The following is a 57,394-nucleotide window of genomic DNA, read 5'->3' on the forward strand; positions in this document are numbered from 1 at the left end:
CATGGCTCCGATGACCCGCGCGCGCGGCACCCGTGACCACGTTCCGACACCGATGATGGCCGATTACTACCGGCAGCGCGCAAGCGCCGGCCTCATCATCTCCGAAGCGGTCGGAATCACGCAGCAGGGTCTGGGCTGGCCCTATGCCACGGGTCTGTGGACCCGAGAGCAGATTGCCGGGTGGAGGCAGGTGACGGATGCCGTTCACGACGCGGGCGGCCGCATCATCGTGCAGCTCTGGCACATGGGCCGGACAGTCCATTCGAGCTTTCTCGAGGGCGAGCGCCCCGTCTCCGCATCGGCGACAACAGCGCCCAGCCACGCCCACACCTATGACGGCCGCCAGCCCTATGACGAAGCGCGCCACCTCCACGCAGACGAGATCCCTGCGATTGTGAGCGACTTCCACCAGGGTGCGCTCAATGCGCTTGGAGCAGGGTTCGACGGCGCCCAGATCCACGCCGCCAATGGCTATCTGATCGATCAATTCCTTCGCGACAGCGCGAACTTCAGAGATGACCACTATGGCGGTTCGATCGCGAACCGCATCCGCCTCCTGCGCGAGGTGACGGAAGCGGTGGCGGAGGCGATTGGCGCCGATCGCACCGGGGTGCGCCTGTCGCCGAACGGCGAGACCCAAGGCGTCAGGGACAGCGATCCGCTGCCGCTGTTCGCGGCCGCACTCGAGACCTTGTCGGAGATCGGCATCGCGCACCTGGAACTGCGCGAACCTCCTGTCGACGGAACGTTCGGGGTCGGGGACATGGCGCCTCTCGCGCCGCAGCTTCGCCCCTTCTTCAAGGGGCCGCTGATCCTCAACTCGGACTTCGATGCCGCGAGAGCGGACGCGGATCTGAAGGCGGGCGTCGGCGACGCCGTCGCATTCGGGCGGCCATTCATCTCGAACCCGGACTTGCCACGCCGGATCGCCGAAGGGTTTCCCCTTGCGTCCGACGACATGGCGACTTGGTTCACGCAAGGGCCCGAGGGCTATCTCGACTATCCTGCGGCGCTCTGAGGCTTCGAGGAGCGCGGGGTAAGGGGCTTCGTGAACCTCCGGGCTCGCGTTCGGCGCTCTGACGCGATCCGTGCTGACAAGGCTCATCGGGTGATTCCGAAGAACCATGAGTCCGACTTGCTTGTGCTCGTGACCGTCTTCCAGGAATCGCTGCGGCCCGGTTCGGCCTCGAAGGCGTTCGCGAACCCGTCCGATATCGTGAGCACGTTGCTGTCGGGGGCGCTTTTCAGGATCGCCGCCCACGGCAGAATTCCCGACCTTCGGGCTGCCTGAGGGACGAGGCTGGCGGAGCCAGGCAGACCGACGAAAACAGTGCAATTCGCTTCAGGGGAAGCCTGGAGTGGCGATGATGTGGCCACCGGCCCTTTCGCGGGGCTGCATGAGGAGACTGAACATGGATGGTACGCTTGAGTCAGATTTGGAGCACCTGCTGCACGAGAGCATCAATCGGGTCTGGAACGAGCGGGACGCTGGACTGAGACGGCAAGCCTTGGCCGAACTTTATGCGGCGGATGCGACGCTCTACGAGCCTGACGGCGTGGCGATCGGGCCGGAGGCGATTGCGAACAGGGTGCAGGAGCTTCACGCCATCCTTGGCCCGGTGGCGCGGCTCGAATATGCCGGGCCGATTCTTCATCACCATGGCGTCGCCATCGGTCGATGGCGTGTGGGACCTGCGGGCGCGCCGCTCGCCACCGGCACGGACGTCGTCCACCTTCATGATAACGTTGTCAGCCGCATGTACGTGTTCATCGATGTGCCACCTGGTGATGCGGCGGCCTAGTTTCCGGTATCCGTTGTTCGAAGCGGGCTCGCGACGCGGGCCCGCTTTCTTGTCGGGCAGCCGGCCGCCTTATCCTCACGTATGACGTGCCGCTCCCTTCGGACTAACCGGCAGCCGACAAGGATGATTCAAACCAGAAGCGTCCTCGGCGATGAAGGCGGTGATCGGAACAGCGCCGGAGACGCACAATGCCTCATTCTGCCTTCCCAATGGATCTGCAACAGGGGGCCGCAGGGGCTGTCACTCCCCACAGCAGGGACCTGGATCCGCTGGAACTTGCCGCGGCTTCGATCGGAGCTTCCGATGGCGCCGAGGCGCTGGCTTCGCGAAACGGCCTTCTGGGAACGCTCCGGCGGCTGTTCGCCATCGGGCTGCCGGCACCATTGTCCAATCCGCAGCTCGAGGCAATCCGCAGGCTCGCGATTGTCGCCCGCGCGGGCAAAGCGGCCGCCGTGCGCATCGAGGTCAATGGCGCGATCGCAGCCGGCCTGACTCGGACGAAGGTACGTGAGGTTCTTCGGCTCCATGCACCGGCAAGACATGGAAATGGCGCCGCATGAAGCCGATGCCGGACGGCGCGCGAGTTGATCGGGCCCTTGCGGGCGTCCCGCTGGATGCGACCCGGCACGACGCGGCCACGGGAGCGAACACGCCGAGGTTTCGCCGCCGCGTGGGCTGCCGAGAACGGATCGGCGTCATCTTGACGCCCAAGCCGGAAACAGGTGCCAGCTAGCCGAGCATGAGGTCGAGGCTCAGAAGAATTTCGGAATTTCGCCGACTTGCGGAGTCGTGTCGGAGCCGAGATCGAGAAAGAGCTCGTCCACATAGCACCAGCCCCAGCCTTCGGGCGGGTCGTATCCCTCGACCACGGGATGGCGGGTCGCGTGGAAGTGAGCCGTGGCATGCCGGTTCGGCGACTGGTCGCAGCACCCGACATGGCCGCAAGCGCGACAGATCCGCAGATGCACCCACCATGAGCCGGTCTTCAGGCACTCCTCGCATCCGCGCGCACTCGGCATTACCTTGTTGATGGTCTGCACATGAGGACACTCGTCCATCACGATCTCCCGGGTTGGAGCGTTTCGAGATACTGGTGGATGGCGGAGACAACCACCGAGCCTTCGCCGACGGCCGAGGCAACGCGCTTGACCGATGCCGACCGCACGTCGCCGATCGCGTAGACACCTTGCCGCGAGCTTTCGAAGGGGCTGGAGGTTGAGGCCCCCGAAGAAGTTCCGGTGAGGACGAAGCCGCGATCGTCGAGTGCGACGCAGTCGCCGAGCCAGCCGGTGTTGGGCTCGGCGCCGACCATCACGAACAGGTTCGATGCCTCGATCACGCCCACCGCGCCCGACTGCCTGTTACCCCAGGTGATGCTTCGCAGATAGGGTTCGCCGGTCAACGACGTGACGCTGCTCTGGGCATGCAGGGTGATGCGCGGCGACGATCTGATCCTCTGCACGAGGTAATCGGACATCGTTGCCGCCAGGCCTTCGCCGCGCACCAGCATGTGCACATGGGAGGCGATACGCGACAGGAACATCGCCGCCTGTCCGGCCGAGTTGCCGCCGCCGACGACGACAACCTCCTGGCCCGCGCACAGCACCGCCTCCATCGGAGTCGCGGCATAATGGATGCCCTTGCCCTCATAATGCAGGTCGTCGGGCGTTCCCAGGCGTCGATAGCGGGCACCGCTCGCCACGATGACGCTTCTCGCGCTCACGCGGCTCCCGTCGTCCAGCACCAGACGGAAAGGGGACTCTGCGCACTCGAGCGAGACCACGCGCCTCGAGATGGCGAGACGCGCGCCAAATTTCTGGGCCTGGACATGCGCCCTGCCGGCCAGCGCCTGACCCGAAATGCCGGTCGGGAAGCCGAGATAATTCTCGATGCGGCTGCTGGTGCCGGCCTGGCCGCCCGGCGCGAGTTCCTCGATCAAGATGGTCCCGAGGCCCTCGGAGGCCGCGTAGACGGCGGCCGCCAGGCCACCCGGCCCCCCGCCGACGATGGCGACGTCATGCACCTTCGCCGGATCCGCAGGTTCCCACAACCCGATCGCATCCGCAACGGCCCGCGTGGACGGCCTCTTCAGCACCTCGCCGCCCGGACGGATCAGCGCCGGCAGGTCGGCATCGCCCAGGCCGAGCTGCGCAGCAAGCGCCCGGCCGTGCTCGGTGTCGACCGCATCCTCGAGCCGGACCGGATAGCCATTGCGCGTCAGCAGGCGTTGTACGGCGAGCGTGTCGCCCGACCCTCGCATGCCGAGGAGGGTGGCACTTCCATGCGCGTGCCGGATGATCCCGATCCGTCGCAGGATAAAGGCTCGCATGATGATCTCCGCGACGTCCGGTTCCCCGCTCAGCAGGCGGCGAAAGGAAATGCGGTCAAGCCTCGCGACACGCGTTTGCTCGACCGCGACGGCGCTGACGAGGCTCGCACGATCATTCAGCAGATCGAGCTCGCCGGTGAACTGGTTGCGATCGTGGCGAACGACGAGGCTTTCTGCGCCGCCGGCCCCGGCCTCGTAGATTTCGATCGCGCCGTCGAGCACGATGAAGAAGTCGACCGACCGGTCGCCCGGACTGGCGAGGCGTGTTCCCTCGGCAACGGCTTCGAGGACGCCATAGGATGCTGCGCGCTCGACCATGTCCTCCGGCAGGTCGGGAAAGGTCTGTGCCCACCGCGCATAAGGATCTGCCGGATCGTCGCGGAAGGCCCCGGACCAGTCTGGGGTGGCGGCTGTCATGGCAATCCTTCCGGGCAAACGAAGCAATGACGGCTGCGTTAGGCCCGGCCGAACGCGACGCTAAGTTATACGCGCGTCTAGCCGGCTGCGCGGACGCCGGGCAGTGCAGCGGCGGCGCCCGCCTCTTCCTGCTCGACATCCCGGCACGGGCGAGCGCGCCCGACGATACCAGACGCGGGTTCAGGCCGGACATACGCGGGTATAGGCATTCATGGCGCGCTTGGTCGGGCAGTCTTCGGGCAATTCCACCCAAAGGGCTCACCGACCCATGATCGCGCTTCACTCTCGCCGGCGCCGCGCGCTGGTACCGTTTTTCGTCGCCCTGGCCGCCTCCGGCTGCTCGAAGCCCGTGCCGGAAGCGCCGACACGGCAGAAGGTCACCGTCGCGACCCCGCTCGAGCGGGAGGTGGTGGACTGGGACGAATATGTGGGCCGCTTCGAGGCGATCGAGGACGTGCAGCTGCGGCCGCGCGTGTCTGGCACGATCGATCGGGTCCTTTTCGCTGACGGCCAGGCGGTTCGCAAGGGTCAGCCGCTCTTCGTGATCGACCCGAGGCCGTATCGGGCGACGCTCGGCCAGGCGCGCGCCCAGGTCGCCAAGGCCGCCGCGACGCTGCACAATGCCCGCAGCGAATTCGCACGCGCGCAGCGCTTGCTGGCGACGCAGGCGATCTCCCGCGAGGAATATGAGCAGAAGCAAGCGGTCGTCGGCACGACCGCGGCCGACCTCCAGGCGGCGCAGGAGAATGTCCGCAACGCGCTGCTGAACCTCGAATTCACGACGATCCGGGCGCCGGTGTCGGGCCGCATCTCGGATCGACGCGTCAGTCCCGGCAATTATGCTTCCGCAGGCGAGACCGTCCTCAGCCGCATCGTTTCCACCGATCCGATCTGGTTCTCCTTCGACGGAGCCGAAAGCCTCTACCTGAAATATATGCGACAGGCGAGGGCAGGGGAGCGAGGCTCGTCGCGAACCGCCGCCAATCCGGTCGACATCCAGCTCGCCGACGAGCCGACCTATCGCTGGCGCGGCAAGATGAGCTTCGTCGACAATACGATCGACGGCAATTCGGGCACGATCCGTGCCCATGCCGTGGTCTCGAACCCGGACGGGTTCCTGACGCCGGGCCTGTTCGGACGCGCCCGGCTGCTCGGATCTGGCCGCTACAAGGCGCTGCTGATCCCCGACGAGGCCATCCTCACCGACCAGACGCGGCGGCTGGTCTATGTCGTCGGTGCCGGCGGCAAGGCGGAGAACAAGGTGGTCGAGACCGGGCCTCTGGTCGAGAGGCTGCGAGTCATCCGCCGCGGCATCTCCGCACGCGACAGGGTCGTGATCGAAGGCGCCACGCTCCTGCAGCCGGGAATGGAGGTGGATTCCCGGAAGGTACCGCTCAGACCCCGCGCGCAGGACACGTCGCCGAACGCCGTTCCCGAAACGGCGCCGCTCCCCTCCGAAGCGACGGCAGGCTGATCTCATGAAATTCCCGCATTTCTTCATCGAACGGCCGATCTTCGCCGCCGTGGTCTCGATCCTCATCGTGGTCGTCGGACTGGTCGCCTACCCAGGCCTGCCGGTCTCGCAATATCCCGAAATAGCCCCGCCGACGGTGGTCGTCAGCGCAACCTATCCGGGCGCCACCGCCGAGACCTTGTCGGAGACCGTGGCGGCGCCGCTCGAGGAAGCCATCAACGGCGTCGAGGGCATGATCTACATGGCATCGTCGGCGACCGGCGACGGCAGCCTCTCGATCACCGTGACGTTCAAGCAGGGCGTCAGCATCGATCAGGCGCAGGTCCTCGTGCAGAACCGGGTGTCGGTGGCCGAGCCCCGCTTGCCCGAGCAGGTCCGCCAGATCGGCGTCACCGTGCTCAAGAACTCGCCGGATATCCTGATGGCGATAGCGCTCACCTCGCCCCGCCACAGCCTCTCCCAGCAATATGTCTCCAATTATGCGACGACCCAGATCATCGACCGCCTGGTGCGTATTCCCGGCGTCGGGGGCGTTCGCGCGTTCGGCGCACGCGAGACCAACATGCGCGTCTGGATCGATCCCGATCGCGCGGCCTCGCGCAACCTTACCGTCGACGAGATCGTCTCGGCGGTCAGGCGCAAGAACACGCAGGCCGCGGTCGGGTCGGTCGGGCAGCCGCCCTTCAACCAGGGCGGAACCGCATTCCAGCTCGGCATCCAGGCCGACGGCAGGCTTGCTACGCCGGAGCAATTCGGCGCGATCATCGTCAAGCGCGATTCCGAAGGCCGGCTGACCCGGCTTCGGGATGTGGCCCGAGTCGAGCTCGGCGCCCGCGAATATGGCGTCAACGCGGCCCTGAGCGGCGAGCCGATGGTCGCGCTTGCGGTGACCCAGCTGCCCGGATCGAATGCGCTCACGACCGCCGATGCCGTTCGGCACGAGATGGAGGAGATCAGCAGGACCTTCCCCGCAGACCTGCGATACACGATCCCCTACAACCCCACCGACTATATCTCGGCATCGATCGAGGAAGTGTATCGGACCCTGTTCGAAGCGATCATCCTGGTCGGCCTCGTCGTCATCCTGTTCCTCCAGAGCTGGCGCGCGGCGCTCATCCCTCTGATCGCGGTTCCGATCTCGCTGATCGGCTCGCTGGCCTGTCTCGCCGCCTTCGGATTCAGCCTGAACAACCTTTCGTTGTTCGGGATGGTGCTTGCGGTCGGGATCGTCGTCGACGACGCAATCGTGGTCGTCGAGAATGTCGAGCGTCTGATGGAGGAAAAGGGGCTGACGCCGCGACAGGCGGCGCATGAGACGATGGACGAGGTCGGCGGGGCTCTGATCGCGATCGCGCTGGTTCTCAGCGGGGTCTTCATCCCGACCTCCTTCATCCCCGGCATCTCCGGTGCCTTCTACCAGCAGTTCGCGCTTACCATCGTGTCGGCTGCGGTGATTTCGGCACTCGTGTCGCTCACCCTGTCGCCCGCACTTGCCGCAATCGTCCTGAGGCCCAAATTGGATGCCGCCCCGCGGTCCGGTGTGCTCGGCCTACCGGTTCGCTTCGCGCGGGGGTTCAACCGGGGCTTCGACTCGTTGGCCAGGCGCTTCGGCCGGTTCACCGCCCGCGCCGTGCGCTCGCTGATCATCGTCGGGATCGCTTATGCCTGCCTGATCGGCATCGCCGCTTGGCGGTTCTCGGCGACCCCGACCGGTTTCATCCCGGCGCAGGATCAGAGCTATCTGATCGCCGCAATCCAGCTTCCCCCGGGCTCGTCGCTGCAGCGGACCAACGAGGTGATGAACGAGGTGAACCGGATTGCGCTGCGCAACCCGGCGACCGAGCATACGGTTGCATTTGCCGGCGTCGACGGCGCGACCCTGACGTCCGCGCCCAATGCGGCTGCCATGTTCATCACCTTGAAGAAGATCGGAACCCGGCCGGATGCGAATACGGTGGCGGCGGAAATACGCGCGCGGCTGGGCACGATCACCGGCGGAAACGTCCTGCTGATCCCGCCGCCGCCCGTGCGCGGCATCGGCACCGGCGGCGGCTGGAAGATGATGATCGAGGACCGGGCCGGGCTCGGCTACAAGGCGCTCGAGAGCGCCGCCACCGCGATGACGGCGAGGGCCAACAAGACCGAGGGGCTGTCCAGCACCTTCACGACGTTCAGCGTGCGCACTCCGCGCCTGCATGCCGACATCGACCGCGATCGCGCCGAGCAACTGGGCGTGCCGGTGGAGAACGTCTTCTCGACGATGGGCACCTATCTCGGCTCTACCTATGTCAACGACTTCAATCTGCTCGGGCGAACCTTCCGGGTCACCGCGGAAGCGGATGCGCCCTATCGCGACCAGGCGTCCGATGTCGGCCGCCTCAAGACGCGCTCCGACTCCGGCGCCATGGTGCCGCTCGACGCGGTGCTGACGCTGAAGAACGATGCAGGTCCCTACCGGGTTGTGCGCTACAATCTCTACCCTTCGGCAGAGCTGCAGGGGGACACCGCACGAGGCTATTCGAGCGGCCAGTCGCTGCAGGCGCTGGCCGCCATCGCGAAGGAGACCTTGCCGACCGGGATGTCGTTCGAGTGGACCGATCTCGCCTACCAGCAGCAGCAGGCAGGGAATACGGGGTCGCTCGTCTTCGGCCTTGCCGTGCTCTTCGTCTTCCTTCTCCTCGCCGCCAATTATGAGAGCGTCGTCCTCCCATTCGCCGTGATCCTGATCGTGCCGATGTGCCTGCTTGCGGCGATCGTCGGCGTGAACCTGATGGGAATGGACAACAATATCCTGACCCAGGTCGGGCTGATCGTGCTCATCGGCCTGGCCGCCAAGAACGCCATCCTGATCGTCGAATTCGCCAAGCAGAATGAGGATGCCGGGATGGAGATGCACGAGGCCGCCAAGCACGCGGCCGAGCAGCGGCTTCGGCCGATCATCATGACCTCGATCGCGTTCATCCTCGGGGTGCTGCCGCTGGTGGTCGGCACCGGCCCGGGCTCCGAAATGCGTCAGGCGCTCGGGGTCGCGGTGTTCTTCGGAATGATTGGCGTGACCGCCTTCGGTCTCCTGTTCACCCCCAGCTTCTACGTCATCAGCCGCAAGGGCGGCGACTGGTTGTCGCGTAAGATCGGCTCGATGCGAACGAAGCGGCCCCTCAACCAAGATGCAGCGAGCGCACAGTGAAGAAGCTGATCCTGATCTCCGCCATGAGCCTGTCCGCCTGTACGGTGGGACCCGACTATCAAGTGCCCGAGGTGGCTCGCACCCGCCCGGGAAGCGTCCGCTTTATCGAAGAAGGTGCGCAACTCGACCCGCGACCGCTGCCGCCGCGCTGGTGGCAACTCTATGACGACCCGGTTCTCGACCGGCTGGTAGCGGAGGCGCTCGCGCACAATCCGGACGTGCGGACCGCGGCGGCAAGCCTCGCCCAGGCACGTGCCGTGCTGTCCGAACAGCGCGGTGCGCGCCTGCCGCAGACCGGTCTTCAGGGTTCCGCGACCTATGCTCGTGTCTCTCCCGCAGGAAACCCGGCGGGCTCCGCCAGTGGCAGCGCACGGTCGGTACAGACCGATTATTACTCGGCTGGTTTCGATGCGTCGTACGAGGTCGATCTCTTCGGAGGCGTGGCCCGCGCGATCGAGGCGGCGCGTGGGGATGTCGAGGCTGCGGCGGCGCAGCTGGATGCCGCGCGGGTGGCCATCGCCGCCGAGACTGCCAGAGCCTATGTGCAGACGTGCAGCAGCGCCGCGCAGCGCGATGTCGCAGCCGAGACGGCGGCGCTCCAGCGCCGGACCCTGGAACTCACGCAGTCCCTGGCCAGCGCCGGCAGGGGCACCGAGCGCGACGTGCGGCGCGCCGACGTCGTCCTAGCACAATCCGAGGCGACGGTGCCGTCGTTCGAGGCCGAACGCCGGGCCTCGCTTTATGCGCTGACGGCACTCACCGGGCGTCCGCCCGAGGACCTGGACGCGGATGCTGCGGCCTGCGTCGCTCCACCCGGCCTCGATGCGCCGATCCCGATTGGTGACGGTGCGACCCTGCTGGCCCGGCGGCCGGACGTTCGGGCGGCCGAACGGGCGCTTGCGGCCGATACGGCGCGGGTCGGCGTGGCGGTCGCGGATCTCTACCCCTCGATCCGGCTGCTGGGCAATATCGGCTTTGGCGGCACGTCGCCCGGCAACGCGTTCAAGCCGTCGGGGTTCAGCTTCTCGGTCGGGCCGTTGATCTCGTGGAATTTCCCGAACCGGACTGTGGCACGGGCCCGCATCCGGCAGGCGCGGGCCGGCGCCGATGCGTCGCTGGCGAGGTTCGACGGCACAGTGCTGGCTGCGCTTCGCGATGTCGAGCAGGCGCTGGCACGCTACAAAGGCGAACTCGAACGCAATGTCGTGCTCGAGCGGGCGGAGCGCTCCAGCGAGCGGGCCGCGGCGCTTTCGAAACAGCGTTTCGACAATGGCGCCGACAGCTTCCTCCTGCTGATCGACTCTGAACGCGACCGTGCCACGGCGAGAGCCGAACTGGCCGAGTCCAGGCGCGCCGTTGCCGAGGCTCAGATCAGCTTGTTCAAGGCGCTCGGCGGCGGGTGGGAGCAGGCACCGGAACCAGACCGGCTGAAGAGCGGGAACTAAGGGCCTGGCATTTTCCGGTAAGCGTCGTCGCTTGATCGGGCGGCAGGCGCCGGAGGGGGAAGGGGGTCTCGGAAGAAACGGGCGCGTCGACATTCTCGAACCGCGCGGCCTGCGGCTGGAGCGTCTCGCCGCTGCGGCGATGCGCGGATCGGCGCCCATCGGAGCGCCGCGGCACCAAGTCGGGGCAGCATGGCCCGCGCGCCGAAAGTCGATCGGCCGTGGTCGGTCAGGCCAATGCCGCCGCCATTGCCGGGCTTTCATCGCCCGCGAGGATTGCGCGGCGCCCCACCACCCAGGATGCAACTTCGTCGGCGCTCACCTCCAGCGCCTCGAGCACGCGCGCCGCGGTCTCAAGCCCGCCGGTGCCGGGCACTTCGATGACGGGCGTGAGACCGACATTGGCAAAGCCGATCGCGGCCGCGGCATCGCCGACCACCGCGATCCGAAGCAGCCCGGGAAAATATTTGCGCGTGAGGGGCGTGAGCCGGCCGGATATCTCGAGCGAGGGCTCAGTAAGGACGCTGACGCGGCGGCCAGCAAGCGCAGCGGGTTCCCAGATCCGCGGGTCGCTGAGATCGCCGAACTCCACCCGGTACCCGTCGGCAAGCGCTTCGGCCAACCGGCGCTGGTCGGTATCCATCGCCACATAACCGAGGTCGAAATGGATCAAGGCGTCCGCGACGGCGCGTCCGACCTCGCCCATGCCGAGGATCATGACCGGGCCGATCAGCGCCTTCGGCTGAAGCTCGGGATCGTGTGCGAGCCGGCGGCGCGCGCGCAGGCTTCCCGCGAGCCAGCGCCCGACCGATGCGAGCCCGGGGGTCATTGCAATGGTCGCGGCAACGGATGCGACGACGACGGATGACCATTGGGGGCCCACCGATGCGCGGACACCGGGCACGCTGAGGATGACGAAGGCGAACTCGGATCCTTGCGCGAGCAGGAATCCGAGCTGCACCGATCCCGGCACCGACCATCGGAAGATCAGGCTGGCGAGCATATTGGCGATGACCTTGATCGCCAGCAGCCCGCAGGCGACGAGCAGCACGAGGTGCCACGCGCCGAGGAGCGTGGGCATATCCAGAGACAGGCCGACCGAGACGAAGAAGAAGCCGAGCAACAGGCCCCGGAACGGCTTGATCTCCGACTGGACGATCGACCGGTAGGGCGTATCGGCAAGCATCGCTCCGCCCAGAAAGGCGCCGAGGGTGACGGACAGGCCGATGCTGCCCGTCGCCCATCCCGCCGCGAGCGCGACCAGCAGTGCCACGGCGGTGAAGACTTCCTCGTTTCGGCTTCGGGCGACAAAATCGAAGACCGGGCGCACCACGAAGCGCGCCAGCAACAGCGACGCGCAGAAGCACAGCGCCGCGCGCGCCAATGCGCCAAGGCCTGCCTCGAGCGGGGCTCCGCCGTCCTGGAGCGACGTGGCGACGATCAGGATGAAGATCCCGGCAACGTCCTGGAAGACGAGGATTGCGGTCGCCGTTCGCCCGACAGGACAGTCCTGCTGGTGGCGCTCGGCGATCAACCCGACCACGACCGCGGTTGACGATAGCGCCAGCGCGGCGCCGAGCAGCAGCGCGCCGCCCCATGGCAATCCGCTTAGCCGGGCCGCTGCCGCCAGCATAAGGCCGGCCAGCAGCACCTGCGCCGGTCCGAAGCCGAATATATCACCGGCCTGGGTCCGCAGCCGCGCGAAGGAGAAATGAAGTCCGATGTCGAACAGGAGGAACAGCACTCCGAGCTCCGCGAGCACGGCGATCGTCTGTCCGGAGGGCCCGGGGTTGAAGCCGGAGAGACGGAGCACCAGCCCAAGGGCGATATAGCCGACGATCGGGCTGAGGTGCAGCGATCGCGAGCCGATCGCTGCGACGATCCCGAACGAGAGAAGCAGGATGACGGGCAGGAGTGCCGAGAGGAGATGATCGGATCCGTTCACGGCGTTGGGGCCGCGGGCCGCGCGCCCCGATCGACGTTCAAATGCCCCTGCTGCACGAACGCCGGGCCGCGGAAGCATGTCGCAGACCGAAAGGACTCCGCTCCCGGGTGTACCGTGTCGCGTGTTTCCGGGTCACGCATCCAGCCGGGTTCCGGTCATATTCTCGCTGAGCGCCCACAGCTTCTCCGACAGATCCGGATCCGACGCCCATGGCCTCACTCCGTCCTTCCTGCTGTCCGCCGCGTCGCGGACCGGCGCTATGTCGCAATCCTCGCAATAGACTCCGCCGAGGCCGTCGAGTGCCCGGCTGGTCGCGCACCAGATCGCGGTTGCGGCACCCTGCTGCACGGTCTTCAAGTCGTTAGCGGGATCGATGCGCGGTTCCCCGCCATCGTCCAGCGCTCCGAACGCGGCGACCTGATCGCGGCTGAGATGGCGCGCGAGATCGGTCAGGATCGAGCCAGGATGGACGGAGAAAGCGCGCACGCCGTGCACTTCGCCGCGGCGATCGAGGCCCAGGGCGAACAGGGCGTTGGCGGTCTTGGACTGTCCGTAAGCGGTCCAGGGCTCGTAGGGGCGCATGGCGAAATCCGGATCCTCGAAATCGAACGGCGAGATGCGGTGGGCGCGCGACGAAAGCGACACGACTCGCGCGCGCTTCGCCGCCCGCAGCGCAGGGAACAGGCGGCACGTCAGGCGGAACGGCGCGAGATGGTTGACCGCCAGCTGCATTTCATGGCCTTCTCGGGTGTGTTCCAGCGGCGAGGCCATGATCCCGGCGCTGTGGATCAGAATATTGAGGCTATGGCCGCTCGACAGGAAGCGGGCTGCGAAGGCATCGATCGATGCCGGGTCGGCGAGCTCGATCGTGTCCACGTCCACATTCGGCATGCCGCCAAGGGTACGCCTGGCCTTCTCCGCGTCGCGAACCGGGATGACGGCTCGCGCGCCGGCCCCGGTGAGCACGCGCACCATCTCCAGGCCCAGCCCCGAAGAGCCGCCTGTCACGATCGCGGTCCTGCCGGTCAGGTCTATGCCGGCGATCACCTGTTCGGCAGTTGTGAAGGGGCCGTAGCCCGACCCGAGAGGGACCTGTCTGCTGGTCATGGTTGCTCCGATTCGTCGATGGTTGGCATTGCGCGGCACTGCCGCGCCTGAAAGCCGGGGTGGCGGCATTGGCGCACCTGAGGCGGGGGCGAAGGCAGAGCCGGCTCAGAGCGGGCCGCTGCCTGGAGAAAGATCGATGATGCCGCGGCGCGCGGCGATCGTCACCGCCTCGGTCCGGTCGGCAACCCCGAGCTTCGCGAAGATGCTCTTCACGTGCGCCTTCACCGTCTCTTCGGTGATGCCGAGGTCGCGCGCGACGCCCTTGTTCGCAAGCCCGCGGGCAACGCAACGCAGCACCTCCAGCTCACGGTCGGACAAAGTGTCGCGCATCGCGTTCATGCCGATGTCGTTCGCGATCTCCGGAGGGATATGAATGCCGCCGGCGTGGACACCGCGGATCACGTCGAGCAATTCTCGCCGTAGCGTGCTCTTGAGCAGATATCCGGTTGCGCCGGCCTTCATTGCCCGAAGCGCCTGCGCATCTCCGGCATAGGTCGTCAGCACCACCAGGCGCGCCGACGGGAATTCCGCCCGGATCGCAACGATCGCGTCCAGTCCGCCCATTCTAGGCATCTGCAGATCGATCAGCGCGACGTCCGGCCGAAGCCGGCGGAAGCCCTCGACGGCTTCGAGTCCGTCTTCCGCTTCGCCGATCAGCTCCATGTCGGGCTGGTGTTCGAGCACGGACGCGACCCCGAGCCGGATGAGCGGGTGATCGTCGGCGACGAGCACGCGTATCGGCCTCCTGGCTATCATATTCATTTCGAACGCATCTCTCCATCGGGACCGGTGCGCCGTCTTGCATGCGCATGCGGAGCGGCCAGCCGGATTGGCCTGTCAGCCGGTTGCCGGTTCGCGTTCGATTGTCGATCCCTCTGTCGAGGGACTTCGAGGCCCCCTCCATTCGGGAATTGAGGGTGCGAAGCGCCCGCCGCTACTCTGCCCAGTGTCGGAAGAGGTGGGGGCGAACAGGCTGACTCCGGCACGTTCCATGATTTGCAGGATCCGGGGTTCCGCCAATGCGCCAGTCGACGGCAAGCGATGAACGAGAGCACGCCGCTGCCGCGCCTGCCGCTGGGGATGCGCGCGGACGCCTTCCAGGAATGTCTCGGCGTGAGGGGCCCAACACGATCCTCTGCGCGGGCCTGTGCGAGCCCGAAGGCCCCGTGGCGCTGGCCGACGGATCGGTCGCGCTGGTCGAGATGGGCGCGGAGCGCGCCAGCGTGACGCTGGTTGCCGCGGACGGCCGCCGCCGCGCTCTGGCAAGCCCGGGCGGCAGGCCGACGGGCCTTGCGATAGACGGAGACGATCATTTCTGGGTGGCGGGCGGCGGCGACTGCCTGCTTCGGATCGCCCCTGACGGGCGCGTCGTCATGCGCCTCGACGGAGACGGGCAGGGACCGTTCCTCTATCCGAACGATCTCGCCTTCGGACCCGACGGACTTCTCTACATGTCGGATTCCGGAATGCGGCGCGGCGACCTCCTCGTCGGTCCCGACCTTCGGCAGGATTTCGCCCGCGCCGACTATGACGGTCGCCTGTTCGCGATCGATCCGGTTCGCGGAACGGTCGTCCGGCGACTGCAGACCGGATTGCGCTTTGCGAATGGGGTGGCGTTCGGCCCCGACGACGCCCTCTATTATACCGAGACTCTCACCGGCCGGATCTACCGCCAGGAGATCGGTCTCGCCCCCGAGGTCTTCGCGCAGGTGTCGGAAGAAGATCCGGCCGATCGCTTCCGCGGCCCTGACGGCATGGCGTTCGACGCCGATGGCCGATTGTTCTGCGCAATTTACGGCGAGGGGAGAGTGGCGGTCGTCGACGGAAGCGGCGCGGTGCTGCCCGCCATCGCCACTAACGGCGATCGCCCGACCAACGTCGCTTTCCGCGTCCGGGACGCCGAATTGCTGATCACCGAGGTGCAGTTCGGCACCATCGAACGGGTCGCGGCCGCCGCTCCGGGCCTGCCGTTGCACCTGCCGAGCTCCGGACGATGAGTGAGGCGCGAGCAAGCGCGTGCCCGCGGCGGCGGTCAGGCGCCGAGATTGAGCGCGTTCACCATGCCGATGAAGTCGGCAAGCGTTCGCGCGCCCAGCTTGCGCATCGCGTTGCCGCGGTGGATCTTCACAGTGATCTCGCTGACGCCGAGGTCGAACGCGATCTGCTTGTTCATCTTGCCCTTGGCGACTCGGATCATGACCGCGCGTTCGCGGGCGCTGAGCGACTCCGCTTTCTCGCGCAATGCGTCGGTCTCGCGCCTCTTCTCGCGGTCGGCGGCGTCCTTCGCGAGCGCCGTCGCCACCGCCTCGAGCATGTCCTGCTCGCGGAACGGCTTGGGCAGGAAGTCGACTGCGCCCGCCTTCATGCCGCGTACCGTCATCGGGATATCGCCATGCCCGGTCATCAGGATCACCGGCATCGTGATACCGGCGGCGGTGAGCTTCTCCTGGAATTCGAGACCGCTCATCCCGGGAAGCCGGACGTCGACCACCAGGCAGCCGGGGCTCCGCGTGCTGCCGGACTGAAGAAACTCGCTCGCCGACCCGAATTGCCGCGTCTCATAGCCTACCGAGCGGAACAGGGCGTCGAGCCCCACGCGAAGGCCCGCATCGTCCTCGACGATGAAGACCACAGGGCCGCTGCCTTCCGACTTTTTCTCAACTGCCTGCATCACCAGCCGAAATTGGCCGTCGCAGGCCAAGCCGTCAACGGGACCTATACGCATGGATGATGTGGCAGCGACGACACCGGGACCGGACTACGGCCAGTCGACCACCGACGCGGTGCCGGCCCTGATCTCGTTCTTCGACGCGGATCACATCTGCCGTTATGCGAACGATCATCATCTGCGCTGGTATGGTCGATCCCCAGAGGGCCTCGTCGGCATGCACATGCGCGACTTCCTCGGCGAAGACGCATATCTCGAGCGTTTGCCGCACCTCGAACGGGTCGCTGCCGGCGAGCAGGTGTCCTTCGAAGCGTCCGTGCCATATCGCGACGGGGGATGGCGGGACGGCGCGATACGCTATGTGCCGAGGTTCGGGCCGGCCGGCTTCGAGGGCTTCCACACCCTGGTCTTCGACCGCAGCCGCGACCAGCACCGCTTCCGCAGCGTCTTCGACGGCACCGCCGTCGGTTTCTGGGAAATCGATCTCTCCAACATGCGCGCGATGCTCGCACAGATGACGGAAGAGGGGCGGGACGTGCTTGCACATGTCGAAGCCGACCTTTCGTTCGTCCGTCAGGCACTCGCGGTCACGCCCGTGCTCGATCTGAACGAGAAAGCGTGCCGAATGCTGGCGGTCGAGCGCGGGTCTTCGATCGGGCGCCCACTCGGAGACTGGTGTCCCGACGAACATCTCGATGCCTGGAACCGCAACCTGCTCGCCTATCTTCGCGGCGAGGAGAGCTACGAGACCGAAACCGTCGTGCGCCGGCAGGACGGTTCCACTTTGGACGTGCTGCTGAGTTGCGCTTTCCCGAACACACCGAGCCAGCAGGTCATCGTCGTCGTCGGCATGGTCGATATTTCGGAACGCGTCGCTCGCGAACGCGAGCTTGCAAAAGCGCAGGCGGATCTCGCGCATGCGGCGAGGGTGGCGACCTTGGGCGAGTTGATGGCCTCCATCGCACATGAGGTGAACCAGCCTTTGTCCGCGGTGGTCGCCAACGGGAATGCCGCGCTGCGCTGGCTCAATCGCCCGGAGCACGAGATCGAGGAGGCGCGTTCCGCCATCAACCGCATCATGAGCGAGGCGACCCGTGCTTCCGAGATCATCGCACGAACCCGGCAGATGGCGGTCAAGGGCACGTCCAGCCGCACCGACTTCTGCGTAAACCAGATGATAGAGGAAGCCGTGGAGATCACCCGGCGCCAGACGGCGGCGCTCGGGGCGACGATTTCCCTGTCGCCAGCGCCCGGCATGCCGCTCCTCCACGCCGATCGCATTCAGCTCCAGCAGATCATGATCAATTTAATCGTCAACGCGGCGCAAGCCATGCACGAGCAGCCGGAGGGCGCGCGCCGAATCGCCATCGCGTCCTATGCGTGCGAGGCCGGCCTGATGATCGAGGTCGCCGACACAGGGCCTGGCATCGGCGACAAGGCGCACCGGATCTTCGACGCCTTCTTCACCACCAAGCCCGATGGGATGGGGATGGGCCTGTCCGTGGTCAAGGGCATCGTCGAGGCCCATGGCGGGTCGATCCGGGCTGCGCCGCGGATCGGCGGCGGTACGCTGTTTCAGGTGAAGCTTCCTTACGCCGCCACCCGGATCACACGCCGGTGACGACGCGCCGCCGGACGCGATCTACGCCGGATCGGCGCGGCGGTGCGCACCATACACCGGTATGGCCGCGATGGCCCCGGGTGTGATTCCGCGGGGCATGCGCTTCCGCCACATTCCCACCGTCTCGAATGGTGGAGGTGCTGATGATATGTCGACAAACCCGATGGCGGCCGCAAGCCGCACTGTGGCTTTCAGACGCCCTCACGGTCGTGATGTGCATTTCGCCGCTCGTCGGCCGCGCGATCGCCAATCCCGTGGGACTCCTCATCGCGAGCGGGGTCGGCCGCAGCCAGCGCCTTCCCACCTCGCGGCGCGCCGGGAGCGTGCCGTACCTTGGGAGCCCGCTGCGATGAGCACGCGGCTCGCAGCGCTGGAGCGCGCCGCCAGGAGCGTCCTGCCCATCGCGCTCGGTCTTGGCCCGGCCGAAGCGGATTTCATCATGGCGGGCTGCCGGCACCTGTTGTTCCAGATCGGAAACATCGGTCGCCGCTCCGCCTCTGGAGAAAATTAGAATGACCACTGCTCTCGATCCCGCTGCTGCGACAGCCGCCTATCTGTCGAGCCTCTCGCCGTCCGCGGTGAGCGCCGCTAACGCTTATACTCAAGGCGCGCATTGGGTATTGGTGGCGGGGAAGCTCGCCACGCTGATCGCCTGTGTGATCATCCTTCGCACCGGCCTGCTGCCGCGCCTGCGCTCCGCGGTCGAGCGCGACGGCAAGAGGCGCAATTTCGCCGTCTTCGCTGTCGGCGCCGGCGCTCTTCTTCTTCAATCGGTGATATTGCTTCCGTGGGCCTATTATGCCGATCTGGTGCGGGAGCGCGCTTATGGGCTGACCAATGTGTCAACCGGCGCCTGGCTCACGCAGGCCTTGGTGAGCGCACTGGCCGGCGCGTTGATGGGCGGAATCCTGTTCGTGCCTCTGTACGCGATTATCCGGCGCGACCAGAGGCGCTGGTGGATCTGGGGCTCGGGCTTGTCAGCCGCGGCGATCGCCGCGGGGATAATCCTGGCGCCATTGGCCGGTGGGCTGTTCAACCGATATGAGCCGCTGCAGCCCGGCGCGGTGCACGATACGGTGGAGGATCTTGCAAGGCAGGCAGGACTGCAGCGGGAGGAAATCCTCGTCTATGACGGGTCGAAGCAGACCGATCGGTACACGGCCAGCGTAGCCGGAATTGGCGGGACCGCGCGCATCGCGCTCAGCGACACGGTGTTGCGCGAGCCGGTCGATCTTCCCGCCATCCGCGCAGTCGTCGCCCACGAAATCGGCCACTACAAGCATCACCATGTGCCGCAGCTCGCAGCGGCAGTGGCCTTGTTGTCCTGCGTCGGCCTGATGCTGGCCGCACTGCTCTTTCCCAAAGCGGTTCGGCTGTTCGGCGCCACCAGGATCGCCGGCATCGCCGATCCTGCCGGTATCCCGGTGCTCCTTGCCATCTCCGCAATCTTCACTTTGCTGACCACGCCGATCGTCAACACCGCCATGCGTCTGGTCGAACACGATGCCGATGCTTATGGCCTCGAGCTGGCGCGCGAGCCCGACGGCGCTGCACGGGCCCTGCTTGCTACAAGTTCATATCGGGCGCCGCAGCCGTCTCCGCTCGAGGAGGTCCTGTTCTACGAGCATCCGAGCATCGAGAACCGGCTGCGCATGGCGATGGAATGGAGGGCCGAACACGCCCGCTGAAGGGCCAGCATGAGCGCCTTGCGGCGTTATGGCTGGCTCGCAGTCAACCGGAAGGCGAACACGCCGCCCGCTGCGACCTTGCCGCCGGCTTCTTCCGTGAAGCCGTGCCCTGGTCTCGCTGCCCGATGGTCCCGAGGGGGCATCGAGGCGGCACTGCGGGAGCCTGGGTGCATGCAGACGCTCACTCCCATGGTCGCGGTCTTTGGGGCGCGCCATTGGGAACCCGGCAAGACCTCGAGTGTCTGAGCGCTGGACGCAACGATAACTGAAAGGACATCTGGAATTGACGGAAGGCACATGGGGTGAGGAGGCACCCTCCGGTATCGACTGGCGGATGAGCGCGGCGCTCGAAAACGTTCCACGGGGCGACAGTGAGTTGGCCGAGGTCACGAGCCTCGAGACGGCCGTTCGCGCATGGCGCGATCTCGACGTCGAGCATCGCCTGCTCGCGGTTCTCACGCCGGAAAGGGCCGTGCAGATTGACGGCGTGAACCACAACTCGTTCACCGGCGAGGCTATCGCACAGCTCGCAGGACGCTTGCCCGATCAACCTACAGGCCCCCAAGCACCCAGCTGACATTCTGTCGGCGTCACGTCCCCCCGGTGTGACCAAGCGGCTGTCCGGCCGCTGTCCAATCAGGGCATGGCCTGAACGGTCCGCGATCGTTGACGGCTCGTCACCGGCCTGACGGCGGGTGCCTGGCCAATGAAGCGATTGCCCGGACCCTCAATGACATCGGACCGTTCCGAAGAAGCGCGCAGGTTGCAGCAGATGGCGGCGGATTGCCGTAGCTGCGTGATTTCAGACCTTCATCATGATCGCTGCGGGGCGTGAGCCGCCACCCGTACGAACGGCCGCTCTTGGCCCGACCGGTCGTCTGGCATGACGAGGACGCTGCCAGGAGAAGACAGCGCGAGGAATCATCCTCATCGCTGCGCACGCACGATCCGCGGTGGGCGCGGGCCGCGCGTGCTGCGCGAGCCTAGCGGAATACCGGCACGTTGCCGGAGCCGGTCCTGCGATCACCCGCTTCCGCGAGCCTGGCACCAAGCTCAGCGATGCGCTGCTCGCCGGCGGCGAGCGCTTCTGCAGACGTGTGTACCGAGTAGTAGCCGAGGAAGAGCGGATGATCGTGCGGAACTGCCGCGCCGACGACGAAGGTAGCGCCGTCGCTGGCGTCCGCCTCGAAGAGCATCGCGTCCTCACCATCGGCGAAGATCGCCATCTGCCCCCGTTTGACTGTACGGCCGGCGTCGACCGCACCTTTGGCGACGGCGAACCAGCCGACGCGATGTCCGGCCGCAGGCTTGAACGACCACCGCTCGCCAGGGACAAGCTGTACCAGCAGATACACGATCCCGTCCGGTGAACGCACCGGGCTTGTGGCACCGGCATGCGAGCCGAGGATGACTCGTGCGGGGCCCGCCTGGGGGGTGGCGTTCGCCTCCACATACTGGCTTTCGACCGGACCGTTTTCGAGGCCGGGCGGCAACGCAACCCAAAGCTGATACCCCTGGATCCGAGCGGACTCGCCCGCGGTCAATTCCTTGCCGTGCCAGACGCCGCCGCCGGCACGCATCCATTCGACGCCGCCGAAGCCGAGTGTGCCGGTGCCCGCTTGAGGATCGTCATAGATGACATCGCCTTCGGTAAAGACGGTGACGGTCGCAATACCGGAATGTGGATGCAGCGGCATCGCGTGCTGCAGCAGACGCATGTCGCCCGCGAACAGGTCGAGGAAGACGAACGGCTTCAGCTGCTCGCCCAGATCCGATGGGCTCATCAGGCGCAGGATCTCGCCATGTCCCGAACCGCCTCCAACATAGACGAGGCTGCGCGCCTCGGGTCGCGCCTGGACCCGGTCCGCCGTCTTTTGGGTAAGCATCTCTTCCGCTCCATCATGGGATTTGTCTGACCCGAAGCTAGGGATCAGACGCCTTGCGTCGCAGTAGGAAAAACTCGTCACAACTTTTCAAGGAAGATGAACGTTGGGGTCTGGTGCGGGCGGGGGAGGACCGGGTGTATCGGACCAGAGTGATGTCGTTTGGCGCGTCCGCAGGAACAAGGTTGAGAGTAAGCGGCCGCTCCTTCCGGCAACGGCGCACGATGGAGGTGTTCGATGCCGGGATGCGCACCGCGTAGACGCGACGCGAGATCAAACTTTGCCGGAATTCGCGCCTTCATGGTGAGGGTTCGACTGTGCCTCAGAATGGGCATCTGCCGACCATTCGAGGCGCGAGCGCCACCGCCGCGGAGATCGATACGCGCTACATTGGCCAACTCAGAGTCCGACGGCCTCAAACATCGGCGAGGGAGGAAGGCCAATCTACCGGCCGGCCGCTGTCCATCGCATCCTCGCCCATCAGCGACGCCACACTCGCGTGGTAGGTCTGGCGCAGGAAGCCCGGCGCGGGCGCGCCGCTGTGCACGGTTTCGCTCAACACTTGAAGCGCAGCATCGTCTCGTCATAGCAGCCTGTTCGACATGCTCGTCACGGAAACCGATCCGGCACTGGTAAAGATTGAGATCGATCTCTAACGGGCCGTTGCCGCGGGAGAAGATCCCAAGACAATCATCAAGGCCCTCGTGCCACGTCTCTATGCCTATCACGTCAAGAACCGCCCTAATGGCGAGCAGCTGACCAGTACGAGCGGCTCGAAGTGGGGACGAAGCAGTCGTTCGCTCACGACTTGTCGAACGACAGGTCCGGCCAGCAACGGACATCCTTCGCGCCCGACGCGCGGACTACGAGCATGGACCTCGGCATGGACATGATTGCGACCAGCCGTACGATGCGTTCGCCGATCGCCGCCGACAGTGTTTCCAAGGTGTCGACAAGACCTTCACCCAGCCGACCCGCGCCTTGATTATGCCAAGCGGCGTCAAGGCGCCACAGTACTAGCGGTGATTGTAACTAAGTCTGACATCGCCAAGGACTCTGCCGATCGTCCCAGAGCGATATTGTACGATCCGCCAGCGATTGCCCATCGCTGCGCTGCTGTATCGAAGGTAGCGAGAAGCCGCCTATCTACGACAATTGTTGCGCGTTTCGTCTCCCTCGGCGCCAACCGGATTTTATCCCATCCAAGTAGACGCCGTTGTGTTCCGGTCGGCATCGCTGTGAGGTAAAGTTGCGGCACGTCAGATCCTTCGACCGAACCGGTATTCGTCACGTCGAACGTAACCGTTACCGTCTGACCACCGGAAAATTTCACATTGGAATACGCGAACGACGTGTAGCTGAGCCCCTCGCCAAAGGCGAACAGTGGCTTAATCCGGCGACGCGAATACCAGCGGTAACCGACGTCCGCGCCCTCATTGTAGCGGACGGATACGAAAGGAGCGTCCTCCTTGGGGCGGACTGCAGGTCGGCCGGCACCGGTCAGTGTTGGCCGCGGCAATTGCGCAACAGACACCGGGAAGGTCACCGGCAACCGTCCCGATGGATTGACCCGACCGGTAAGAACGTTGGCAAGCGCCTGTCCACCTCGTCCGCCCGGATACCAACTCGCCAGAACGCCTCCGACCGCACCAATCCAGGGCATCGCGACTGGACCGGAGGTCTCCAACACCACGATTGTGCGCGGATTGGCAGCCGCTACCGCTGCAATCAACGCGTCCTGTCCATTGGGAAGCGAGAGGTCAACGAGATCGCGACCCTCTGTCGCCCACTGCGTAGCGAAAACGATTGCCACGTCGGCCGCGGCCGCCTCCTTAGCTGCCGCAGCGGGATAAGCGCCATCGTTCAAGCTGTAGCTTATGTCCGGCCGCAGTGCCTTGAGCGCAGCAAACGGTGATGAGGGATGGTAGATCATCGTTCGGGGCACCCCGCCGGTTGCGGCTACGCCCATCGCCGGGATTTGAATGCCCGGTCCCTCAATGGCGGTTGTGTAGGAGGACCCTCCCCCGGCAAGGACGCCGAACTCAGCCATGCCGCCGATGATGGCCACTCGCTCGACATCTTGCAACGGCAGCAGACCAAGCGCATTCTTGAGCAGTACCACTCCTTCCTCGGCGACCTGCTGTGACGCGCGCGCGTTGGCCTGGTAGTCGATCGCAGATTTCACCGGCGGGCTGTCAAAGACGCCGACTGCGAACAGTGAGCGCAAAACGCGTCGCACCATATCATCGACACGCGCTTGGTACGCGGGTTCACGCTGCGCCTGTTCGAGCAGTTCATTGGCGAAATATGGTGCATGGTCGAGCTGTTCGCCAGATTGCTGGTCAAGTCCTTTCAGCGCTGCATCAACACCGTGGGTCGCGCCCCAATCCGACATCACCCAGCCTGGATAGGCCCAGTTCTTTTTCAGGACGGTGTTGAGTAACCAATCGTTCTCACATGCATATGCGCCATTGACCCGGTTGTAGCCGCACATAACCGATGCGGGCTTTCCGCCTTCGATTGCGAGTTGGAACGCGAGCAGGTCGCTTTCACGCGCGGCCGCCTCGTCAATTACGATGTTAACAGAGAACCGGTCGGTTTCCTCGTCGTTGATTGCGAAGTGCTTGAGGGTCGAGGCAACGTTGCGGCTTTGGACGCCGCGTATGATATCGCCAGCTAACGTGCCGGCGAGTAGCGGATCCTCGCCGAGGTACTCGAAGTTGCGGCCGCCGCGCGGTTCGCGGAGCAAATTGACTCCGCCTGCAAGCATGACATTGAAACCCTTGCGCCAGGACTCGTCTCCCAGAACGACTCCGCTCTGAAAGGCCAGGCTGCGGTTCCACGTCGCGGCTGTGGCCAAGGTCGAAGGCAAGGCTGTCGCTGCATCACCGGGCCGGGCATTGTCGGGATTCGTGACGCCCATTCCACCGTCGGTTTGCTGAAGCGCTGGGATGCCCAGTCGGGGCACGCCGGGTACGTAACCGGCTGAGCCGAGCGCACCAGCAGGCGCGGGAAGACCGAGCCGTGTCCGTCCCATTCCGCCATGGAGAATCGACACCTTCTCCTCTAGCGTCATTGCAGCTGCCAACAGCGCTGCGCGACGGTCAGCATCGAGCGTTTCGTCCTGCCACGGGTGGGCGGCAGATAATGCGGCGACCGGTGCGTCTTGCCCGGCGACACTCTCGGCCGGGACGAATGCAAGCAGGGCTGTCCCGCTCGTAAATACCGCCCTGAACCAGCCCAGACTGTTTGTCATTGCATCATTCTTTCGATCAAAACCGCACACCGAGCGTAGCGCCGAAGTAGCGGTTCGCATCCTTGTTAACTTGACCATAGATGTCGAACGGGCTTGCCGTCGATGCCAGTAGCGTCCCGTGCTGCAGGTTTGTGGTGTAATTTTCATCGAATAGATTTTCCACGAACATCGTCAGAGTATAGCTGCCATTTTGGTCGCTTACGCCCACGCTCATGTCCACCAGCGCATACGCATCCTGGACCAGCAACGAATCCTGCTCGATCGCAAATTGCTGCCTGCTTTGAAAGTTGAGGTTGACCTGTACGAAGCCCGCCAGTTTTGTGCCAGGGAGGTCGTGCTCGTAGCGCGGCGATAGGTTGATACGCCAACGCGGGGCAGCAGGCAGCGTACCGCCGCGGATGTCTTGGATTGGGCCGGAGGTTATGACCGTGCCAGTCGGAGCCGTAAAGCGCCGACGATAGCAGCTATTAACTGGGAAGTCGTCGGTAAGGACTGGTGCCGCAGCCTGGAACTGTAACGGACAATTGAGGCCGTCCACGTCAACACTGGAGTCGATATAGGTCACGGCTGCATCAACCGAAAATGACGAAGAGGGCCGCAATGTTGCCTCGATTTCAAATCCCTTGGTTCGGGTTGAGCCAGCGTTAGTCTGAACGAATGTGACGACGCCGGTGTTTACATCTGATCGGTTGGCTTGAACCTGAAGGTTCGAATAGTTGGCTAGGAACAAGGCCGCCGCGACGCTTAGCTTGTTATCGGCAGTTCGACCCTTGAAACCAATCTCATATGCGTTGACGTGCTCCGGCTGCACCGCAAGCTGATTAGCGAAATCGGCGGTGATTTCAGTGTCGAAGCCCAAACCTTTGTACCCGCGCGTATACGTGCCGTAGATCTGAGCGTAACGGCTGAATTCATACTGAAGCCCCGCTTTTCCAGTCACCGCCGTGTCGTTAGCCTCGCGAAAGCCCGACCCTGGATTGTGTGCCGGGAACACGACGTCTCCTGGCAGAATTGGCGCAGTACGCGAACCCCGGACCGATACCTTCTCGTACTGAACCCGCAACCCTCCAATCGCCTTCAGCCCATCAAGAATGCTATATTCGGCTTGACCGAACGCAGCGATGCTTTCCTGAGATAGTTCAGCAACGTGTTGAGCCGATTGGAAGGTGGTAGCGGCTGCCGCGCACGGCTGGCCGAGTAGGCCTGTCGCGCAAACCGCGCGCCGTCGCCGGAAAGTGCGATCAAGATCCAGCTTTGAATAGAAGACGCCCGCAACGTAGGTGAGATCCCGAGACCCATCGGAGCCAACCCGCAGCTCCTGCGTGAAGTTGTGGAGCTTCACCGTGCCGGACTGGTCGTCATACTTGGCCGGATTGTTCCCGCCGCCCACGTACAACGGCACGGGTGTGTTTAAGCTGTCATTATCAATTTGCGCATAGTTGTCGAAGGATTGGTAGGCTGTGATGGATGTGACCGTCGCCCCACCCAAATCCCAGTCGCCCTGAGCTGAAAATGTCGCCTGCTCCGTAGACGAGCTCGTAGGCACATTCTCCAGCACGTCGCGGTTGCGGAAGGTCGCGACGACCGGGGCATAAAGTGCTGCAAGAGAGGGATTCTGCGTGCTAAACAGCAAGGTTCGGCAGCAAGCGGCGTTGCTCTTCCGGTAGTCGGCCGACAGCAGGAAATTGAGATTTCTTGTCACATCCCATTCAAGCTTGCCACGAACACCATAACCCTCGTTGCCGCCAGACTCCCCACCAGTGGTCACGTTGTTGAGATAACCGCCAACACTATTGTAATATCCGGTGACGCGGGCGCCGACCGTGTCGCTTATTGGGCCGGAGACAGTACCTTTGATTCGATATTCGTCCATTTCTGCGATCGACGCCTCAAACCGTCCCTCGAAATCGCGGGAGGGACGAGCCGTTATGATGTGGATGACGCCGGCGGTGGAGTTGCGACCGAACAACGTGCCCTGAGGCCCGCGCAGAACTTCGATACGCTCAAGGTCGGCGAAATCGACAAAACTCTGCGCCTGACGCGCGGACACCACGCCATCGACAACTACCGAGACCGAGGGTTCGACGCCTTGGCTGAAGAGCGTAGTTCCGACACCCCGGACCCGAAACGTTGTGTTGGTTGGGTTACTGCCCTGCTGGAAACTTAGCGAGGGCACCGCCTGAACCAAGCCTTGAGTATCGTTGGTCTGCCGCTGCGCCAACTGATCGCCACTGAGCGCGGTCACTGCAAGCGGGACGTCCTGAAGCCTTTCAACCCGTTTCTGCGCTGTGACAACAATTTCGGGCTCCTCGAGATTGTTCCCTGATGCGCTCTGACTTGTAAGATCGGCGTCAGCTGGCGCAGACCCTGCTTCGGCGGTGCCGACCTGTGCCGTTGGATTAGTTTGCGGCGCAACAGGGCTCTGCGCCCACACAGGCCAAGCGATACCGATGGAGGCTGCGCTGGCGAGCAACAAGCCCCGACGGAGCTGTGGTAAGGCCTTCGACATCTGGTCATCCCCTCATTGCCTACTTGTGCGGTCGGACGCCGCTCATGTGTTCCAGCTACTGCCGGTTGACGCGACCAAGAAGCCGTGTGTTAAGAATGGCCATTCGCGAAACGCGAAGGCGGTAGGTTGGAGGAGCCGAGATGAGTAGCATCAACCCCGATCGCTTGAGCCTAACCACACTGCGTCTGCTGGTCGCCGTCGCCGAGGAAGGGAGCCTGTCGAAAGCTTCGGTGCGAGAAAGCATCGCCACTTCAGCAGCGAGCAAGCGCTTGTCCGACCTGGAACTTGCTCTCAACACATCGCTCTTCAACCGCAACGCGCAGGGCATGACGTTGACACCTGCAGGGGAAAGCATGATCCAGCATGCGCGGCGCATCCTGCTGGCGGCGGCCACACTGGCGGCCGAAATGTCCGAATATCGCGAAGGGGTGCGTGGACACGTTCGGATCCTTGCCCACCTATCGGCAATCATCGCCTTTCTGCCAGAGGATTTGGAGAGGTTCTTCATCGCGCATTCCGACCTCAAGGTCGAACTAGAGGAGCGGCCGAGCAGTCGGGTGATGAAGGGCATCGCCGAAGGCTGGGCTGACCTTGGCATTTGTTCAGCCGATGCCGAACAGCCCGGGCTGGTCGCGACGACTTACCGTCGCGATCGGCTGGTGCTGGCAATGCGACAGGATCATCCTCTCGCCGGGACCGGCCCACTCGCCTTTGCCGACACACTTAGTTTCGATCATATCGGCCTTCATGCGGAGAGCTCGATCTTCACCCGATCGCTGATCGCCGCACGCGAGGCATCGCAGGTACTCAGGCGACGCATCCACGTCCCTGGTTTCGACGCTGTGTGCCGTACCGTTCAGTCGAACTTGGGTATCGCGTTGATTCCGGAACCGGTCTTCCGCATTCTTGGACCGTCTATGAACCTCCATTATGAGGAGCTAGCCGACGACTGGGCCCGGCGGGAGATCGTCATTGTCCGGCGCGGCGATCAGCAACTGTCGGCTGCAGCGCAGCTGCTGCTTGCGCACCTCCTCTCAGCGGACCAGCGGATTGGCGACGACAGGCCGAGTTCGTGATTCACGAACGCTGCTTCGCGAGGTACGGCTGTCGGACTGATACCCATCCGCATACCTAGGCAAAGAACTGCAGGAGAGATTGAGTGTCGGGACCGCTGGCGGGCATTCGGGTGCTCGAGCTGGGAACATTGGTCGCTGCCCCCTTTGCGGCGCGGCTGTTCGCTGAGTTTGGCGCAGAGGTGATCAAAATTGAGGACACCCGTGGTGGTGATCCTTTGCGCAAGTGGCGCAAGCTCCACAACGGCACTTCTCTTTGGTGGTATCTGCAAGCGCGCAACAAGAAGTCGGTTGCTCTCAATCTCAAGTCTCCCGACGGTGTCGAAGTGGTGCGGCGTCTTGCTGCAACCTGCGATGTGGTGATCGAGAATTTCCGGCCCGGCGGATTGGAGAAGCTCGGCATCGGCTGGGAAGCTCTGTCCGCAGCCAATCCTAACCTCGTGATGGTGCGTATCTCCGGTTACGGTCAAGATGGACCCTATCGCGATCGACCCGGCTTTGGCGCTCTCGGTGAGGCGATGGGGGGCATCCGCTATACGACGGGCCAGCCTGGCTCCCCACCTGCCCGTGTCGGTGTCAGCCTGGGCGACACATTGGCCTCGCTGCACGGCGTGGTGGGTGCGCTTATGGCATTGCTCAGGGTCAAGAGCGGCGCGGGAGAGGGACAGGTAGTCGACGTCTCGTTGGTCGAGAGCGTACTCAACGTAATGGAAAGCCTGATCCCTGAGTATACCCTCCTCGGCGAAGTGCGCGAGCGGTCGGGCGGTGCGCTGCCCGGCATAAGTCCGTCGAACACCTACCAAACGGCGGACGGCGGCCATGTTGTGATCGCCGGCAACAGCGACGCGATCTTTCGTCGACTCATGATCGCGATTGATCGCCCCGATCTGGCGAACGATCCGACCCTAGCCACCAACGACCGCCGCGTCGCCCGAAATGCGGAACTCGATGCCGCGATCACCCACTGGACCACTGGCCTCACCACCAAAAGAATCCTGGCGGCGTTGGAGAGGGCGGAAGTTCCGGCAGGACGGATCTATTCTGCGGCCGACATCGTCGCGGATCCCCATTACCAGGCGCGCGAGATGCTTCTGCCCACCGTCTTGCACGACGGCACGAGGCTAGCAATGCCGGGCATCGTTCCCAAGTTGTCTGCGACGCCCGGCGGTGTTCGCTGGAACGGCCCTGCGCATGGTGAACACAGTCGTGCCGTGCTCCACGACCTTGGCTATGACGAGGCCGAGGTAGCTCGCCTGTTTGAGAACGGAGCGGTTGCATGACTTGGCCGACCGAACCTATCCGCCTTCAAGAGGTTTCGCCGCGTGACGGCCTCCAGATCGAGCCGCGCTTCGTCGCTACCGCCGACAAGATCCATCTGATCAATGGGCTCTCCGCCGCTGGTTTCACCCGCATCGAGGTCTCGAGCTTCGTCTCGCCCAGGGCCGTGCCCGCTCTTGCCGATGCGGCCGACGTATTCTCCGGCATTAAGCGGCAGCACGGTGTTATTTATGTGGCGCTGGTTCCGAACCTTCACGGCGCAGAGCGAGCGCTGCAGGCTGGCGCGAACGAACTCAACATGGTCGTCTCTGCCAGTGAAACGCACAACCGCGCAAACATGCGAATGACCCCGGACGAGTCGCTCGCTGCCTTCTCCGACATAGCACGCGCCGCTGAAGGCGGGCACGTGTCGCTCAATGGCACGGTCGCCACTGCGTTCGGTTGCCCATTTGAGGGAGCGCAGTCGGCGGAGCGTGTCCTCGCGCTTGTGGATCGGCTCTTAGCACTAGGCTGCAACGGCATCACACTTGCCGACACAACCGGCGTCGCTAATCCGCGCCAAGTTGAGACATTAGTCGGCGAAGTTCTACAACGGCTCGATAGAGATCGGCTGACGTTGCACTTCCACAACACGCGGGGGGTCGGCCTCGCCAATCTGCTGGCGGGGTATCAAGCGGGTGTACGCCGCTTTGACGCGTCGCTCGGCGGCTTGGGCGGCTGCCCCTTCGCCCCCGGTGCCGCCGGTAACATCTGCACTGAGGACGCCGCTGCCATGTGCGAAGCTATGCGGATTCCGACTGGCCTCGACATTGGCGCGTTGATCGCCCTGTCGCGTACGCTGCCGCAGCTGGTAGGGCACGACGTGCCGGGACAGGTGGCGCAGGCGGGCTGTGCAGGCGATCTCCATCCTATTCCCGTTTCAGTTGTAGCCGCCTGAAGGCGCCGGACGAGAAGGGCCGATCATGCCTGCTGCATCGACATCCCTAGATTCGGCCTTGGCGCAGAGCGAACAGCGCTTGGTCCGTAAAGTCGCGTGGCGGCTCATGCCGCTCATTATGATCAGCTACTTCTTCGCCTTTTTTGATCGCATCAACATTGGCTTCGCAAAAGCGGAGTTGACCGCGGATCTTGGCCTCAGCAACACCGCCTACGGTCTGGGCGCAAGCCTGTTCGTTGTCGGTTATGTTCTATGTGAGGTGCCGAGTAACCTGTTCCTTTATAAGGTCGGAGCGCGGCAGTGGATCGCCCGCATCATGGTAAGTTGGGGCCTTGCTACTGCCGCGATGGTGCTAGTGACCAGTCCTTGGCAATTCTATGCTCTACGTTTTGTGACCGGCGCTATGGAGGCGGGCTTTGCGCCCGGCATAATCTATTATTTGTCTACCTGGTTTCCCACCTCGCACCGCGGTCGTATCACTTCGGCGCTGTTCGTCGCCTCAGCTTGTTCAGGCATGTTCGGCGGGCCGCTTGCGGGTGCGATCCTTGCGTGGAGTGACGGTCTTTACGGCCTGGCAGGCTGGCACTGGCTTTTCCTTTTTGGTGGTTTGCCGTGCGTCGTGCTCGGTCTTGTCGTGCTACGTTTTCTCGACAATCAGATCGATGATGCCCGCTGGCTCGATGCAAACGAGAAGGTCCAGCTGGCGACCATGATCGTCCAAACGGAGCAGGATGGGAAAAGCCACTCCTTGCTTGATGCGATCCGTTCACCCGCGGTGCTGCTGCTTGGCCTGCTGTATTTTCTTATACAGATAGGTTCCTATGGCCTCAACTTCTGGGCGCCCGACCTCATTCGTTCCGCCGGTGTGACGAGCGCTCTAGCGACCGGCATGTTAACGGCGGTCCCCTATGTCTGCGGAGTTGGCTCCATGATCGTGATTGGTTACCTATCGGATCAAAGCGGCGAGCGGCGGGTCTATGTCGTGGGTTGCCTAATCGCTGCCGCGGCCGGATTCATCGGGGCCGGGCTGTTCGATCGTTCGATTGGCGGGCTTGTTCTTGCATTGGGGTTGATCGGAGCAGGGATCATCGCGGCCATCCCCGCCTTCTGGGCGCTACCGCCCAAGCTGCTTACAGGCGCAGGTGCGGCGGGAGGTATCGCGCTCATCAACACGCTCGGCCAATGCGGTGGGATTGTCAGCCCCTTGCTTGTAGGCCGCATCAAGGACGTTAGTGGCAGCGCTACTCCCGCGCTGTACGTGATTGGCGGATTGTGTGTACTCGGGGCGGCGATCCTGATGTTCGCGGCACCTGCTGCTCTGCGAGCCCGTGATCAGGTCGCTAGAAGCACCGGGTATTGAACGGCACACCCAGTGCGACCACCGGGATAGCTGCTGGATTTCGCGCAAGAGGCGTTCACCCAGGTGTGGTTGGCGCGCAAACCTCCGTCGGAGCGAACGCAGGCCCTTGACTAGGTTAGGGAGTCCGACAGGAACACGGGCCAGGCGAAATGAGCTGCTGCCAGTCTGATGGACACTAAGATAGGCTAGGCTACCTCAGACAGCTTCTCGAAGTCGATGGGGCTGAGGTACCCCAAGGTCGAGTGTCGGCGCCTGGGATTGTAGAAGCGCTCGATGTAGTCGAACACGTCGGCCTTGGCCTGGTCGCGGGTTCGATAGACCTTCCTGGCGATGCGCTCGGTCTTGAGCGAAGAGAAGAAGCTCTCCATCGCTGCATTGTCCCAGACGTTGCCTGAGCGGCTCATCGAGCATGATACGCCATTGTCGGCCATCAGCCGCTGGAACTGCTCGCTCGTATATTGGCTGCCCTGGTCCGAATGGTGCAGCAAGGCGTGCGGCTTTCCGCGACGCCAGATCGCCATGATCAGCGCATCGGTGACGAGCTGCGCGGTCATCGTCTCGCGCATCGACCAGCCGACCACCCGACGCGAGAACAGGTCGATCACAGCCGCTACGTAGAGCCAGCCTTGCCCAGTCCAGATGTAGGTGAAGTCCGCCACCCATTTCTGGTTCGGCCGCTCGGCGGAGAACTGCCGGTCGAGCAGGTTGTCGGCGATCAGCGAACGGGTGCCGTCATCCTTGGGCAGGCTGCGCCGCGCGGTCTTGCACGAAGGCCCTCGAGGCGCATCAGCCGTTCGACCCGGTGAAGGCCGCATGAAAGGCCTTCGGCCAGGAGATCGTGCCAGACGCGGCGCGAACCGTAGGTGCGGTCGCTTGCAACGAAGCTGGCACGTACCTTGGCGCCAAGCTTCTCGTCGCTCTTCGATCGTGCACTAGGACTACGCTTCAGCCAGGCATGAAAGCCACTGCGCGAGACCCCGAGCGCCTCGCAGATCCACGATATCGGCCAGATCCCCCGGTGCTTCGCAACGAAGGCAAACCTCATATCGAGTCCTTCGCGAAGTAGGCCGCTGCTTTTTTTAGGATGTCACGCTCCGCCTTCATCTTGGCGAGCTCGCGGCGAAGCCGCTCGATCTCCTGCTGCTCGGGTTTCAGATTGCCGTGGCCGGGAAAGGCCGCGCCGGCATCCGCCTCAAACTCCCGGACCCATTTGCGCAGCACGTTCACGTGCAAATCCAGATCGCGCGCGGCCTGTGCAATCGACACCCCGCGCTCGCGAACCAGCCTCACCGCCTCAAGCTTGAACTCCCGGCTGTGTCTTCGTCGTTCCAGCCATACCCTCCAGTTCCATAAACACCTTATCTCGGTGTCCACGAAACCGGCAGCAGCTCATTGCCAGCCGGTTTGGCCAGCCCGACCCTACGCGTCTGGAGCACGGATTGGTGATCGTCCCCTTGGACGAGCAGCGCCTGGACGTGCTCGCGATGTCCGAAGAGGGTCCCTTAGAGGGTTTCACTTACCTGACCGCAACAATGGCGGGCGAGATCGCCAAGGCCTTGAATGGAGGCCGAGCCCTCTATATCGAGACTGACTATTTCGGGGGAATGGGCGGCCAGAGCGCGGCGTTGTTCGAGAGCGGCGGGTTAGCTTGGACCGACAACGAATCCAACCTGACACCTGCCCCCGAGCCCTCGTGGTTTTCTCGCCTGGTTCACGGCCAGGATAATCAAAGGCGGAAGTCACCCATTAGCTCGGGGCTGGCGCGACTGGGTGTCCTTCCAGAGGGCGATAGCGACGAGTTCGATCGGTTGGGCCTTGGTCGCTTCAGATCCTTAGACGACCTTGGCCTCGGGGGCGAGGATTAGGTGACATCTGGAAAGGGTCGCAGCACGTCCTAGCTTCCCGCATGGCGCACTCCGGCGGCGAACGTCAGGGTGCCGCGCGGAAGCGGACCTTCGCCGGATCGCATGGCGATCACGCGGGGAATAGCCGCGGAGGGTGGTTCTCAAGACCCTAGAGGATGACACCTTGCCGGTAGGCGATCTTCGCTTCGCCTCGGGGCGCGGTCCCGTGCTTTGTCACTTCAAGGGCAATTTGCTCCCGATCTAGGCGGGCGTACAGCACCCCTGCGCAGTCATATCGCTCCATGCCGGGCTCTCCACGGATCTCCACATGCAGCTTCAAACGCCTAGGTTCTGGGCCGTAGCTTCGCACAACCGCGTCGGGGCCGTAAAAGCGCGCCACGGTTTCTTTGATGAACCGAGCATCCTCTGGCCCTATGGGTGCGGGGTTTTCGGCCGGGAGCGGCGGTTGAGCAACAGGCATCCAAGCAGTCTTGCACCGATCCGGAATGTCGGCAACGGGTCGCAGTCGGCTGTAGGAGCCGGCGCCACGTCGGCGAAGCGCGATGGTCCGCCTGTCGGGCGCAAGCTGACGTTCGCTGCCGCGGCGTGCGATCACGCCGCGAACGCTCGTCTCGAATATGCGCCGGTACCACCCTTCGTGGGCGGCCATCCCGAGCGAGCGCCGCCGGCGATCGTCGCCCGCGTATTAAGCGGGTATGGGCGGGATTATGGACGCCGGCGAAGCGGAAGTCGGTGAAGCGGCGAAATGGGGCTCCCGTCAGCACACCGTCAGAGGCTTGTTGGCTACGGTACCAGTTCCCTTAGCGGTTCTCGCGCCGTTGCTGAAGCTCCACAGGGTCAGGTATCACAGCCGAGAGCTTTGCAATAACGTCTTCCGCGGAAATGAATAGATCCTCCGGGAAGCCCTTCTCCCCGCGATTGCCGCTGCGAAACGAGGCGCCGACGATGTTGTTGCCGATCAGGGGCGTGAACACAAACCCATTATGTCCGCGAGACTTAGCGAGCAGCGCCGCGTGTAACACGTACCCCTCCATGGCAGTGGCAGGATCAGCCAGCGGCAGGAACAGCAACTCCATCTTCGTCTTAGTGGAGTCCAGCATTTCAAGCTTGAGTACAAGCTTTGACTTGTCGACTCGCCAAACATTCTTGGACAGCGCCTCGTACGCAGACGACGGCCGCAGCCCAGGTGTGAGCGCGAACAGCGTCTTGTTGTCGTCGTCGTTGGCGACGAGTGCGGCGCGCATAGCGTTGGAACGATCACGCCACAGGGCGTCGCTGTCGCTGGCCAGGCCGCCGATGAGTTCCTCAGGGCTGGCGCCCTGCCGCAGGCGGCGGTTTACCTCCATAACGCTACCGAGCGAGGCGCCGACCCACTGCGAACGCGCCGCGAACAGCCGCCGCGCCGCCCCTATGTCGCCGCGGCGCTCCGTTTGCAGGATCTCATACAGGTCCATCATTTCGACGAATTCGGCGGTGTCGTCTTCAGGTTTACCTGCAATCTTGCGGGCTTCGGCATTCGTGCGCGCGGCCTGAGCACGTTCGGCGGCGGCTTCATGATTGCCGGCCAACCCGTGAGCGACTGCGGCGCGGGCGATCGCCAACGAGCTATTGAGTTCCGGGGAATGCTCGGCATCGAATTCGACGAAGGCATCATGCACGCGCGCCGAATCGGCGAACCGCCGGGCAAGATCGAGCCGATCGGCGCGTCGCTGGGCGAGGGTCGGTGCAAGCCGCGACTGCCACTGTAGCAGTCGGTCCTCATCATCCGACATGGTCGGTATCAGGTCGGCGAAGGTAGGCGTCGTGAGGAGCGGGAAAAGCGAATATTGGAGCGCCGCGACGTTCCGAAGGCTGACGTCACGGGCCTCGACGGTACGACCCATGCGCACCAACGCCGCGCTCTCAACCAGATCGAACGCGAGACCGCGCGAGCGCATGAAATAGGGATTGTCAGTGAGCGCGGCGGCCTCAGCTTCCCGACGCGCCAGAGCGACGTCGTTTATCGCCTCCTGATAATTCTTTGCTTCGATTTGGTGGATGGCACGGCCTAGAATGAGTCCGAGACGGCGTTTGTCGTTCGCCTCCCGGCTCTCCCCCTCGATGAGAGAGGTGCAGATGGCCACGCCAGCGGCACCATGTTTGCGTTTGGAAGCGTCCGGTGCTTCGGGAGCAGGCGCAAACAATCCGAGCAGAGTAACGGCGCCAAGCAAACGAGCGGCGGTTTCACCGCTGGTAACATTGTTCGGCTGACCATCGCACTGAACGTGTGCTGAGCCGGGCTTTTCGGCCGAAGCTGGCGCCGCAGGTACGACGGCAGCCGCAACCACGCTTAGCGCGACTGCGCCAAGGCGGAGACTATGCACTTTCACGAATTCCCCCTGCACTTCCCGTCGACACGTAAGAGGATGAAGTCGGCGCTGTCAATCGGTCCAAGCCACGATCTCGGTGCGGCATACGACCGAGAACCGCAGGGCGAGCAAATGTCCGAAGGCTCCGGTCATTCTGCTATTCAGCCTCGCCAGGGAAGGGGGTAACCGTCCGAGCGGACGGCAGCTATGGGTCGGAACACGCTGTAGCTGGCCCGAACGGTGCTTGCCCGCACGAACGTCAGGTTCTCGAGCGGAAGCTGACATTTGCCGAGGAATGACCGGTTCGCCAAAAGCGGCCGTTCGGCGGTTGCGCGGGAGCGACCAGATCTGGTCGCAAGCGGACCGTCTGTTCTTCGATCCCAACGGCGGGAAGCCGTCGTTGCGTGACGACGCCCACGTGATCACCACTGCATTCGTCTGAATACGAGGAAGTTGGACTCAGTTTCGGCCACGGCTGCCTGATGGTGCAAGCCCTGCGGACAGCGCAATCTGGAGAAGCTCCGTAAGGCTACCTGCGTTGAGGCGATTCATGACACTGGCACGGTGGAGCTCCACGGTGCGCGGGCTGATACCGAGCTTATTCGCGATCGACTTGTTCGTTCCTCCATCGAGGAGACCAGCGAGCACCTCACGTTCTCGAGAAGTGAGCGCGCTGACCCGGGCGCCTCCATCGTCGTCGTGCGTGATGTGCCCAACCGTGCCGAGACAGTCCGCGATCGCCATCGCCAGGGAACCACCCGGGGAATCGTCTTCGGTCAATATGACATAATCTGAGGCGCCCGCCTTCATGGCGGCGACCGCCGCTCCGACCTCCGCTCCGGGCGCGTCGAGGGCGACTGTCGGCAGCGAGATCGATCGCGCCTTGAGTTCCCGCTGGAGAGAGAGCCCTTCATTCCTCCCCTTACGAAGGTCGACCAGCACGCAGCCGGGGGAGAGCGCCGGAGCGATTTGGAGGAAGGCGGAGCCGCTTTGAAAGATCCGCGCCTGATACCCATCGGCCCTCACGACTCCGGCGAGCCGGCGAGCCTCGGCGGCCCCTTTGCAGACGATGTAAACGTGACGAACCTTTTCACCGGTGAGGTCTTCAGTGATCCCACCGATCCGGGTCGGCGCGCCATGCTCGTCCAGGATCGGAAAGCTCGTCTCGCGAAGCAGGTGGATCGCACCGTCGGAAGGACGGACGATCCGGTATTCGAACTGCACGACTTCGCCGGCAATCAGAGATTCGAAGCTGTGCTCGACCTGCTGTCGATCGTCGGGATGAATGACGTCCATCCACTCGTCCAGATCCAGAGGGGCTTCCGAGCCCGCAACGCCGAAGATCCTCTCATAAGCAGGGCTGCGATAGAGGACGCGGCGTTCGGCCGGATCGCCGATCCAGATCAGGTTGCTGCTGTTCTCGGCGAAGCTGCGGAACTGCGCCTCGCTCGCGCGAATCGCCGCCTCGTTGCGGCGCGAGGCGGTGACGTCGATGGCGGCGCCGATAAATACGACGGCGCGCCCTTCTGAGAAGGTGGTCCGCCCCGACGTCGCGATGTACCGAGTGATGCCGTCGTCGCGCCCGACCACCCTATATTCGAGATTGTAGCTCCCGTCGCCGGCCGGATCGACGCAGGCCGCGATCGCTCGGTGCACTCGCGGCAGATCGTCCGGATGGAGGCCGGCTTCGAAAACCTCGTTGTTCACGTCCGCCTCCTGTGGGAGCCCCCACAGCGCACGCATCCGTTCGTCCCAGTCGAAGGCATGCGTGACAGGATTCCAGGAATAGACCCCAAGGCCCGCCAGCTCCGTCGCGGCGCGCAGGCGGGCTTCGCTGGTCCTCAGCGCTTCCTCGACGGCATGGCGATCGCTGCTGTCGCGCGAAACGCCGACGACCAACTCGACCGAGCCATCCGGGCCCCGCACCGGGCCCCAGAGGAAGTCGAAATAAGCGGTGTAGCCGGTCGGGGTGCGGTAGAAGACCTCTTCCTCGACAGTGACTCCGTTCCTCAGGATCCGGTCGATATACCCATTGAGCCGCTCGGTAAGCTCTGCGGGGTAGCCGAGATCCGGAAAGGTCTTGCCGAGCATCTCGTCGGCGGAAAGCCCGAACAGCCCAAGCATCGCAGGATTGGCATAGACGAACCGTTTCTGCGGGTCGAAGGCGTAGACGAAATCAGGTATGGACGACAGCGTCGTTTCGAAGAACCGGACCTTGCCCGCGAGCGCATCGGGCGCCGACCCGGTTGGCTTTGGCGCGGTCTCGAGCTTGGTCGCGCCCGCCCCGGGTGCGACTTGACTTGGATTTGGAAGATAATCCGACATCCTGCTCGACCTCCGCGCGCCGGTTTGCCGCCGGGGCGGCAATGCCTCGCGGCTAGGTATGGTTCCCTAGGGATCACCCGAGTACCCATCGGCCTGCGGCATCTCGATTGCCTCGTTCGGCACACGAGAGGAGATTCGCATGAAAGCCTTAGTCTGGCACGGCAAGGAGGACGTCCGGTACGACACAGTGACCGACCCCTCCATCGAAAATCCCCGCGATGCCATAATCAAGGTCACGAGTTGCGCGATCTGCGGCTCTGACCTTCACCTCTTTCACAATCTGATCCCCGCCATGCTGCCCGGCGACATCCTGGGACATGAATCGATGGGCGAGGTTGTCGAGGTCGGCAGCGACGCCAAGGGCTCGCTCAAGGTCGGTGACCGGGTTGTCATCCCTTTCACGATCCAGTGCGGCGAGTGCGAGCAGTGCCGCAAGGGCAACTTCTCGGTCTGCCGCCGGACGAACCGCAAGGCCGAACTCGCCGATAAGGCGTTCGGCCACCACACGGCCGGCTTGTTCGGCTACACCCACCTCACCGGCGGCTACCCTGGGGGCCAAGCCGAATATCTGCGGGTGCCGTTCGCCGACACCACCCACATCAAGGTGCCGGACGGCATCGAGGACGAGAAGCTTTTGTTCCTGTCCGACATCCTGCCGACCGGCTGGCAGGCGGCGGTCCAGGCCGACATTCAGCCCGGGGATACCGTCGCAGTTTGGGGCTGCGGTCCGGTGGGACAGATGACCATCCGCTCGGCAATCTTGCTCGGCGCCGAGCAGGTGATCGCGATCGACCATCTCCCTGAGCGGCTGTCGATGGCGGAGGCGGCCGGCGCAATCACCATCAACTTCGAGGAGGAAAGCGTCATCGCGCGTCTCAACGAACTGACCGGCGGAGAAGGACCGCACAAATGCATCGACGCGGTCGGCGCCGAAGCTCACGTCAGTATGGGTCAACCCGACACAATCCTGGATCGCGCCAAGCAGATGCTGCTGGCCGAGAATGACCGGCCGCACGTCCTGCGCGAGATGATCTATGCCTGCCGGGTCGCAGGGGTCATCTCGATCATCGGCGTCTATACAGGCCTCGTCGACAAGGTTCCGATGGGCCAGGCGATGAACAAGGGCCTGACCTTCCGGATGGCACAGGCGCACGTGCCTCGCTGGACCGACGATCTGCTGCGGATGATCGAGGACGGCCGGATCGATCCCTCCTTCGTGATCACCCACAAGGTCGATCTGTCGGCCGGTCCGGAAATGTACCGCACGTTCCGCGACAAGTCGGACAGCTGCATCAAGGTGATGCTCCGGCCCTGATCCGTTCAGCTTGAAAAGGTAAGCAAATGCCACTCACCAATGTTACAGGAATCGCCCGCTCGGAGGGAGACCCGAGGGTGGAGCGCAAGGGGCCGAGCTCCCTCACCGGACCCGACCGGCTGGCGCGGGCGCTCGGCTGGTTCTCGATCGGACTCGGCATTGCCGAGCTGGTCGCGCCCGGCCGTATCGCGCGCACGCTCGGGCTCGAGGGAAAGGAAGGCCTGATCCGAGCCTATGGCGTCCGCGAGATCGCGAGCGCGGTGCCGACGCTCTCGGTGGACAAGCAGGTCGGCCTCGCCTCCCGGATCGGCGGCGATGCGCTCGATCTCGGGACGCTCGCATTGGCGCTCCGCTCGGACAATCCGAAGCGGGACAATGCCGCAATCGCCACCGCGCTCGTCGTCGGGATCACCTTGCTCGACCTGTTCGCCTATTTCGGGACCAAGTCCGTGCACAGCCGCGAACCAGGCAGCGGACGCGATTACTCCGATCGGAGCGGCCTGCCGCGCGGTGCCCAAGCGTCTCGCGGCCTTGCGCGCAAGGACTTCGACATCCCGGCCGATTACCGGGCGGAGGGCCGGGTCGCCCACGCGGTGCCGGAGCGGGCGGCATAGGTTCGGAACGAACGAGGCGCCGCACATGACACTCGAACAGATCGCCGGGGCGGCGCTGGTCGTCCTCTTCCTTGTCGATATTTTCCTGACGGTGCTTTACGCGCGCGCCGGCACCGGTCTGATCGCGCCTTACTGGAACCGGGCAATTTGGGCGCTGAAGGGAGTCATCGCGGGGCTGTTCGGCCGCCGCCGGGCCAAAGTGCTGACCTTCGCCGGCCCGCTGATCGTCGTCTCACTGATCGTCTTCTGGGCGCTCGGCCTCACGATCGGCTCCGCGCTGCTGATCCGCCCTGAACTGGGCGACTCCATCCGCCCGTCGAGCGGCGACACCCCCCGCGATTTCGTGACAGCCCTTCTGGTCGCCGGCAACAGCCTCTCGATCGTCGGCAGTGGCGACTATTCCCCGCATTCGCCCGGTACGCGCCTCCTCTACCTGCTCAACTCCCTAATCGGTGCGTCGGTGCTGTCGCTGGTGCTGAGCTACATCGTGCAAATCTACTCGGCGCTGCGAGAACGCAACGCGTTGGCCCTCACCATCCACTTGATGACCGGCGGCACTGGCGATGCCGCCCAGATGCTGGCGCGGGTCATACCAGATGGTGACAGTAGCAACACGTCGAGCGAACTCGGCAATGTTTCGCGCGCGCTCGCGGCTGTGAAAGAGGCGCACCATTTCTACCCTCTGCTCTTTTATTTCCGGTTCGACGAGCCGTTCTATTCGGTGTCGCGATCCAGTCTGGTCCTGCTCGATCTGGTCGCCCTGATCCGGACCGCGCTCGACCCGCAGCGCTATGCCGCGGTGATCCGCTCGGCCCCGGTCGACAGTCTCCACCATGGCGCGCTGATGCTGCTCCAGACACTCGATCGCAACTTCGTGACCGCCAGCGGAGGGAAAGCAGACTGGCAAGCCGAAGGCCGCAGCCGGCAAAGCTACGCCGCCGCGCTGACGATGTTGCGGGAGGGGAACATCGCGGCACGGCCGGACGGGGTCGAACGATATCTCGAGGTTCGGCGCGAGTGGGAACCGCTCGTCCGCCGCGTGGCACCGTTCTTGGGCTACGGGATCGACGAGATCGACCGGCGAGGAGCGGCCGGGGGTGCGCAGGCGGGTGCCGGCAATGCGGTCTGAGGGTGATGATCCGCGCCCAGACGAGGGCGCGTCGCAAGGTGCCGATCGCGCCACGACCAGCCATTGGCGTCATGGCGAAACTCGGTCCCGGGAGGATGTGGACTACTTCCAAGAGCGAGCCGAACAAGAGCTCGGGCGCGCGGAGCTGGCGAACCATCCCGATACTGCGCGAGTCCATGCGCTGCTCGCAGGCTATTATCTCGATCGCGTTCACAACCGGCCGAGCGGCCGTGGCGTGGCTTCGTGACCTCTTGCGTCACTCAACTCCGTCCACGCGCTTGGGTCGCCAGCAGCGCTGTAGCCGTGTCGAAATCGAGCAAGGCAATCAGAAAGGAGCGCCATCATGGCAGACGACCATAGCCCGCCCGTGAACAAGGCGCTGTTCGTGCGCCTGCAAGCGAAGCCCGGCAAGGAGTCCGAACTGGAGAGCTTCCTTCGCGACGGGCTGTCGGCCGTCATGGAGGAGCAGGACACGACCACCTGGTACGCCGTGCGTCTCGGCCATGACGACTTCGCCATCTTCGACACCTTTCCCGGCGAGAAAGGGCGGCTGGCACACCTTGCCGGCAAGGTCGGGCGCGGGCTGATCGCCAAGACGCCGGAGTTGCTGGAAGGCATCCCCAAGATCGAGCACGCCCAGGTGCTCGCTTACAAACTTCCGGGCGGGGGCGGCCAAGTCGACGGCTGAGGTTCGGAGCCGAAGATCTCCCGTTACCCGAGCCACCGACATCGCTTCAGCAGAATGGAGATTTCCATGAACGCCGTCACACACGATTCCAGCCTGGACGCGGACGCGCGTGCTGCGGTCACGATCGGCAGGCCTGCCGACGAGCTTCGCACCCTTTGGCTTCGCCCCGATACTCAGTCCCGCATCTGGTCGCATTTCGCCGACGTGACGCCGATCGATGAGCGGACCGCCGAGTGGGTCGCTCACGGGCCGGCCGGAGGTGAATACCGCTGGCGCACCGAGCTTGCGGCCGGCGGCACGAACGAGCTCCGCTGGTCCAGCTCCGACGGCGCCGACGTGGCGAACGCAGGCGTGCTGGTTTTCCAGCCCGCACCGGGCGATCGCGGCACGGAGCTCCACCTCGACGTGCGGTTCGATCCACCCGGTGGCCCGCTCGGCCAGGCGCTGAGCAAGCTGTTCCACCTCGTGCCTCGCGAGATCGTGCTGAAGGCGCTCTACAAATTCCGCGCGCTCGCCCTCACCGGCGAAATCCCCACCACCGATCCGCAACCCGCCGCCCGCAAGGGCGGCACCGACCGCTAGGAGCAAGACGATGCGCGCACTCTGCTGGAACGGCGTCAACGATCTTCGCGTCGAGACGGTCGCCGACCCCGAGATCCTCAACCTTAGGGACGTGATCCTCAAGGTCCGTCTCACCACCACCTGCGGGTCCGACCTGCACCTTATTGATGGCCTGATCCCGACGATGCGCGAGGGCGACGTTCTGGGTCACGAATTCATGGGCGAGATCGTCGATGTCGGGCGCGAGGTGACAAAGGTAAAAAGGGGCGACCGCGTCGTCGTTCCCTCCTTCATCGCCTGCGGCCAATGCTGGTACTGCCAGCACGACCAATATTCGCTGTGCGACACCAGCCACCCGAAACCCGAGCTGCAAGAGCCTCTGCTCGGCTATCCGACCGGCGGCATCTACGCTTACTCGCACGCCTTCGGCGGCTATGCGGGTTCGCACGCCGAATATGTCCGGGTGCCGTTCGCCGACACGGACTGCTTCCTCGTCCCCGACGGCCTGTCTGACGAGAACGCCCTGTTCATCTCGGACGCGGCGCCGACCGGCTTCATGGGCGCGGACTTCTGCAACATCCAGCGCGGCGACGTGATCGCGGTCTGGGGCTGCGGCGGAGTAGGCCTGATGGCGCAGCAGAGCGCGATGATCCTCGGCGCCGAGCGCGTGATCGCCATTGATCGCTATCCCGAGCGCCTCGCGCAGGCGGAGGCCTTCGGCGCCATTCCGCTCGACTACACCAAGGTGGATGTGATCGAAGCGCTCAAGGAACTGACCGGCGGACGCGGCCCCGACGCCTGCATCGACGCAGTCGGCATGGAGGCGGACGGTACCGGCGTCCAGCACGCCTATGACCGGGTCAAGCAGGCGCTCTACCTGGAATCGGACCGTGGCGCCGCGCTACGGCAAGCCATGCTCGCCGTCCGTAAGGGCGGTACGCTTTCCATCCTCGGCGTCTACGCGCTGATGGACAAGTTCCCGCTCGGGTTGCTGATGAACAAGGGCGTCACGGTTCGAACCGCCCAGCAGCACGGCCAGGCTTATGTCCCGCGCCTGCTCGAGCATGCTCAGCGCGGCGAGCTGACGCCAGCCGCTTTGGCCACCCACCGCTTTTCCCTCGAGGAGAGCCCGAAGGGGTACCACATGTTCAAGCACAAGGAGGATGGCTGCCTCCGAGCCGTGTTCGCGCCGTGACCGGCGTGGAGCGACGCCCTTTCGGCCCTGTTCCCCGCGACGTCTCGGTTATTGGCCAGGGCACGTGGTATATCGACGACGCGCACCGGCCCACTGCCGTCGCCGCGCTGCGCCGGGGTCTCGACCTCGGCATGACCCACATCGACACCGCCGAAATGTATGGCGACGCCGAGGAGGTGGTGGGGGAGGCGATTATCGGCCGCCGTGACGAGCTGTTCGTTGTCTCAAAGGTCCTCCCCAGCAACGCCTCGCGGGCCGGGACGGTGGCGGCTTGCGAGCGCTCGCTCGCGCGCCTGCGCACCGACCGTTTGGACTGCTACCTGCTGCACTGGCCCGGTTCGCACCCGCTCGAGGACACGTTCGCCGCCTTCGAGCGGCTTCGCGAGCAGGGCAAGATCCTGTCCTGGGGGGTGAGCAACTTCGATGTGCCCGATCTTGAAGCGGCCTGGGCGGCCGGCGGCGAGGGCCGCATCGCCTGTAACCAGGTACTCTACCATCTGGAGGAGCGTGCGATCGAGCACGCGGTGCTGCCTTGGTGCGAGGAGCGCGGTGTCGCGGTCGTTGCCTACAGCCCCTTCGGTCATGGAAATTTCCCCGGCCAACGCTCACCCGGCGGCCGTGTGCTGGAGGAGATCGCGGCAAGCCAGGGCGCGACCGCGCGCCAGGTGGCGCTCGCCTTCCTCGTGCGGCGGCCAACCTGCTTCGCAATCCCCAAGGCGTCCAGCCCTGAACACGCCGCCGATAACGCGGGCGCCGGCGCGCTCAAGCTGACCCAAGCCGAGTTTGCCCGGATCGATGCGGCGTTTCCACTAGGCTCGAAGCCGAGCCGACTTCCCATGCTATAGGCTCGGTATACCTCGCCACCCCCCTCCGCGTCTCGCGCCAGTATCGCGGTCGAGGAGGGCTACGCCTCATGGGGCGGAATGGCCGCGATGAGAGCGATGGGGCTACTCGAAAGGAGCCGGATGGTATGCTCGGCTCAGCGGATTGAGGTGAACAGCGCTCGCGACAACATGATCGCGTGCCGCTGATGACCCACGGCGGACCAGCCGCCCCGGTTCACAAAGAGCTCGCGATCGCATGCAACCGGCTCTGCGGTTTGACCCAGCGGTTCGGGATGGACGAGATTGGCGCTGAGCCGACCGGCGGGTTTGCGCGGTGTGAACGGCGGCTTCCGCCAGAAGCTGCCGTTTACTGGCCTGCGCGGCGACGGCCGCCTTTGGTCGGGAGCTGTCTTCGACCCATGCGCGATAAGGGCGGGCATGCCGCTTTCAAGGCGTCCAGTCCGCCTTTCGCCACCCGCCGATTCCGGTCGATTGGCGCCTCGTCGGCAGCACTTGCAGTTGGTCCACCGCGAGGCTGAGCGTCCCGCGATCATTCAAACAGTGTCGCGAAAGCCAAGCGAAACGTTCGATATGCGTTTCCTCGCGGATCGTCAGGCAACATCTTTTTGGCGGGAAACTGGCGCGCTCGACACGATTCGAACCTGTGGCGCCGAGTTCCTCCAGATCGACCGTGCGCCAACTCACCGACTGCGGTCCCTGTAACCGGTCCGGCCTCCAGGCCGTATCGGTCGCTGAAAGGCAACCGAAACATGTTCAGACGATCCTTCCTGCCGGTGTGGCTGTCGCTCGCGCTCGGCGCCTCTTCCGTTTCCGCTCCTGCCGCCGCAGAAAGTTCGGCAAAGGAGATCTCGACCGTGGAGATCAGCGACGGCGTGACGCTGCGGCGCGCAATCTGGCGCACGCCCGATCCGCAGGGTTATGTTCTTCTCCTGCACGGATTCCCGGAGACGGTGCATGCTTGGGACGCAGTGGCGGCTCCGTTGGCCGAGACCCATGAGGTCCATGCCTTCGACTGGCCGGGCTATGGCCTGTCGTCCCGCCCTCCGGCCGAGCGCTTCGGCTACGCGCCGCGCGATTATGCGCGGGTGTTGAAGGCGTATCTGGCGACAGCAGGCATCGATCGGTCGCGGCTCACCATCTACGCGACCGATATCGGAGCGCTGCCGGCGCTGCTCCTCGCGCTTGATGAACCCGGAAGCGCCCGGCGCATCATCGTTGGCGATTTCGCGCCGTTCGATCGGCCGGGATACATGTACCCGAGTTTGCAGAGCCTGAAATCTCCCGCCACCGCCGAGCCGGTGCGTGCACACATGAACAGGACGCGCGACGAGATTCTCGCCGGCACCTTCTATCGCGGCTTGCCCGATAGCCAACGCTTCGAGATATCGGACGAGTTCGCAAAGGACCTGCGCCTTGGCTGGGACGCCGGGGACATGTCGTCGGCGGACGCCTTTTACCACTATTATGCGAGCTTCACCCGCGACCAGGCCTATCTCGAGAAGAACGCGGGGAAGCTGAGAACGGCCGGCCTGAAGGTGATTTGGGGCCGGAAGGACCTTTACATCGACGAGCGCATGGGCGTGGAATTCGCCGAACGCGTCGAAGCCGAGCTTATCCTGATGCCCGATGTCGGCCACTATCCCCACCTGCAGGCGCCAGCCCGCGTTTCGGCAGAGATACGCGCCGCGTTCCGATAGCAGGTTCGCGGCCGCGCGCGCCGCCCGGCCGCGGGACCGCCCCGCAGTGAACGCGTCTTCAGCAACCGAGGATGTTGGCCGCGCGCCTCGATTGGCGCGCTCCGCGCGTCGGCTCTGTCTCGAGTGCGGGAAAATGGTCGGGTGGAGGCGGCCGCCTCTGTAACGAGCCCGCCGGATTTCCCGAACTCCTCTCATGAAAGCCCGGCTCGTTCGAGGAGCCATCCAAGGAGAGATGTGGGTCATGAAACATCAGAGCATCACATCGCTCCTGTCCCACGCGGTGGAAGCGCATGGCAGTCTGGAGTGCTGGCACGAGCTCGACAAGGTGGCGTCGACACTGTCGATTACCGGTGAGCTCCGCCGCCGAAGACCCGACGGGTCCACCCGGGCGGGGCGGCCGTAAACGTTCGGCCTGACGTCCTGCTCCTCGCGATCGACGCCTCGGACTTCGCTCCGGCCTGATCGGCCTGAGGCAGGAACGGGAGCCAAGGAGCAATTGCCGCCGTCTGGCGGATCACGTGAGCGGCCAGCGGCCGCCGATAGGAGGAACCATGCGCAAGGATGAGGAAGCCGTGTTCGTCGAGGAAACGGGCGTGGGCTCGTTCCAGGTGAGCGTGCGAACCGGGGAGACCGCCTTCTTCGCGGATGAGCCGATCTCGGTCGGCGGTCTCTCGTCCGGCCCGGATCCGTTCGAACTCGTCGGTGCGGCGCTTGCATCCTGCACCGTGATGACGGTGCGCCTTTACGCGCGCCGCAAGGGCTGGCCCATGCGGCGCCTGAGCGCGAGCGTCCGGCATAGCCGGGCCTCGGCGAGCGGACGCGATCGCTTCGACCTTCTCCTCCGCCTCGACCCCGAGCTCGATGCGGACCAGCAGGCACGCCTGCTCGACATTGCGAACCGCTGCCCGGTCCACCGGCTGCTGGCGGCCAGCTCCGACATCGTGATCGAGACCGGATACTCGGATCTGCCACGGCCGGTGTCTGCGCCGCTGCATGCCCGGGCAGCGGAGACGCTCTGCCGGTCCGACGAACCGGTTTCGAAGGCCGCTTGAGCTCGACGGGACACAAGTCCGAACGACGGATCGATTTTGGCGGCACGGGAGCATCCCGGCCGAGCAGGAGAAGTGACATGACGTTATCGAACAAGGGCAAAGCCCTCATCACCGGCGCCTCGTCGGGGATCGGGGCGGTCTATGCCGAACGCCTCGCGAGTGAAGGCTACGATCTGATGCTGGTGGCGCGCAGCGGCGACAAGCTTCGGCGCCTCGCCGGCCTTATCGCGGACCGGACTGCGCGCTCCATTGAAGTGATCGAGGCCGATCTTGGCCGGTCCGACGATCTGCGGCGGGTCGAGGACAGGCTGCGCACGGACACAGATATAACGCTGCTCGTCAACAATGCCGGCGTCGGCGCCACCGCGCCGCTGATCGAAAGCGACGTCGATACGATGCAGTCGATGATCGACCTCAATGTCACCGCGCTGATGCGCCTCGCTCATGCGGCCGCCCCCGGCTTCGTCGCACGCGGGACGGGCACGATCGTGAACGTCGCCTCCGTGGTGGCCGTAGCACCGGAAGTGCTGAACGGAGTCTATGGCGGGACCAAGGCCTTCGTGCTCGCTTTCTCGCAGTCCCTCCATCACGAACTCGCCGGCCGCGGCGTTACCATCCAGGCCGTGCTGCCCGGGGCTACCGCGACCGGTTTCTGGGACGTGGCGGGCACGCCGGTCGAGCATCTGCCGACCGAGATCGTGATGAGCGCCGAGAACCTGGTCGACGCCGCGCTTGCCGGCCTTCGCCATGGCGAGCTCGTCACCATCCCGTCGCTTCCAGATGTCGCCGACTGGGATCGATTCGAGTCGGCGCGCCGGGCGTTGCAGCCCAACCTCTCGCTCGCGCGGCCCGCCGACCGCTATCGCGTCGGCGCGGCCCTGGCTGCCTGAACCAGGCCTCAGTGCCGATCCGTGCCGTCCCTCGGGGGGGGGGGCGGATCGGCACGTCACGTTATGTCCGCAAGCGGTGTGCAACGACACCGCGCTGATCCACCCTGCACGATCGCCCTCGGTTCCTGATTATCGCCGGCCCGGCCGCGTAACCTTCCGGGTCCGTCCGGAGAATTGCTGCAGGGGCCCGACAGAGTGGCACCTCTCTTCAACCGGAAAGGACAAGCATCATGAGCATCGGACGCAAAGTCGCCGTCATCACCGGCGCATCGCAGGGTATCGGCGCGGCGCTCGTCGAAGCCTATCTCGAGCGAGGCTACAGCGTCGTCGGCACCTCCCGCTCGATCGCTCCGTCGAGCAACCCCAACCTGCTGACGATTGCCGGAGACATCGGTGATCCCGCCACCGGCCGGCGCGTCGTCGACGAAGCGCTTGCCCGCTTCGGCCGCATCGATACGCTCGTCAACAATGCGGGCATCTTCCTGGCGGCGCCCTTTGCCGATCATACCGCCGACCAATATGCCCAGGTCCTCTCGACCAACGTGAACGGCTTCTTCTTCACCACGCAGGCCGCCATCGAAGCGATGGAGAAGCAGGGCAGCGGCCACGTCGTGAGCATTACGACGACTCTGGTCGAGCACCCCACGGCGAAGGTGCCGTCGGTGCTCGCGTCCCTCAGCAAGGGCGGGATCGCGGCCGCGAGCAGGAGCCTGGCGATCGAATATGCCACCCGCGGTATCCGCGTGAACACGGTATCTCCGGGCATCATCAAGACGCCGCTGCATCCCGTCGAGACACACGAATTCCTCTCGGCGCTGCACCCGGTCGGCCATATGGGCGAAATCGAGGACATCGTGGGTGCGATACTGTACCTGGAGAACGCGCCGTTCGTGACCGGAGAGACCCTGCACGTGGACGGCGGCCAGTACGCCGGCTTTTGAACGCTCCAGACCGAGGAGAAGGGCGATGCCGATCATCACAGTCCAGGTGACGAAGGAAGGTACCGAACTCGGTATCGATCATGTCACGGCCGAACAGAAAGCAGCCATCTACGAGGGCATGAGCAAGGTGCTCTACGACGTACTCGGCAAGCCTCCGGAATGGACCTGGGTCATTTTCCAGGAAGTGGAGATGGAGGATTGGGGCTGGGGCGGACTTCCCGTGCTCGAGTATCGCAGGCGCATGGCCGAGAGTCGGAATGCGCAGGCAAACGAGGAAGGCTGACTGTGAGCGACACCCGCTATCTGCTTGAGCTGCTCGGCATAAGGTTGCCGATAATCCAAGCACCGATGGCGGGTGTCTCCTCGCCCGCGATGGCCGCTGCCGTCACGGGGGCAGGGGGCCTGGGATCGGTCGCCGTCGGAGCGCTGAAGCCATCGGATGCGCGGTCCATGATCCTGGAAGCGAGAGAGCGTTCAGGCGGCGCGCTCAACGTCAATCTGTTCTGCCATCGTCCAGCAGCGACCAGGCCCGAGGTCGAAGCCGACTGGATCGAGCGCTTCCGCCCGCTGTTCGAGCAGCTCGGCGCCTCCCCGCCCGACAGGCTGACGGAAATCTATCGCAGCGTCGTAGAGGATGAGGAAATGCTTGCGATGGTGCTTGAAGCGCGGCCGCCGGTCGTGAGCTTCCACTTCGGGCTTCCCGGCGCAGCGGCAATCCGGGCACTCCGGAATGCCGGGATCGTGCTGCTGGCATCCGTCACGAGCCCCGCCGAAGCGAGTCAGGCGGCGGCGGCGGGGGTGCAGGTCCTCGTCGCACAGGGATGGGAAGCGGGCGGTCATCGCGGCGCATTCGACCCTGATGCCCCAGACGACGCGATCGGCACACTCGCACTCACCCGCCTCCTTGCTCGCACCATCGATCTTCCGATCGTCGCCGCGGGAGGCATCATGGACGGGGCGGGCATAGCTGCAGCCTTGAAACTTGGTGCCTCGGCAGCACAACTCGGCACCGCCTTCATTGCCACGGACGAAAGCCTCGCCGACCAGGCCTACCGCGCCGCGCTCGCGAGCGACTCGGGTCTGCATACAACGATGACTCGCGCGGTATCCGGGCGGCCGGCACGCGGCCTGGCCAATGGGTTCACCCGGCTCGGAAGCGACATCGCTCCAGCGCGGATACCGGACTATCCGATCGCCTACGACCTGGGAAAGGCGCTGCACGCGGCCGCTAAGCGTCGGGGCGAATTCGGTTTCGGCGCCCATTGGGCAGGGCAGGGAGCACCGCTGGCCCGCGCTTTGCCTGCCGCCCGCCTGGTCGACCTGCTTGCCCTTGAACTCCAGCAAGCATTCTGAGCGGCGATTCTGGCGCTACGGCGGCAGTTGATCTATAATCATGGCGTCGCTTCGTTCGCCCTCCCTGGCAAGGAGCCTCCGCTTGCGAGCTATTCTGGACACGCAATTCCGAGCGCCCGCCGCTGCAATCGACGCGCCTGCCCCCGCTCCGGCGCAGGCCATCGCGATGATGGCTCAGGTGCTCGATCACGCGCCCGTTGTGGTCGAGGAAGTCCTTGCCTGCGACACGCGGCTCACGCGGCGCTGGGCCCATGGCGAACTTCACGACAATCTGCCGCCGCTCGACACGCATGTCGTTCTCACCTTTTACGGGCATGCGTCGCGAGACATCGTCTGGCGCACCGACCAGGGCAGGGTGGCTTCGCGCACGAAGAGCGGCGCGATCACCGTCATCCCGCGTGGACAGGAGGGTCGGTGGGACATTGATGGCAGCCTTGAGGTCAGCCATGTCTACCTGCCCGACACCCGCCTGCAGGCCGCGTCGGATCAGCTTGCGCGCGGCCAGAAGGTCGAGCTTCTGGGGCGTGTCGCATTCGAGGACCAGATCTCCGCCCGGCTGCTGGAGATGCTGAGCCATGAGGCCGGCGTTCAGGGGAACTCCTCTCGCCTGTTCGTTGAGCAGGCGGTAGACCTGCTTTGCACCCAGCTGGTGCGCGGCCATTCCTCGTTGGGGGCGCTCACGATCGACATGCCGCGCCGTGGCCTGGCCGACTGGCAGGTGAGGAAGGTGACCGCCTATATGCGCGAGCACCTGGACGAGGAGATCGGGCTCGACGAGCTGGCGGGCCTGCTTTCGCTGAGCCGCTTTCATTTCGGCACTGCCTTCCGGCTCGCGACCGGGCGGACGCCGCACGACTGGCTGGTTGCCGAGCGGATGGAGAGGGCACAGAATCTGCTGCGCGATCCGCTGCTCAACGTCACCGAGATAGCGCTTTCTGTCGGCTACCAGACGCCGTCCTCTTTTACGGCGGCCTTTCGACGGGCCGTGGGCCTCACGCCGAGCGATTTCCGCCGGCGCCTCTGACCCGAAGGCAGTTATGCGCGACCTGCTGCTGCGAAGCCGGCCGCGCACAGACGTGGTTCGGTTCAGTGGGCGTGCTGCTGGTGCTCGGGGACGATGAAGTTCAACACCTTGACCTGGCCCGGGAAGACCTTGTGGTCGGGGTCGACGAGCTTGATCGTCACCTTGTGCGGTCCCGGCGGGAGCCCGGCGAGGTCGACCGTATTGTTGTCGCTTGCGTCCGCCCACCACCAGGGAAGGTCGTCGACGATGATATGCAGGTGACCGATGCGCGGGGATACCTGGACCGCCTCGGCGCCGAACACCGGCACGATGCGCAGATTGTCGACCCGGTACTGAGCCTGGAAAATACCAAAGGTCAGCGGCTCCGGCAGCGGCGGATCGACGACCAGCTTCGGAGCGGGCTGGTCCCTCGGGCTCTCATACGGGGATACCCCACGCACGTCGCGGGCGGTCTGAGCCGCGGCGCCGGTGGTCAGCATCGACGCGGCTGCAAGTGCGGCGAATGTCTTCACGAATCTGTTCATGGCAATTCCCTTCTGATCGCTGTCGACTGGAGGGAGGAGGAACCGGCTCCCGCCGCAGGGCTGCGGTCGCGCCGGTTCCTTCTCGGCTGCTCAGATGAGGTTCAACTCGACGGGCACATTGCCGCGCGTTGCCTTGGAGTAGGGGCAGGTCTCGTGCGCGGCTTCGACCAGCTTGCGCGCGTCCTCGGGAGTGACGCCGGGAAGGCTGACATTCAGCCGGGCGGAGAGCTGATAGCCGTTCTCGTTGGTGACGAGATCGATCTCCGCGTCCACGGAAAGGTCGGCGGGCACCGCGATCCTGAGCTGCTTTCCCGAAATCTGGATCGCAGACAGGAAGCAGCCGGACCAGCCGGCTGCGAGCAGCTGCTCGGGGTTGGTGCCGCTGCCGGCTGCGCCGGGGTGTGAAAGCCGGACATCGAGGCGTCCGTCGTCAGCGCGTGAAGCGCCTTCCCGGCCCCCGGTGGTGCGCACGCGGCCGGTGTAGAGAAGCTTGTCGATCTTGCTCATTAGGGTTCCTCGCTTGGGTCTGGTGGCATCCGAATGGATGGTCACTCCCAAGTTCGGCGATTGTCCCCGCAGGGTTACGAGCCGTGTTGCGGGAGGCGCCCGTCGGTCACCACCGGAAAAGGCGTGGACCGATGAGCGCGCCCAGCGCGGAGAAGAGCGCGATTGCGAGAGTGTAGCGCGTGAGAATGTAGGTGGCCGAGAGCTGCTGGCAGTAGAGCCCATAGAGGGTCGCAGCGAGCCCGGACGTCGCAAGACCGGCGGCGGCACCGGCCGCTCGAAGCATCGTCGGCGCCATCTGGCGGATCGCCCCGGCCAGGCCGATGAAGATCGGAACGGCGAGCGCGAGGATCAGCGGAACGCACGTCCAGAGGGGTTCGCGAACGAGGCCGGACCGCGTGTTCGGATCGATCCCTGCGAGCTCGGCCGCCGCGAATACCGCCAGCAGGGCGATCGGCGCAGCGACCAGCCAGGCGCCCCGCAACCGGCGCGTCGAGGGGCGGGCCAGTTGCGCTGAGAGCAGTAACCCGATCATTGCAAGCGACGAAGTATAGGCAGCCTTGCCCCAGAAACCGGGAGTGACGGCGGCGGTGAGAAGATCGTGCTGGATGCCCAGCCCGGTGACGAGCATCAGGAAGGCGAACGAGGCGCCGAGCGACAGGCCTGCGGCCATACGGCGTTCGAACGATCGCCGAGGAACCGGCTTCGCATCGCGCGCCAGCGCTTCGATAAGAGCATCAGTGTCCATGGCCGCGTCCTTTCCAGTCGCCAAGTGGTGAGTTCGCCCGCGACGGCCGATCGGTTACAGCGCTCACCGTTCGGAACGACCATGCCTGGGTGGTCAGCGGCATCGCTCTGTCGCCAAGCAGCCGGAGAGCGCTTTAAGGCCTCGATGCACGGAAACCTTGACGTCGGAGACGCTGATCCCGACGCGTGCGGCGACATCGGCGACGCTCAGGCCGTGGATCTTGGTTTCGCGAATGGCGCGAGCCTGCTTGGCCGGCAAAGTCTGCAGCAGCCGGTCGACGTCCATCGCTGCGTTGCTGCTTTGCTCGAAACCCTCCGTGACGAGAATATCCTCCAGTCCGTCGATCGGCTGGTGCCGGACGGCGCGGCGGAAATGATCGACCAGCTTGTGGCGGGCGATCGAGAATAGCCACGGCGTGAAGGCACGCTCCCGATCGAAGCTGCCGCGGCGGGTGTGCAGAGCGATCAGCGTCTCCTGCACCAGATCTTCTATTTCCGAAACATCGTCATGAAGCCGTCGTCCGAAGAACGACCTCAGCAGAGGCGTGGCTGCTCGAAGAAGAGCGGCATGGGAGCGTCCGTCTCCGTCAAGCCCTTCGAGCATGCGAGACTTTAGCTCCATTTCCGTCGAGCGGCTGCGGGCGGATCGGGTTTCGGCTTGCGTTGCAATGGTCATCTTTTCCTCCAACGGAAAGAGGGCGATGACGGTTATTTACGAAGCCACTCCGGTCCGTGCCGTTCGTGGAATGCGGGGACTGTTCGAATCGTGCGATGCCTTGCGCCGGCTGCGACGATTTTGCCGAGTACGGGCCCGCATGCCCTTGCCGCAGCCGGCAACACACATGTGCGATCCGGACAACGCCGCGAGGGCAAGGTGGCTGGATCGAGGCCGTTCTTCGCCGTCGCCGCACCCGTGTAACTCGGGCCGACACTGCCGCGAATGAGAGGCTGTCTAACTCTGGCAAGGAGTGTCGCCATGATCCGCATCGTCAGCCAAGGCACCGCCCTCGTTACTGGCGCGGCGTCCGGCATCGGAGCCATCTACGCGCACCGGCTGGCGCGTCGCGGCTACGACCTCATCCTGGTGGACAGCCGGCCTCTCCAGACACTGGCCGAGTGGCTGAAGCGCGACACTCGGCGGAACGTCGAGATACTGGCTGCCGACCCCGGCACGCCCTCGGGCTTGTCCGCCGTCGAAGACCGTCTCATCCTCGAGGAGCGGCTGACGGCGCTCGTCAACAATGGCAGCGCGGGTGCCCGCGTACCTTCCTTCTCCCCCGGATCGGGTCATGCGTCAGATCTCATCGCTCGCAACGTCGGCGTGCCGGCCAGGCTGGCTTATGCCGCTGCCGGTGGCTTCGCCGAACGGGGCGTCGGGACGATCGTGAACGTAGCGCCGGTCGCACCGCCAATGCCCGCCGGAATTCCCGGGACCGAGGACGGCGGCAAGGCCCTGTTCCTAGATATCGGTCGGGTGCTCCACGAGGAATTGCACAGCCGGGGCGTTCGCATCCAGATGGTCGTTCCCGATGCCGCCGCCAGTGCCGTCTGGCATGTTGCCGGCGACGCGCTCGAGGATCTGAGCCAGGAAGTCCTGCTCCTGGCGGAAGCGATGGTCGACCAGGCGCTGGCTGCCCTCGATCAGGATTTCACGACGGCACGTCCTTCCATCCCGCAGGTCCGGGACTGGGAAGGGTTCGAGAAGCAGGCCGCACAGGCCTCGTTCGCGCGGTTTGCCCGTCCGGCGCTGGTCGAAATCGCCTGACGGCAGTGATCAGCCGGGAGGAACTCCCAGCCTGCAAGGAGGAATATGTCGTGACATGTCTTCGCCTGATCCCGAATGCTGGGAACGGATTTTCAAGCCGCCCGGCGAGCTCCGAGCCGGGGCCGAAGGCTTCCCGGGAAAGCGCGCCTCGTCTTCGGCTAGTTGCCGACACGGGAAGCCGCTACCGCCCGCAGCTTGGATCCGGGCCGGACCGTTCAGGCTCCGCTCTGCCTCGCTGGGTGACTGTTGCGGTCGGCGCAGGCGCGGCAATGGCTTCGGCAGCCGTCGCAATCATCGGCTTCAGCCCGGACATGCTCGGCCTGGCGCCGCAAATGCACCTGATCGCAACCGCTATCGCCCGGTGAGCCTGAGCCGCCACCACCTCCAATCAGGTGCAATTCGGCGGCGGCAATCCGTTCGTGCAGCGCAACGCCGGCCCGCCTCGTCAGGTGCAGGCCGATGGTCGCCGCGTTGGGCATGAAGAGTTGGATCGCCGGCAACATGGCATCGGCTATGACGGGCGCCGTGATCGGCCTCGTGACCTGGTCCTGAGGCGCCCCGTCATGCTCGATGCACGCCTCAGACCCATCATCGATGTCCCACTGAATTCGATCGGACAGTGGCTCGCCGGGCGCGGCATCGGTGCGAACGGCGTCACTATGGCAGGAATGGTCGTCGGCCTCGCCGCGGCCGCGGCCATCGGACAGGGCGAGTATCGGACCGGCCTCCTGCTGATCCTAGTCAATCGCCTGCTCGACGGTCTCGACGGAGCCATTGCCCGGGCGTCGCGCCTTACCGACTTCGGCGGCTACCTCGATATCGTCGCGGACTTCGTCTTCTACGTGGCCGTGCCCGTGGGCTTTGGCCTGGCATCTCCGTCGAACCTGGTGCCCGCCCTGTTGCTGGTTGCGAGCTTCGCCCTCACCGGCATCAGCTTTCTCGCGTTCGCCACGCTTGCCGCCAAGCGCGGGATCGAGACGGCGGCACATGGCCGGAAGAGCTTCTTCTACGATACGGGTATCGCGGAGGGCACGGAGACAATTGCGGCCTTCATCCTGATGAGCCTCTTTCCGACTTACTTCCCGACGATTGCAGTCATCTATGCGAGCCTTTGCGTGCTTACGATCGCGCAACGCAGCTTCGGCGCGTGGCATCGCTTCCGATAGAATTGCAGACGGGGTCGATCCCCGCCGATCCGTAACCTGACTCCCTGATCCGGCGTATGTCTGTGGCAACCTGTTTCGATTGGGGAACCATCATGACCAACATTCCCGCTCGCATTCTGCTCGGCTTCGCCGCCGGAGCGCTCTCCCACGTCGTTTTCCAGGGCGCGCTCGGCGTCGTCTACTTCTCCGCCGACATGATCCCGGGCCTGCCTTGGAGCTTCAAGCCGCTGCCGCCGTTCGGCGTGCCGACGACTCTCAACTTCGCTTTCTGGGCCGGCCTGTGGGGCATTGCCTATGCGTTGCTCGAGCGGCGGCTGACGGCCCGCCTCGGCCGTATCGGAGGGGGGCTGCTGTTCGGCGTTGCCGCCATGCTGGTGCGCTGGTTCATCGTGCTTCCGCTGAAGGGCGCGGAGATCGTCGAAGGCTTCGTACCGAACCTGGTGGTCGTCTACACCGGCTTTCATCTGATCTTCGGTATCGGGCTCGCTATTCTGTTCGGCGCCGGGCTCCGCCTCGTGCCGCAACCTGCCCGCGTATCGCTGAACGCTCGCCAGGGCTGACCGCGCCAAGCGTGTCGCACCGGCCCGGCCTCGACCCGGAAAAAGGAACCCATCATGGCACCGATACCTTTCGAGCGGCCGGCACGTGCCGGCCGAAGCGGGCCTGCGTCTGTACTGAATTCCGTGACAGGAAGGCTTCTGCTTGTGGCGCTTGGCGTCTCCGCCGTCGCCCTGACCCTGAAGCTGACCGACGCCCTCGATTATCTGAGCTTCGCAGCACTTGCCGAGAACCGCGTGTGGCTTGTCGATCGGGTAGGGGCGCTCGGCTGGGCCGCCCCGCTGCTCTTCGTACTGGTCTACGCGCTGAGCA

At 64.8% G+C, this 57,394-nt stretch carries 51 protein-coding genes and 2 pseudogenes (2 of these 53 only partly in view); 35 read left to right on the top strand and 18 right to left on the bottom strand.

Annotated elements, in window-relative coordinates; all coding sequences use genetic code 11:
* The 4 genes from C7I55_RS03425 to C7I55_RS03440 form a co-directional block, all read left to right on the top strand.
* Positions 1 to 1,018, top strand: partial view of an alkene reductase gene (locus C7I55_RS03425; RefSeq protein ID WP_106511442.1) — the 3' portion only. 59 nt of this gene lie to the left of the window's left edge; 1,018 of the gene's 1,077 nt are visible here — the last part of the coding sequence; its start codon lies off the left edge, out of view; the stop codon is at positions 1,016 to 1,018.
* Between the two features lie 117 nt (positions 1,019 to 1,135).
* Positions 1,136 to 1,291 carry a hypothetical protein gene (locus C7I55_RS27985; protein ID WP_158266267.1) on the top strand — a complete coding sequence of 52 codons (156 nt, stop codon included), beginning with the start codon at positions 1,136 to 1,138 and terminating at the stop codon, positions 1,289 to 1,291.
* 121 nt (positions 1,292 to 1,412) lie between these two features.
* Positions 1,413 to 1,802 carry a nuclear transport factor 2 family protein gene (locus C7I55_RS03435; protein ID WP_106511444.1) on the top strand — a complete coding sequence of 130 codons (390 nt, stop codon included), beginning with the start codon at positions 1,413 to 1,415 and terminating at the stop codon, positions 1,800 to 1,802.
* 188 nt (positions 1,803 to 1,990) lie between these two features.
* Positions 1,991 to 2,362 (top strand): hypothetical protein, encoded by a 372-nt coding sequence (locus tag C7I55_RS03440; RefSeq protein ID WP_146150913.1) that lies wholly within the window; start codon positions 1,991 to 1,993, stop codon positions 2,360 to 2,362.
* 192 nt (positions 2,363 to 2,554) lie between these two features.
* Here the strand turns inward: C7I55_RS03440 and C7I55_RS03445 are convergent, their stop codons facing one another.
* On the bottom strand, positions 2,555 to 2,860 hold the full coding sequence (locus tag C7I55_RS03445; protein WP_106511446.1) for a UBP-type zinc finger domain-containing protein: 306 nt from the start codon (positions 2,858 to 2,860) through the stop codon (positions 2,555 to 2,557).
* Positions 2,860 to 4,548, bottom strand: a complete 1,689-nt coding sequence (locus C7I55_RS03450) for an FAD-dependent oxidoreductase (protein WP_106511447.1) — start codon at positions 4,546 to 4,548, stop codon at positions 2,860 to 2,862. Before C7I55_RS03450 ends, C7I55_RS03445 begins: the two co-directional genes overlap by 1 nt.
* Before the next feature lie 268 nt (positions 4,549 to 4,816).
* On the opposite strand from C7I55_RS03450, the gene C7I55_RS03455 reads away from it, so the two are divergent.
* Genes C7I55_RS03455 through C7I55_RS03465 form a run of 3 tightly spaced genes read left to right on the top strand, consistent with a single transcriptional unit; the run spans position 4,817 to position 10,654 of the window.
* Complete coding sequence (locus tag C7I55_RS03455; protein WP_106511448.1) at positions 4,817 to 6,022, top strand: efflux RND transporter periplasmic adaptor subunit; 1,206 nt, start codon at positions 4,817 to 4,819, stop codon at positions 6,020 to 6,022.
* A gap of 4 nt (positions 6,023 to 6,026) precedes the next feature.
* A complete protein-coding gene (locus C7I55_RS03460; protein WP_106511449.1) occupies positions 6,027 to 9,209 on the top strand; it encodes an efflux RND transporter permease subunit in 3,183 nt (1,060 codons plus the stop codon).
* Positions 9,206 to 10,654: an efflux transporter outer membrane subunit gene (locus C7I55_RS03465; protein WP_106511450.1), complete on the top strand. Its 1,449-nt coding sequence runs from the start codon at positions 9,206 to 9,208 to the stop codon at positions 10,652 to 10,654. The genes C7I55_RS03460 and C7I55_RS03465 overlap by 4 nt, the downstream gene beginning before the upstream one ends.
* A 226-nt stretch (positions 10,655 to 10,880) precedes the next feature.
* Here the strand turns inward: C7I55_RS03465 and C7I55_RS03470 are convergent, their stop codons facing one another.
* The 3 genes from C7I55_RS03470 to C7I55_RS03480 all read right to left on the bottom strand — a co-directional run bounded on the left by C7I55_RS03470 (position 10,881) and on the right by C7I55_RS03480 (position 14,435).
* Positions 10,881 to 12,596, bottom strand: coding sequence for a cation:proton antiporter domain-containing protein (locus tag C7I55_RS03470; protein ID WP_158266268.1), 1,716 nt, complete (start codon positions 12,594 to 12,596; stop codon positions 10,881 to 10,883).
* A gap of 132 nt (positions 12,597 to 12,728) precedes the next feature.
* A complete protein-coding gene (locus C7I55_RS03475; protein WP_106511452.1) occupies positions 12,729 to 13,703 on the bottom strand; it encodes an SDR family NAD(P)-dependent oxidoreductase in 975 nt (324 codons plus the stop codon).
* A 105-nt stretch (positions 13,704 to 13,808) separates the two neighbouring features.
* Positions 13,809 to 14,435 carry a response regulator gene (locus C7I55_RS03480; RefSeq protein WP_233222016.1) on the bottom strand — a complete coding sequence of 209 codons (627 nt, stop codon included), beginning with the start codon at positions 14,433 to 14,435 and terminating at the stop codon, positions 13,809 to 13,811.
* A 371-nt stretch (positions 14,436 to 14,806) separates the two neighbouring features.
* Here C7I55_RS03480 and C7I55_RS03485 point away from each other — a divergent pair, with 371 nt between their 5' ends.
* Complete coding sequence (locus C7I55_RS03485) at positions 14,807 to 15,700, top strand: SMP-30/gluconolactonase/LRE family protein (protein ID WP_106511454.1); 894 nt, start codon at positions 14,807 to 14,809, stop codon at positions 15,698 to 15,700.
* Positions 15,701 to 15,735: 35 nt separating this feature from the next.
* Here the strand turns inward: C7I55_RS03485 and C7I55_RS03490 are convergent, their stop codons facing one another.
* A complete protein-coding gene (locus tag C7I55_RS03490) occupies positions 15,736 to 16,428 on the bottom strand; it encodes a response regulator transcription factor (RefSeq protein WP_332888403.1) in 693 nt (230 codons plus the stop codon).
* Here C7I55_RS03490 and C7I55_RS03495 point away from each other — a divergent pair.
* From C7I55_RS03495 to C7I55_RS03505, 4 genes are all read left to right on the top strand, one after another.
* A complete protein-coding gene (locus tag C7I55_RS03495) occupies positions 16,427 to 17,992 on the top strand; it encodes a PAS domain-containing sensor histidine kinase (protein WP_158266269.1) in 1,566 nt (521 codons plus the stop codon). The two genes, C7I55_RS03490 and C7I55_RS03495, sit on opposite strands and share 2 nt — an antisense overlap.
* Before the next feature lie 349 nt (positions 17,993 to 18,341).
* Positions 18,342 to 18,503 (top strand): hypothetical protein, encoded by a 162-nt coding sequence (locus tag C7I55_RS27990; protein WP_158266270.1) that lies wholly within the window; start codon positions 18,342 to 18,344, stop codon positions 18,501 to 18,503.
* Position 18,504: 1 nt separating this feature from the next.
* The gene (locus C7I55_RS03500) at positions 18,505 to 19,680 is read left to right on the top strand and encodes a M48 family metalloprotease (RefSeq protein WP_106511456.1); all 1,176 of its coding nucleotides are present in this window, start codon (positions 18,505 to 18,507) and stop codon (positions 19,678 to 19,680) included.
* A 283-nt stretch (positions 19,681 to 19,963) separates the two neighbouring features.
* A complete protein-coding gene (locus tag C7I55_RS03505) occupies positions 19,964 to 20,257 on the top strand; it encodes a hypothetical protein (RefSeq protein ID WP_199192697.1) in 294 nt (97 codons plus the stop codon).
* A 406-nt stretch (positions 20,258 to 20,663) separates the two neighbouring features.
* Here the strand turns inward: C7I55_RS03505 and C7I55_RS03510 are convergent, their stop codons facing one another.
* The 5 genes and pseudogenes from C7I55_RS03510 to C7I55_RS03525 form a co-directional block, all read right to left on the bottom strand.
* Positions 20,664 to 21,566, bottom strand: coding sequence for a pirin family protein (locus C7I55_RS03510; RefSeq protein ID WP_199192698.1), 903 nt, complete (start codon positions 21,564 to 21,566; stop codon positions 20,664 to 20,666).
* Between the two features lie 412 nt (positions 21,567 to 21,978).
* Entirely contained in the window at positions 21,979 to 22,125 is a 147-nt protein-coding gene (locus C7I55_RS27995; protein WP_158266271.1) for a hypothetical protein, read from the bottom strand.
* Between the two features lie 282 nt (positions 22,126 to 22,407).
* Positions 22,408 to 22,535: pseudogene (locus C7I55_RS28690) on the bottom strand (P-type conjugative transfer ATPase TrbB); the annotation flags it as partial.
* A gap of 28 nt (positions 22,536 to 22,563) precedes the next feature.
* Complete coding sequence (locus C7I55_RS03520; RefSeq protein WP_106511458.1) at positions 22,564 to 24,819, bottom strand: beta-glucosidase family protein; 2,256 nt, start codon at positions 24,817 to 24,819, stop codon at positions 22,564 to 22,566.
* Positions 24,820 to 24,835: 16 nt separating this feature from the next.
* Entirely contained in the window at positions 24,836 to 27,328 is a 2,493-nt protein-coding gene (locus C7I55_RS03525; RefSeq protein WP_106511459.1) for a TonB-dependent receptor, read from the bottom strand.
* A gap of 140 nt (positions 27,329 to 27,468) precedes the next feature.
* Between C7I55_RS03525 and C7I55_RS03530 the strand changes: the two genes are divergently transcribed.
* From C7I55_RS03530 to C7I55_RS03545, 4 genes are all read left to right on the top strand, one after another.
* Positions 27,469 to 28,404, top strand: coding sequence for a LysR family transcriptional regulator (locus tag C7I55_RS03530; protein WP_106511460.1), 936 nt, complete (start codon positions 27,469 to 27,471; stop codon positions 28,402 to 28,404).
* Positions 28,405 to 28,487: 83 nt separating this feature from the next.
* Positions 28,488 to 29,681, top strand: coding sequence for a CaiB/BaiF CoA transferase family protein (locus C7I55_RS03535; RefSeq protein ID WP_106511461.1), 1,194 nt, complete (start codon positions 28,488 to 28,490; stop codon positions 29,679 to 29,681).
* Positions 29,678 to 30,616 (top strand): hydroxymethylglutaryl-CoA lyase, encoded by a 939-nt coding sequence (locus C7I55_RS03540; protein WP_106511462.1) that lies wholly within the window; start codon positions 29,678 to 29,680, stop codon positions 30,614 to 30,616. The genes C7I55_RS03535 and C7I55_RS03540 overlap by 4 nt, the downstream gene beginning before the upstream one ends.
* Before the next feature lie 58 nt (positions 30,617 to 30,674).
* Positions 30,675 to 31,976 (top strand): MFS transporter, encoded by a 1,302-nt coding sequence (locus tag C7I55_RS03545; protein ID WP_199192699.1) that lies wholly within the window; start codon positions 30,675 to 30,677, stop codon positions 31,974 to 31,976.
* Between the two features lie 185 nt (positions 31,977 to 32,161).
* Here C7I55_RS03545 and C7I55_RS03550 read toward each other — a convergent pair.
* Positions 32,162 to 33,308 (bottom strand): annotated as a pseudogene (locus tag C7I55_RS03550) (IS3 family transposase).
* A 107-nt stretch (positions 33,309 to 33,415) separates the two neighbouring features.
* On the opposite strand from C7I55_RS03550, the gene C7I55_RS03555 reads away from it, so the two are divergent.
* On the top strand, positions 33,416 to 33,841 hold the full coding sequence (locus C7I55_RS03555) for a hypothetical protein (RefSeq protein WP_106511464.1): 426 nt from the start codon (positions 33,416 to 33,418) through the stop codon (positions 33,839 to 33,841).
* A gap of 800 nt (positions 33,842 to 34,641) precedes the next feature.
* Here C7I55_RS03555 and C7I55_RS03560 read toward each other — a convergent pair.
* Both C7I55_RS03560 and C7I55_RS03565 read right to left on the bottom strand, forming a co-directional pair.
* Positions 34,642 to 36,210 (bottom strand): hypothetical protein, encoded by a 1,569-nt coding sequence (locus C7I55_RS03560; RefSeq protein WP_146150914.1) that lies wholly within the window; start codon positions 36,208 to 36,210, stop codon positions 34,642 to 34,644.
* A gap of 438 nt (positions 36,211 to 36,648) precedes the next feature.
* Positions 36,649 to 38,514, bottom strand: a complete 1,866-nt coding sequence (locus C7I55_RS03565) for a PAS domain S-box protein (RefSeq protein ID WP_106511466.1) — start codon at positions 38,512 to 38,514, stop codon at positions 36,649 to 36,651.
* A gap of 139 nt (positions 38,515 to 38,653) precedes the next feature.
* On the opposite strand from C7I55_RS03565, the gene C7I55_RS03570 reads away from it, so the two are divergent.
* The 14 genes from C7I55_RS03570 to C7I55_RS03640 all read left to right on the top strand — a co-directional run bounded on the left by C7I55_RS03570 (position 38,654) and on the right by C7I55_RS03640 (position 51,818).
* On the top strand, positions 38,654 to 39,829 hold the full coding sequence (locus C7I55_RS03570) for a zinc-dependent alcohol dehydrogenase (protein ID WP_106511467.1): 1,176 nt from the start codon (positions 38,654 to 38,656) through the stop codon (positions 39,827 to 39,829).
* A gap of 77 nt (positions 39,830 to 39,906) precedes the next feature.
* A complete protein-coding gene (locus C7I55_RS03575) occupies positions 39,907 to 40,443 on the top strand; it encodes a hypothetical protein (RefSeq protein WP_233222017.1) in 537 nt (178 codons plus the stop codon).
* A 25-nt stretch (positions 40,444 to 40,468) separates the two neighbouring features.
* Positions 40,469 to 41,572 (top strand): ion channel, encoded by a 1,104-nt coding sequence (locus C7I55_RS03580; protein WP_106511469.1) that lies wholly within the window; start codon positions 40,469 to 40,471, stop codon positions 41,570 to 41,572.
* A gap of 343 nt (positions 41,573 to 41,915) precedes the next feature.
* Positions 41,916 to 42,260 carry a putative quinol monooxygenase gene (locus C7I55_RS03590; RefSeq protein WP_106511471.1) on the top strand — a complete coding sequence of 115 codons (345 nt, stop codon included), beginning with the start codon at positions 41,916 to 41,918 and terminating at the stop codon, positions 42,258 to 42,260.
* A 66-nt stretch (positions 42,261 to 42,326) separates the two neighbouring features.
* Positions 42,327 to 42,842: an SRPBCC family protein gene (locus C7I55_RS03595; RefSeq protein ID WP_106511472.1), complete on the top strand. Its 516-nt coding sequence runs from the start codon at positions 42,327 to 42,329 to the stop codon at positions 42,840 to 42,842.
* Between the two features lie 10 nt (positions 42,843 to 42,852).
* Positions 42,853 to 44,016, top strand: a complete 1,164-nt coding sequence (locus C7I55_RS03600) for a zinc-dependent alcohol dehydrogenase (protein ID WP_106511473.1) — start codon at positions 42,853 to 42,855, stop codon at positions 44,014 to 44,016.
* On the top strand, positions 44,013 to 44,861 hold the full coding sequence (locus C7I55_RS03605; protein ID WP_233222018.1) for an aldo/keto reductase: 849 nt from the start codon (positions 44,013 to 44,015) through the stop codon (positions 44,859 to 44,861). Before C7I55_RS03600 ends, C7I55_RS03605 begins: the two co-directional genes overlap by 4 nt.
* A gap of 749 nt (positions 44,862 to 45,610) precedes the next feature.
* Positions 45,611 to 46,558 carry an alpha/beta fold hydrolase gene (locus C7I55_RS03610; RefSeq protein ID WP_106511474.1) on the top strand — a complete coding sequence of 316 codons (948 nt, stop codon included), beginning with the start codon at positions 45,611 to 45,613 and terminating at the stop codon, positions 46,556 to 46,558.
* Between the two features lie 551 nt (positions 46,559 to 47,109).
* Positions 47,110 to 47,610 (top strand): OsmC family protein, encoded by a 501-nt coding sequence (locus C7I55_RS03615; protein ID WP_106511475.1) that lies wholly within the window; start codon positions 47,110 to 47,112, stop codon positions 47,608 to 47,610.
* 77 nt (positions 47,611 to 47,687) lie between these two features.
* On the top strand, positions 47,688 to 48,500 hold the full coding sequence (locus C7I55_RS03620) for an SDR family NAD(P)-dependent oxidoreductase (RefSeq protein WP_106511476.1): 813 nt from the start codon (positions 47,688 to 47,690) through the stop codon (positions 48,498 to 48,500).
* 230 nt (positions 48,501 to 48,730) lie between these two features.
* Positions 48,731 to 49,441 (top strand): SDR family NAD(P)-dependent oxidoreductase, encoded by a 711-nt coding sequence (locus tag C7I55_RS03625; RefSeq protein WP_106511477.1) that lies wholly within the window; start codon positions 48,731 to 48,733, stop codon positions 49,439 to 49,441.
* Positions 49,442 to 49,466: 25 nt separating this feature from the next.
* The gene (locus tag C7I55_RS03630) at positions 49,467 to 49,724 is read left to right on the top strand and encodes a tautomerase family protein (RefSeq protein WP_106511478.1); all 258 of its coding nucleotides are present in this window, start codon (positions 49,467 to 49,469) and stop codon (positions 49,722 to 49,724) included.
* A 2-nt stretch (positions 49,725 to 49,726) separates the two neighbouring features.
* On the top strand, positions 49,727 to 50,794 hold the full coding sequence (locus tag C7I55_RS03635) for an NAD(P)H-dependent flavin oxidoreductase (RefSeq protein ID WP_199192725.1): 1,068 nt from the start codon (positions 49,727 to 49,729) through the stop codon (positions 50,792 to 50,794).
* Positions 50,795 to 50,876: 82 nt separating this feature from the next.
* Positions 50,877 to 51,818: an AraC family transcriptional regulator gene (locus C7I55_RS03640; RefSeq protein ID WP_233222019.1), complete on the top strand. Its 942-nt coding sequence runs from the start codon at positions 50,877 to 50,879 to the stop codon at positions 51,816 to 51,818.
* A gap of 62 nt (positions 51,819 to 51,880) precedes the next feature.
* On the opposite strand, the gene C7I55_RS03645 is transcribed toward C7I55_RS03640, so the two are convergent.
* From C7I55_RS03645 to C7I55_RS03660, 4 genes are all read right to left on the bottom strand, one after another.
* Positions 51,881 to 52,342, bottom strand: coding sequence for a DUF6130 family protein (locus C7I55_RS03645; protein ID WP_106511480.1), 462 nt, complete (start codon positions 52,340 to 52,342; stop codon positions 51,881 to 51,883).
* Between the two features lie 90 nt (positions 52,343 to 52,432).
* Complete coding sequence (locus C7I55_RS03650; protein WP_106511481.1) at positions 52,433 to 52,849, bottom strand: organic hydroperoxide resistance protein; 417 nt, start codon at positions 52,847 to 52,849, stop codon at positions 52,433 to 52,435.
* 106 nt (positions 52,850 to 52,955) lie between these two features.
* Complete coding sequence (locus C7I55_RS03655) at positions 52,956 to 53,594, bottom strand: NrsF family protein (RefSeq protein WP_106511482.1); 639 nt, start codon at positions 53,592 to 53,594, stop codon at positions 52,956 to 52,958.
* A gap of 93 nt (positions 53,595 to 53,687) precedes the next feature.
* Positions 53,688 to 54,269 (bottom strand): sigma-70 family RNA polymerase sigma factor, encoded by a 582-nt coding sequence (locus C7I55_RS03660; RefSeq protein WP_332888404.1) that lies wholly within the window; start codon positions 54,267 to 54,269, stop codon positions 53,688 to 53,690.
* A 300-nt stretch (positions 54,270 to 54,569) separates the two neighbouring features.
* Between C7I55_RS03660 and C7I55_RS03665 the strand changes: the two genes are divergently transcribed.
* The 4 genes from C7I55_RS03665 to C7I55_RS03680 all read left to right on the top strand — a co-directional run.
* Entirely contained in the window at positions 54,570 to 55,358 is a 789-nt protein-coding gene (locus C7I55_RS03665; protein ID WP_158266272.1) for an SDR family NAD(P)-dependent oxidoreductase, read from the top strand.
* 419 nt (positions 55,359 to 55,777) lie between these two features.
* Positions 55,778 to 56,524: a CDP-alcohol phosphatidyltransferase family protein gene (locus C7I55_RS03670; protein ID WP_233222020.1), complete on the top strand. Its 747-nt coding sequence runs from the start codon at positions 55,778 to 55,780 to the stop codon at positions 56,522 to 56,524.
* 92 nt (positions 56,525 to 56,616) lie between these two features.
* Positions 56,617 to 57,084, top strand: coding sequence for a hypothetical protein (locus C7I55_RS03675; protein ID WP_106511486.1), 468 nt, complete (start codon positions 56,617 to 56,619; stop codon positions 57,082 to 57,084).
* A 144-nt stretch (positions 57,085 to 57,228) separates the two neighbouring features.
* Positions 57,229 to 57,394, top strand: the 5' end (the start) of a protein-coding gene (locus C7I55_RS03680) for a TVP38/TMEM64 family protein (RefSeq protein WP_199192700.1). 527 nt of this gene lie beyond the right edge of the window; the window shows 166 of its 693 coding nt (coding positions 1-166); its start codon is at positions 57,229 to 57,231; the stop codon falls past the right edge of the window.

Source organism: Allosphingosinicella deserti (assembly GCF_003012735.1).
GTDB lineage: Bacteria > Pseudomonadota > Alphaproteobacteria > Sphingomonadales > Sphingomonadaceae > Allosphingosinicella > Allosphingosinicella deserti.

Excerpts from the sequence above, each read along its gene's own strand:
- C7I55_RS03435 (WP_106511444.1), top strand. The coding sequence starts at position 1,413 with ATGGATGGTACGCTTGAGTCAGATTTGGAGCACCTGCTGCACGAGAGC.
- C7I55_RS03440 (WP_146150913.1), top strand. The coding sequence starts at position 1,991 with ATGCCTCATTCTGCCTTCCCAATGGATCTGCAACAGGGGGCCGCAGGG.
- C7I55_RS03445 (WP_106511446.1), bottom strand. The coding sequence starts at position 2,860 with ATGGACGAGTGTCCTCATGTGCAGACCATCAACAAGGTAATGCCGAGT.
- C7I55_RS03450 (WP_106511447.1), bottom strand. The coding sequence starts at position 4,548 with ATGACAGCCGCCACCCCAGACTGGTCCGGGGCCTTCCGCGACGATCCG.
- C7I55_RS03455 (WP_106511448.1), top strand. The coding sequence starts at position 4,817 with ATGATCGCGCTTCACTCTCGCCGGCGCCGCGCGCTGGTACCGTTTTTC.
- C7I55_RS03460 (WP_106511449.1), top strand. The coding sequence starts at position 6,027 with ATGAAATTCCCGCATTTCTTCATCGAACGGCCGATCTTCGCCGCCGTG.
- C7I55_RS03475 (WP_106511452.1), bottom strand. The coding sequence starts at position 13,703 with ATGACCAGCAGACAGGTCCCTCTCGGGTCGGGCTACGGCCCCTTCACA.
- C7I55_RS03485 (WP_106511454.1), top strand. The coding sequence starts at position 14,807 with ATGTCTCGGCGTGAGGGGCCCAACACGATCCTCTGCGCGGGCCTGTGC.
- C7I55_RS03495 (WP_158266269.1), top strand. The coding sequence starts at position 16,427 with ATGGATGATGTGGCAGCGACGACACCGGGACCGGACTACGGCCAGTCG.
- C7I55_RS03490 (WP_332888403.1), bottom strand. The coding sequence starts at position 16,428 with ATGCGTATAGGTCCCGTTGACGGCTTGGCCTGCGACGGCCAATTTCGG.
- C7I55_RS27990 (WP_158266270.1), top strand. The coding sequence starts at position 18,342 with ATGAGCACGCGGCTCGCAGCGCTGGAGCGCGCCGCCAGGAGCGTCCTG.
- C7I55_RS03500 (WP_106511456.1), top strand. The coding sequence starts at position 18,505 with ATGACCACTGCTCTCGATCCCGCTGCTGCGACAGCCGCCTATCTGTCG.
- C7I55_RS03510 (WP_199192698.1), bottom strand. The coding sequence starts at position 21,566 with ATGCTTACCCAAAAGACGGCGGACCGGGTCCAGGCGCGACCCGAGGCG.
- C7I55_RS03520 (WP_106511458.1), bottom strand. The coding sequence starts at position 24,819 with ATGACAAACAGTCTGGGCTGGTTCAGGGCGGTATTTACGAGCGGGACA.
- C7I55_RS03525 (WP_106511459.1), bottom strand. The coding sequence starts at position 27,328 with ATGTCGAAGGCCTTACCACAGCTCCGTCGGGGCTTGTTGCTCGCCAGC.
- C7I55_RS03530 (WP_106511460.1), top strand. The coding sequence starts at position 27,469 with ATGAGTAGCATCAACCCCGATCGCTTGAGCCTAACCACACTGCGTCTG.
- C7I55_RS03540 (WP_106511462.1), top strand. The coding sequence starts at position 29,678 with ATGACTTGGCCGACCGAACCTATCCGCCTTCAAGAGGTTTCGCCGCGT.
- C7I55_RS03565 (WP_106511466.1), bottom strand. The coding sequence starts at position 38,514 with ATGTCGGATTATCTTCCAAATCCAAGTCAAGTCGCACCCGGGGCGGGC.
- C7I55_RS03570 (WP_106511467.1), top strand. The coding sequence starts at position 38,654 with ATGAAAGCCTTAGTCTGGCACGGCAAGGAGGACGTCCGGTACGACACA.
- C7I55_RS03580 (WP_106511469.1), top strand. The coding sequence starts at position 40,469 with ATGACACTCGAACAGATCGCCGGGGCGGCGCTGGTCGTCCTCTTCCTT.
- C7I55_RS03590 (WP_106511471.1), top strand. The coding sequence starts at position 41,916 with ATGGCAGACGACCATAGCCCGCCCGTGAACAAGGCGCTGTTCGTGCGC.
- C7I55_RS03595 (WP_106511472.1), top strand. The coding sequence starts at position 42,327 with ATGAACGCCGTCACACACGATTCCAGCCTGGACGCGGACGCGCGTGCT.
- C7I55_RS03600 (WP_106511473.1), top strand. The coding sequence starts at position 42,853 with ATGCGCGCACTCTGCTGGAACGGCGTCAACGATCTTCGCGTCGAGACG.
- C7I55_RS03610 (WP_106511474.1), top strand. The coding sequence starts at position 45,611 with ATGTTCAGACGATCCTTCCTGCCGGTGTGGCTGTCGCTCGCGCTCGGC.
- C7I55_RS03615 (WP_106511475.1), top strand. The coding sequence starts at position 47,110 with ATGCGCAAGGATGAGGAAGCCGTGTTCGTCGAGGAAACGGGCGTGGGC.
- C7I55_RS03620 (WP_106511476.1), top strand. The coding sequence starts at position 47,688 with ATGACGTTATCGAACAAGGGCAAAGCCCTCATCACCGGCGCCTCGTCG.
- C7I55_RS03625 (WP_106511477.1), top strand. The coding sequence starts at position 48,731 with ATGAGCATCGGACGCAAAGTCGCCGTCATCACCGGCGCATCGCAGGGT.
- C7I55_RS03630 (WP_106511478.1), top strand. The coding sequence starts at position 49,467 with ATGCCGATCATCACAGTCCAGGTGACGAAGGAAGGTACCGAACTCGGT.
- C7I55_RS03645 (WP_106511480.1), bottom strand. The coding sequence starts at position 52,342 with ATGAACAGATTCGTGAAGACATTCGCCGCACTTGCAGCCGCGTCGATG.
- C7I55_RS03650 (WP_106511481.1), bottom strand. The coding sequence starts at position 52,849 with ATGAGCAAGATCGACAAGCTTCTCTACACCGGCCGCGTGCGCACCACC.
- C7I55_RS03655 (WP_106511482.1), bottom strand. The coding sequence starts at position 53,594 with ATGGACACTGATGCTCTTATCGAAGCGCTGGCGCGCGATGCGAAGCCG.
- C7I55_RS03660 (WP_332888404.1), bottom strand. The coding sequence starts at position 54,269 with ATGACCATTGCAACGCAAGCCGAAACCCGATCCGCCCGCAGCCGCTCG.
- C7I55_RS03665 (WP_158266272.1), top strand. The coding sequence starts at position 54,570 with ATGATCCGCATCGTCAGCCAAGGCACCGCCCTCGTTACTGGCGCGGCG.
- C7I55_RS03675 (WP_106511486.1), top strand. The coding sequence starts at position 56,617 with ATGACCAACATTCCCGCTCGCATTCTGCTCGGCTTCGCCGCCGGAGCG.